Annotated in this window: 53 protein-coding genes and 1 pseudogene (2 of these 54 cut by a window edge); 29 read left to right on the plus strand and 25 right to left on the minus strand. The window is 47.2% G+C overall.

The window, feature by feature from the left end; all coding sequences use genetic code 11:
• From B067_RS0118395 to B067_RS0118410, 3 genes are all read left to right on the plus strand, one after another.
• Nucleotides 1-1265, plus strand: partial view of a TonB-dependent receptor gene (locus B067_RS0118395; RefSeq protein WP_019531568.1) — the 3' portion only. The gene continues 1321 nt to the left of window position 1, outside the view; the window shows 1265 of its 2586 coding nt (coding positions 1322-2586); the start codon falls outside the window, past its left edge; it ends in the stop codon at nucleotides 1263-1265.
• 211 nt (nucleotides 1266-1476) lie between these two features.
• Nucleotides 1477-3771, plus strand: coding sequence for a TonB-dependent receptor (locus tag B067_RS0118405; protein WP_019531570.1), 2295 nt, complete (start codon nucleotides 1477-1479; stop codon nucleotides 3769-3771).
• 112 nt (nucleotides 3772-3883) lie between these two features.
• Nucleotides 3884-5257, plus strand: a complete 1374-nt coding sequence (locus B067_RS0118410; protein ID WP_019531571.1) for an APC family permease — start codon at nucleotides 3884-3886, stop codon at nucleotides 5255-5257.
• A gap of 57 nt (nucleotides 5258-5314) precedes the next feature.
• Here the strand turns inward: B067_RS0118410 and B067_RS0118415 are convergent, their stop codons facing one another.
• Nucleotides 5315-5956 carry a TetR/AcrR family transcriptional regulator gene (locus B067_RS0118415; RefSeq protein ID WP_019531572.1) on the minus strand — a complete coding sequence of 214 codons (642 nt, stop codon included), beginning with the start codon at nucleotides 5954-5956 and terminating at the stop codon, nucleotides 5315-5317.
• A gap of 176 nt (nucleotides 5957-6132) precedes the next feature.
• Between B067_RS0118415 and B067_RS0118425 the strand changes: the two genes are divergently transcribed.
• Nucleotides 6133-8172, plus strand: a complete 2040-nt coding sequence (locus B067_RS0118425) for an NADPH-dependent 2,4-dienoyl-CoA reductase (RefSeq protein WP_019531573.1) — start codon at nucleotides 6133-6135, stop codon at nucleotides 8170-8172.
• A 58-nt stretch (nucleotides 8173-8230) separates the two neighbouring features.
• Here B067_RS0118425 and B067_RS0118430 read toward each other — a convergent pair whose 3' ends face one another.
• The gene (locus B067_RS0118430; protein ID WP_019531574.1) at nucleotides 8231-8911 is read right to left on the minus strand and encodes a porin family protein; all 681 of its coding nucleotides are present in this window, start codon (nucleotides 8909-8911) and stop codon (nucleotides 8231-8233) included.
• Nucleotides 8912-9120: 209 nt separating this feature from the next.
• Here B067_RS0118430 and B067_RS0118435 point away from each other — a divergent pair, with 209 nt between their 5' ends.
• Both B067_RS0118435 and B067_RS0118440 read left to right on the plus strand, forming a co-directional pair.
• Nucleotides 9121-9945 (plus strand): aldo/keto reductase, encoded by an 825-nt coding sequence (locus tag B067_RS0118435; RefSeq protein ID WP_019531575.1) that lies wholly within the window; start codon nucleotides 9121-9123, stop codon nucleotides 9943-9945.
• Between the two features lie 9 nt (nucleotides 9946-9954).
• Complete coding sequence (locus tag B067_RS0118440) at nucleotides 9955-10341, plus strand: MmcQ/YjbR family DNA-binding protein (RefSeq protein WP_019531576.1); 387 nt, start codon at nucleotides 9955-9957, stop codon at nucleotides 10339-10341.
• Between the two features lie 2 nt (nucleotides 10342-10343).
• Here the strand turns inward: B067_RS0118440 and B067_RS0118445 are convergent, their stop codons facing one another.
• The 5 genes from B067_RS0118445 to B067_RS0118470 form a co-directional block, all read right to left on the minus strand.
• Entirely contained in the window at nucleotides 10344-10736 is a 393-nt protein-coding gene (locus tag B067_RS0118445; protein ID WP_019531577.1) for an MAPEG family protein, read from the minus strand.
• A 12-nt stretch (nucleotides 10737-10748) separates the two neighbouring features.
• Nucleotides 10749-11489 carry a substrate-binding periplasmic protein gene (locus tag B067_RS0118450; protein ID WP_019531578.1) on the minus strand — a complete coding sequence of 247 codons (741 nt, stop codon included), beginning with the start codon at nucleotides 11487-11489 and terminating at the stop codon, nucleotides 10749-10751.
• 128 nt (nucleotides 11490-11617) lie between these two features.
• A complete protein-coding gene (locus B067_RS0118455) occupies nucleotides 11618-13459 on the minus strand; it encodes an ABC transporter ATP-binding protein (protein ID WP_019531579.1) in 1842 nt (613 codons plus the stop codon).
• Between the two features lie 154 nt (nucleotides 13460-13613).
• Entirely contained in the window at nucleotides 13614-14405 is a 792-nt protein-coding gene (locus B067_RS0118460; RefSeq protein ID WP_276201909.1) for a TSUP family transporter, read from the minus strand.
• Nucleotides 14406-14451: 46 nt separating this feature from the next.
• The gene (locus tag B067_RS0118470) at nucleotides 14452-15081 is read right to left on the minus strand and encodes a LysE/ArgO family amino acid transporter (protein ID WP_019531582.1); all 630 of its coding nucleotides are present in this window, start codon (nucleotides 15079-15081) and stop codon (nucleotides 14452-14454) included.
• Between the two features lie 136 nt (nucleotides 15082-15217).
• Here B067_RS0118470 and B067_RS0118475 point away from each other — a divergent pair, with 136 nt between their 5' ends.
• The 14 genes from B067_RS0118475 (at nucleotide 15218) to B067_RS0118540 (ending at nucleotide 34591) form a co-directional block, all read left to right on the plus strand.
• On the plus strand, nucleotides 15218-16108 hold the full coding sequence (locus B067_RS0118475; protein ID WP_019531583.1) for a LysR family transcriptional regulator ArgP: 891 nt from the start codon (nucleotides 15218-15220) through the stop codon (nucleotides 16106-16108).
• A 145-nt stretch (nucleotides 16109-16253) separates the two neighbouring features.
• A complete protein-coding gene (locus B067_RS0118480) occupies nucleotides 16254-21155 on the plus strand; it encodes an NAD-glutamate dehydrogenase (RefSeq protein WP_019531584.1) in 4902 nt (1633 codons plus the stop codon).
• A gap of 70 nt (nucleotides 21156-21225) precedes the next feature.
• Complete coding sequence (locus B067_RS0118485) at nucleotides 21226-22227, plus strand: metal-dependent hydrolase (RefSeq protein ID WP_019531585.1); 1002 nt, start codon at nucleotides 21226-21228, stop codon at nucleotides 22225-22227.
• A gap of 39 nt (nucleotides 22228-22266) precedes the next feature.
• Nucleotides 22267-22533: a DUF4124 domain-containing protein gene (locus B067_RS0118490; protein WP_019531586.1), complete on the plus strand. Its 267-nt coding sequence runs from the start codon at nucleotides 22267-22269 to the stop codon at nucleotides 22531-22533.
• A 31-nt stretch (nucleotides 22534-22564) separates the two neighbouring features.
• Entirely contained in the window at nucleotides 22565-22720 is a 156-nt protein-coding gene (locus B067_RS21915) for a hypothetical protein (RefSeq protein WP_019531587.1), read from the plus strand.
• Complete coding sequence (locus tag B067_RS21515; RefSeq protein ID WP_019531588.1) at nucleotides 22721-23191, plus strand: C13 family peptidase; 471 nt, start codon at nucleotides 22721-22723, stop codon at nucleotides 23189-23191.
• Between the two features lie 113 nt (nucleotides 23192-23304).
• A complete protein-coding gene (locus tag B067_RS0118505; protein WP_156820906.1) occupies nucleotides 23305-24162 on the plus strand; it encodes a TraB/GumN family protein in 858 nt (285 codons plus the stop codon).
• Between the two features lie 52 nt (nucleotides 24163-24214).
• On the plus strand, nucleotides 24215-24652 hold the full coding sequence (locus B067_RS0118510; RefSeq protein WP_019531590.1) for a YybH family protein: 438 nt from the start codon (nucleotides 24215-24217) through the stop codon (nucleotides 24650-24652).
• A gap of 151 nt (nucleotides 24653-24803) precedes the next feature.
• Complete coding sequence (locus B067_RS0118515) at nucleotides 24804-26210, plus strand: M20/M25/M40 family metallo-hydrolase (RefSeq protein WP_051083884.1); 1407 nt, start codon at nucleotides 24804-24806, stop codon at nucleotides 26208-26210.
• 26 nt (nucleotides 26211-26236) lie between these two features.
• Nucleotides 26237-28267 (plus strand): S9 family peptidase, encoded by a 2031-nt coding sequence (locus B067_RS0118520; protein WP_205620004.1) that lies wholly within the window; start codon nucleotides 26237-26239, stop codon nucleotides 28265-28267.
• Nucleotides 28268-28538: 271 nt separating this feature from the next.
• Complete coding sequence (locus tag B067_RS0118525; RefSeq protein WP_156820907.1) at nucleotides 28539-31061, plus strand: choice-of-anchor D domain-containing protein; 2523 nt, start codon at nucleotides 28539-28541, stop codon at nucleotides 31059-31061.
• Nucleotides 31062-31318: 257 nt separating this feature from the next.
• Nucleotides 31319-31819 carry a LabA-like NYN domain-containing protein gene (locus B067_RS0118530; protein WP_019531594.1) on the plus strand — a complete coding sequence of 167 codons (501 nt, stop codon included), beginning with the start codon at nucleotides 31319-31321 and terminating at the stop codon, nucleotides 31817-31819.
• Between the two features lie 226 nt (nucleotides 31820-32045).
• Nucleotides 32046-33026, plus strand: coding sequence for a hypothetical protein (locus tag B067_RS0118535; protein ID WP_026244782.1), 981 nt, complete (start codon nucleotides 32046-32048; stop codon nucleotides 33024-33026).
• Between the two features lie 371 nt (nucleotides 33027-33397).
• Nucleotides 33398-34591, plus strand: coding sequence for a serine hydrolase domain-containing protein (locus B067_RS0118540; protein WP_019531596.1), 1194 nt, complete (start codon nucleotides 33398-33400; stop codon nucleotides 34589-34591).
• A gap of 25 nt (nucleotides 34592-34616) precedes the next feature.
• On the opposite strand, the pseudogene B067_RS21985 reads toward B067_RS0118540, so the two are convergent.
• The 4 genes and pseudogenes from B067_RS21985 to B067_RS0118555 form a co-directional block, all read right to left on the minus strand.
• A pseudogene (locus B067_RS21985) lies at nucleotides 34617-34755 on the minus strand (IS3 family transposase); the annotation flags it as partial.
• A gap of 220 nt (nucleotides 34756-34975) precedes the next feature.
• Nucleotides 34976-35236 carry a hypothetical protein gene (locus B067_RS0118545; protein WP_019531597.1) on the minus strand — a complete coding sequence of 87 codons (261 nt, stop codon included), beginning with the start codon at nucleotides 35234-35236 and terminating at the stop codon, nucleotides 34976-34978.
• A 47-nt stretch (nucleotides 35237-35283) separates the two neighbouring features.
• Complete coding sequence (locus B067_RS0118550) at nucleotides 35284-35844, minus strand: DUF4252 domain-containing protein (RefSeq protein WP_019531598.1); 561 nt, start codon at nucleotides 35842-35844, stop codon at nucleotides 35284-35286.
• A 140-nt stretch (nucleotides 35845-35984) separates the two neighbouring features.
• Complete coding sequence (locus B067_RS0118555; protein WP_019531599.1) at nucleotides 35985-37580, minus strand: ABC-F family ATPase; 1596 nt, start codon at nucleotides 37578-37580, stop codon at nucleotides 35985-35987.
• A gap of 232 nt (nucleotides 37581-37812) precedes the next feature.
• Here B067_RS0118555 and B067_RS0118560 point away from each other — a divergent pair, with 232 nt between their 5' ends.
• Together B067_RS0118560 and B067_RS0118565 are read left to right on the plus strand one after the other, a co-directional pair.
• Nucleotides 37813-38310, plus strand: coding sequence for a hypothetical protein (locus tag B067_RS0118560; RefSeq protein ID WP_035802734.1), 498 nt, complete (start codon nucleotides 37813-37815; stop codon nucleotides 38308-38310).
• Nucleotides 38311-38423: 113 nt separating this feature from the next.
• The gene (locus B067_RS0118565) at nucleotides 38424-38939 is read left to right on the plus strand and encodes a peroxiredoxin (protein ID WP_019531601.1); all 516 of its coding nucleotides are present in this window, start codon (nucleotides 38424-38426) and stop codon (nucleotides 38937-38939) included.
• A 58-nt stretch (nucleotides 38940-38997) separates the two neighbouring features.
• On the opposite strand, the gene B067_RS0118570 is transcribed toward B067_RS0118565, so the two are convergent.
• On the minus strand, nucleotides 38998-39339 hold the full coding sequence (locus B067_RS0118570; protein ID WP_019531602.1) for a pentapeptide repeat-containing protein: 342 nt from the start codon (nucleotides 39337-39339) through the stop codon (nucleotides 38998-39000).
• Nucleotides 39340-39421: 82 nt separating this feature from the next.
• Here B067_RS0118570 and B067_RS0118575 point away from each other — a divergent pair, with 82 nt between their 5' ends.
• From B067_RS0118575 to B067_RS20995, 5 genes are all read left to right on the plus strand, one after another.
• Nucleotides 39422-41782, plus strand: a complete 2361-nt coding sequence (locus B067_RS0118575) for a DNA polymerase II (protein ID WP_019531603.1) — start codon at nucleotides 39422-39424, stop codon at nucleotides 41780-41782.
• 15 nt (nucleotides 41783-41797) lie between these two features.
• Nucleotides 41798-43312, plus strand: a complete 1515-nt coding sequence (locus B067_RS0118580; RefSeq protein ID WP_019531604.1) for an alkaline phosphatase family protein — start codon at nucleotides 41798-41800, stop codon at nucleotides 43310-43312.
• Between the two features lie 185 nt (nucleotides 43313-43497).
• Nucleotides 43498-44655, plus strand: a complete 1158-nt coding sequence (locus B067_RS0118585; RefSeq protein ID WP_019531605.1) for a DUF1570 domain-containing protein — start codon at nucleotides 43498-43500, stop codon at nucleotides 44653-44655.
• 68 nt (nucleotides 44656-44723) lie between these two features.
• The gene (locus B067_RS0118590; protein ID WP_019531606.1) at nucleotides 44724-45710 is read left to right on the plus strand and encodes an NAD(P)H-dependent glycerol-3-phosphate dehydrogenase; all 987 of its coding nucleotides are present in this window, start codon (nucleotides 44724-44726) and stop codon (nucleotides 45708-45710) included.
• A 127-nt stretch (nucleotides 45711-45837) separates the two neighbouring features.
• Entirely contained in the window at nucleotides 45838-46365 is a 528-nt protein-coding gene (locus B067_RS20995; protein WP_019531607.1) for an aminoacyl-tRNA deacylase, read from the plus strand.
• Between the two features lie 22 nt (nucleotides 46366-46387).
• Here B067_RS20995 and B067_RS0118600 read toward each other — a convergent pair whose 3' ends face one another.
• Complete coding sequence (locus B067_RS0118600; RefSeq protein WP_169335593.1) at nucleotides 46388-46795, minus strand: MAPEG family protein; 408 nt, start codon at nucleotides 46793-46795, stop codon at nucleotides 46388-46390.
• A gap of 144 nt (nucleotides 46796-46939) precedes the next feature.
• Nucleotides 46940-47911, minus strand: coding sequence for a class 1 fructose-bisphosphatase (locus tag B067_RS0118605; RefSeq protein WP_019531609.1), 972 nt, complete (start codon nucleotides 47909-47911; stop codon nucleotides 46940-46942).
• A 711-nt stretch (nucleotides 47912-48622) separates the two neighbouring features.
• On the opposite strand from B067_RS0118605, the gene B067_RS0118610 reads away from it, so the two are divergent.
• Complete coding sequence (locus tag B067_RS0118610; RefSeq protein ID WP_019531610.1) at nucleotides 48623-49108, plus strand: MORN repeat-containing protein; 486 nt, start codon at nucleotides 48623-48625, stop codon at nucleotides 49106-49108.
• A gap of 160 nt (nucleotides 49109-49268) precedes the next feature.
• On the opposite strand, the gene B067_RS0118615 is transcribed toward B067_RS0118610, so the two are convergent.
• The 11 genes from B067_RS0118615 to B067_RS0118675 form a co-directional block, all read right to left on the minus strand.
• Nucleotides 49269-49631, minus strand: coding sequence for a hypothetical protein (locus B067_RS0118615; protein ID WP_019531611.1), 363 nt, complete (start codon nucleotides 49629-49631; stop codon nucleotides 49269-49271).
• Nucleotides 49632-49682: 51 nt separating this feature from the next.
• The gene (locus B067_RS0118620) at nucleotides 49683-50462 is read right to left on the minus strand and encodes an SDR family oxidoreductase (protein WP_019531612.1); all 780 of its coding nucleotides are present in this window, start codon (nucleotides 50460-50462) and stop codon (nucleotides 49683-49685) included.
• 185 nt (nucleotides 50463-50647) lie between these two features.
• On the minus strand, nucleotides 50648-51040 hold the full coding sequence (locus B067_RS0118625; RefSeq protein ID WP_019531613.1) for an acyl-CoA thioesterase: 393 nt from the start codon (nucleotides 51038-51040) through the stop codon (nucleotides 50648-50650).
• Between the two features lie 216 nt (nucleotides 51041-51256).
• A complete protein-coding gene (locus B067_RS0118630; protein WP_019531614.1) occupies nucleotides 51257-51700 on the minus strand; it encodes an FAD synthase family protein in 444 nt (147 codons plus the stop codon).
• A gap of 63 nt (nucleotides 51701-51763) precedes the next feature.
• Nucleotides 51764-52417 (minus strand): CDP-alcohol phosphatidyltransferase family protein, encoded by a 654-nt coding sequence (locus tag B067_RS0118635; protein ID WP_019531615.1) that lies wholly within the window; start codon nucleotides 52415-52417, stop codon nucleotides 51764-51766.
• Nucleotides 52418-53008: 591 nt separating this feature from the next.
• Nucleotides 53009-53557, minus strand: a complete 549-nt coding sequence (locus tag B067_RS0118645; protein ID WP_019531617.1) for a DUF2179 domain-containing protein — start codon at nucleotides 53555-53557, stop codon at nucleotides 53009-53011.
• 282 nt (nucleotides 53558-53839) lie between these two features.
• Entirely contained in the window at nucleotides 53840-54091 is a 252-nt protein-coding gene (locus B067_RS0118650; RefSeq protein WP_019531618.1) for a GlsB/YeaQ/YmgE family stress response membrane protein, read from the minus strand.
• A 12-nt stretch (nucleotides 54092-54103) separates the two neighbouring features.
• Nucleotides 54104-54295 carry a DUF3185 family protein gene (locus B067_RS0118655; protein ID WP_019531619.1) on the minus strand — a complete coding sequence of 64 codons (192 nt, stop codon included), beginning with the start codon at nucleotides 54293-54295 and terminating at the stop codon, nucleotides 54104-54106.
• Nucleotides 54296-54873: 578 nt separating this feature from the next.
• On the minus strand, nucleotides 54874-55332 hold the full coding sequence (locus B067_RS0118665) for a hypothetical protein (RefSeq protein WP_019531621.1): 459 nt from the start codon (nucleotides 55330-55332) through the stop codon (nucleotides 54874-54876).
• Between the two features lie 342 nt (nucleotides 55333-55674).
• Nucleotides 55675-56031, minus strand: coding sequence for a hypothetical protein (locus B067_RS0118670; RefSeq protein WP_019531622.1), 357 nt, complete (start codon nucleotides 56029-56031; stop codon nucleotides 55675-55677).
• 100 nt (nucleotides 56032-56131) lie between these two features.
• Nucleotides 56132-56419 (minus strand): encapsulin-associated ferritin-like protein, encoded by a 288-nt coding sequence (locus B067_RS0118675; protein ID WP_019531623.1) that lies wholly within the window; start codon nucleotides 56417-56419, stop codon nucleotides 56132-56134.
• Nucleotides 56420-57021: 602 nt separating this feature from the next.
• Here B067_RS0118675 and B067_RS0118680 point away from each other — a divergent pair.
• Nucleotides 57022-57671, plus strand: the 5' portion of a protein-coding gene (locus B067_RS0118680) for a cytochrome c (protein ID WP_019531624.1). It continues 649 nt past the right edge of the window; only the first 650 of its 1299 coding nucleotides appear in the window; the start codon lies at nucleotides 57022-57024; its stop codon lies beyond the right edge, outside the window.

The following is a 57671-nucleotide window of genomic DNA, read 5'->3' on the forward strand; positions in this document are numbered from 1 at the left end:
TTGAAAAAGAGTTTGCATGGCTGCGCTTAACCGCTATTACCGCCGCGGAATATAGTGATAGCCAAGTAGAAGAAGATTTTGATGGTGGCCCTTTTCGCATAGGGGATTCATCCTATAGCAACACCGCTAATGTGCTCAGCCAAGAGCTGCGCATATCCTCTATCAACCCTGCATTCGGCAGCACCAATTGGTTGGCGGGTTTTATTTATTACCAAGATGATATGCAGGTGCAGGATATATATGGTTATAGAGATAGAGTGAACCACGATGTGCTGGTGGAGTTTGATCAAAAAACCACAAGCTGGGCGTTATTTTCTCACGCCGAAACCCAGATCAATTATCACTGGAGCGTGCTGGCGGGTTTGCGCTATAGCTATGATGAAAGCCGCTTTAATGGTGGCACCTCTATTATTAATAAAGATGCTGATTACAGCGGTGACGAAACGTTTTTTAGCGAGCAGCCCTTATTAAATAAAGATCAGACCCACTCCCGTGAAGTCACCGGCAAGCTGGTTTTACAATATAGCCCGCAAGATCACTTACTGTTTTATGGCAGCGTTAATCGAGGCTATAAAGCCGGCGTTTGGAGTGGTTTTTGGTCTATACAGGAAGGCGAGCATATCTCTACCGAGCCTGAACATATATTGGCCTATGAGTTGGGTGTTAAGTCGGCACTGGCGAATAATACCTTGCAACTTAATGCCGCGTTATATTATTACGACTACACCGATATGCAATTATTTTTTGAATTTTCCGATGGCCGTTACACCTCATTTAATGCTGGCGAAGGTGAAATGAAAGGGGCTGAGCTTGAGTGGTGGTGGCGCGCCAGCGAGTACTTAGATATCAAAGGTGGCGTGGCGTATAACCGTTCAAAAATTAATGGCGAGGTAGGCACAAGCAAGTTTTCTGATACCGTGCCGCCCAATTCCCCAGAATATTCAGCGCATAGTTTAGTGCGCTATAGCCATCCTATCAGTGCGCAGCTCAATGGTTTTGTGCAGGCTGATGTGGCTTATCAGGATGGGGTGTATTTTTCACTGGATAATCAACGGGCAGTGAGTGAAGACGCGTATATGCTCAGTAATGTCAGCATGGGTATAGCGGCGTTGGATGATAGCTGGGATGCTGCCATCTGGGTAAAAAATATTAGCGACAAGCAATACTATAGCGAGATATTAAGCTCTAATAGTGCAGGCACCGTATCTGCGCAGCTGGGCCAAGCTAGAACCTTTGGTGTAAGCCTAAGTTACCGCTGGCATTAGCTTTTTCCTCTCTTTATTCCCCCTCCTTTATATCTGCGCCTGTTACTTTTGTTGATGGCGGATATTTTATCGCAATAAAATTACAATAAAAATGTCGGGCTCTTGCGATTGCTGTCGTATCAGTAGTAAGGGTGGCAAGGCAGTGTCTAGGTAAGCTGCTTTATGGCCAAAGGTTAATTTACTTACTAATACAATAGGTGGGGAGCTTGGCATGACATTCGTCGCTAATGCACAACAATATAAAAAACTATCAACTGTTAAAACCTTATTAATGGGTGGTGCCGTCAGCATGCTGGCAGCCTCAGTACAGGCCGCAGGCTTGGAAGAGGTGATGGTTACCGCGCAGAAAAAATCACAAAGCGCGCAAGATGTAGGTATAGCCATTACCGCCTTTGGTGGTGAAGCTATGAAAAGCATGGGTATGACCCAACCTATAGATATGGCGCCGCAAACACCCGGCCTTACCATTAAAAATGTATTAAACAAGGCCGCGCCCATTTTTACCGTGCGCGGTGTTGGTAATACCGCATTTACCTCTAATAGCGTGGCGCCGGTAGGTGTTTATGTTGATGAATTGTTTTTGCCTTCCAGCTCTATGCTGACTTTTTCTTTGTTCGATATGGAGCGGGTAGAAGTGTTAAAAGGCCCGCAGGGCACCTTGTTTGGCCGTAACACCACGGCCGGTGCAGTGGCGTTTATTAGTGAAAAACCTCGTCAAGAATTTAGCGCCAATGTCAGCACCACACTGGGTGACTATGGTTTGCGTAATGTTGAAGGCGCGATAGGTGGTGGCCTTACCGAGACCTTGTCGGGCCGCCTAGCGGTTAAATGGGATTATCAAGACGAAGGTTTTTTTACCAATAAAATAAATGGTCGCAACGATGATATAGGCAGCACCGATACTCTGGCCTTGCGTGGCGCTTTACGTTGGGAATTTGACAATACCGATATCAACTGGAATGTGCATGGTGGCCGTGATCGTTCCGAGAATGAACCTTGGGTGGCCATAGGCCGTCGCGATCCCAACACCGTTACCGGTAATAAACCTGAGCTGCCCGGCCCCAATGGTGGCGACGTATTTACCAATAGTTGTGCCGACCCTGCTACCACTAATATCAAATACTTTATTAAAAACTGCTCTAACAACTTGGGTTATCGCGACCCCTATGAAGATTTAAGAGTGGGCGAATTTAGCCAAGTACCCAGCTTAGAAAGTGACAGCTTAGGCACCTTGTTAAATATCACCGTTGATATGGGTGCCAGCACGCTGACCTCTATCAGTGCCTATGAAACCAAAGATAGTTATATAGAAGAAGATTTTGACGGCGGCCCTTTCCGCGTAGGTGATACTTCTTATGCTAATGATATCAGCGTGTTTAGTCAGGAAGTACGATTAAGTAGCAACGAGCCGGCCTTTGATAAAATGGACTGGATAGTGGGCGGCATGGTCTATCAAGACTCTATGGATGTAGCGGATACCTACGGTTACACCGATAGAGTTAACCACGATGTGCTGGTGGAGTTTACCCAAGATACTACCAGTTGGGCCTTGTTTGCTCACACCGAAACTCAGCTTGACGAAGAGTGGAATTTTATTGCGGCCTTGCGTTATACCGAAGATAAAATCGCCTTTGACGGCGGCACCTATATGGTTAATCGCGAGCCAGATTTTACCGGCGATGCCACCTTTTTTAGCAGTGCCCCCATATTAGAAGATGATGAAATTGAAACCACTGAAGTTACCGGTAAGCTGGGCCTTGAATACGCGCCCAACGATGACTTGTTGATATATGCCAGCTATAGCCGCGGTTATAAGGCCGGTGTGTGGAATGGTTTTTGGGCCACGGTTGCCGGTGATCACGTCGCTACTGACCCTGAATATATCGATGCCTATGAGTTAGGTTTTAAATCTACTTTATTGGATAACAGTTTGCAGTTTAACGGTTCGGTTTATTTATATGACTACACCGATATGCAATTATTTGCCGACTTACCCGATGGACGCTTTGCGATTTTTAATGCTGGTTCAGCGGATATCATGGGTGCCGAGGCCGATGTCTGGTGGCGTCCTCTAGACGGTTTGGATATTAAAGCCGGCGTTGCCTATAACGATGCCAAGGTATCGGCAAAGGTGGGGCTGTTAGATTTTGACGATGCCACGCCGCCGAATACACCTGAATTAACTTACAACGCCTTGGTACGTTATGAGTGGAACGTGAGCGATAGTTTGCTGGCCAGCGTGCAAACAGACTTTGCTTATCAGGATGGGGTGTTTTTCTCATTGGATAATCTCAAGGCCACCAGCCAAGAGGATTATACCTTAGTGAACTTACGTGCAGGTGTGGCATCGGCTGATGATGTTTGGTCGGCCTATGTGTGGGTTAAAAACGCCACCGATAAAGATTATTTTACTGAAAATCTTAGCTCGGGTAGTGCCGGTGCTTTATCTGGTCAGGTTGGTCCTCCACGTACCGTAGGGATAACCTTAAGCTATAACTGGGAGTAGCGCTGACGATTGCACACCCTGTTTGGAGGTCTGTTGTTGCGGCCTCCTTTTTTTATCTTCGAATATTATCGGTTAGTATGGCCGCGTAGCATGTAATCACAAGAGAGATGATATGAGCGAAACACAACAAGGCAACCTAGAGCGAGTACTGTCGCAAAAAGAAGTACTGGCTTTAGCGTTTGGTGCCATGGTGGGCTGGAGTTGGGTGGCCCTAGCGGGTAGTTGGGTGCTGGCAGCCGGTACCGGCGGCGCCATAGCCGCGTTTGTTTTAGGTGGCGGCCTGATGGTGTTAATAGGCCTAACTTATGCCGAGTTGGCGGCAGCCATGCCTTTTGTGGGTGGCGAGCATGTGTATAGCCATAGAGCCTTGGGCGGGACTGCCGCGTTTGTCTGTACCTGGGCCATTATTTTAGCCTATGTCAGTGTCGCCGCTTTTGAAGCGGTGGCTCTACCCACCGTGATGGAGGAAGTTATCCCCGGTTTAAAAACCATAGAATTGTGGACGGTTGCGGGTTATCAGGTTTATCTCAGCTGGGCGTTGATAGGTATGGTAGCTGCGGTTTTTGTTACCTGGATTAATGTGCGCGGAGTAAAGGCCGCCGCTTTATTACAAACCGTGGTGACGGTGCTATTGCTAGTTGCTGGGGTGATGTTTGTAACGGGCGCCAGCTTTAATGGCTCGGCCGATAATATGCCGGTGTTGTTTAAAGACGGCATTAGCGGCTTTGTGCTGGTGTTAGTGGCGGTGCCGTTTATGTTTGTGGGTTTTGATGTGATACCGCAAATGGCTGAAGAAATTAATTTACCGCATAAAAAAATCGGCCAGTTAATTATCGTGTCTGTGCTGATGGCGGTGCTGTGGTATAGCTTAATTAGTTTTGGCGTGGGCATGTCCTTGTCACCGGCGGAATTAAACAGCAGCCGCTTGGCCACGGCCGATGCCGCAGGTTCGGTATGGGGCTCGGGCTTTGCTAGGGATATGGTTATCTTGGCGGGCATAGCCGGTATTATTACCAGTTGGAATGCGTTTTTTATAGGCGGTGCACGGGCGATTTATGTGATGGCCAAAGCAGGGCAGCTACCAGCCGCTTTAGGCAAACTGCATCCTAAATACAACACCCCGCACAATGCCATTATATTAATTGGCGTGCTCTGCGTTATTGCGCCATTGTTTGGTCGCAAAATGCTGGTGTGGTTAGTGGACGCCGGTAGTTTTAGCGTGGTGATAGCCTACGGTTTGGTGGCGTTATCCTTTGTGGTGCTGCGCATACGCGAGCCAGAAATGCCCAGGCCTTATAAAGTTGTAGGTGGTGTGAGCGTGGGCATATTAGCCTTTGTCGCCTCGTTGGGGCTGGGAACGTTGTATTTGCCGGGCAGTGTGGCGGCCTTAGTATGGCCGGAATGGATGATAGTGCTTGGCTGGGCCGTGTTGGGTGCGCTGTGCTTTTTATTACGCAATATCCATAGGCGTGGCGCGCACGCGTAGCGTTTTTGCTGTAGCTGTGCCCTTGCTAGGGCCTAGTGTTAGATCTAGGTTCTAGATCTAGATGAGGGGCGCAGCTTTTAAAAACTGGCTAATGGCGCAATCACACATGGCCTTAATGTGTTTTTGGTCGCTGTCATTATTTTGATAAATACCATCAATAACCAAGCGGGTAATACCGTGCAAGGTACTCCAAATGACCTGCGATAGTCGCAGCGTATCAGCTTCACTATCTAGCACGCCTTGTTGCTGCCAATTTTTGATTAGCGCCAGCTGTTGCTGAAAAACCGGGTAGGCATGGTTTTGCAATTGCGGGTTGCTGTTGCCGGTTTTCCATATAGGCCGACCAAACATCAAATCATACAGTTCCGGGTTGGCGGTGGCATGCTTGATATAGTCATACACAAAATCTTTAAACTGCTGCGCAGGGTTGCTGGCCGCCGATGGTGTCGAGTGTAGGCTGAGCTGTTCTATGGCAGCTTGTTTGCGCTGGAAGCCATCGGCGGCCAGTGCGCATAGCAATTCGTTTTTATCTTTAAAGTGGTGGTAGGGCGCGGTGCGTGACACACCCACTTGCTCGGCCAGTTTACGTAGCGATAAGGCCTCTATACCCCCCTCGGCCAGCATGCGGTGGGCGGCATTGAGTAAGCTGTTATACAGTTCGCCATGATGGTAGCTGGTTTTTTCTGGGCTGGTACTCATAAGGCTACTTTACTGGTGGTTGGGGTTTAAAGTGGGGACTCTAAAGTAGGGTCGCTATAGTAGGGCGTTAAAATAACAATCAATCTTGACGCTGTCAAAATATAGCGCTAAGGTGGCCTTCATATCTTGACGCTGCATAGATTGGCGTTATACATCTAGGCATAGAGGAATCACCGATGGCACAGTCTGCACCCGGCTTACAAAAATACCCCACGCTGCTAAAGCCCTTAGATTTAGGCTTTACCACCCTTAAAAACCGGGTGTTGATGGGCTCTATGCACACCAATTTAGAAGAAGCGGACAATGGCTTTGAGCGTCTGGCGGCTTTTTACGGCGAGCGCGCCAAGGGCGGTGTAGGCTTAATCGTCACCGGCGGCATAGGCCCCAGCGCCCGCGGCGCGGTGTTTTTTAATGCCGCCTGCATGGCTACGCAGGAGGATGTAGCCAATCATAAAATCGTTACGCAAGCCGTGCATGCCCACGACAGTAAAATTTGCATGCAAATACTGCATGCGGGTCGTTACGCCTATAATCCCAATCTTATCGCGCCCTCCGATATACAGGCGCCGATCAACCCCTTTAAGCCCCATGCGGTAAGCGAAGAAGAAATCGAGGCCGAGATACAGGGCTTTGTTAATGCCTCGGTGCTGGCCAAAGAGGCGGGCTACGACGGCGTAGAGATTATGGGTTCGGAAGGCTATTTTATTAACCAGTTTATTGTTGAGCGCACCAATAAGCGCAGCGATCAATGGGGCGGTGCTTATGAAAACCGTATACGTTTTCCCATAGAAGTCGTGAGCCGGGTGCGCGCCGCAGTGGGTGAAGACTTTATTATTATTTATCGCCTATCCATGTTGGATTTAGTGGCCGATGGCAGCAACTTTGATGAAGTGATAAGCCTAGGTAAAAAGTTAGAGCAGGCCGGCGTTACCATTATGAACACCGGTATAGGCTGGCATGAAGCCCGCGTGCCTACCATCGCCACCAAGGTGCCGCGCGCCGCGTTTAGTTGGGTAACCGCCAAGGTGCGTAAAGCCTTAAGCGTGCCGGTGATTACCTCTAACCGCATTAATACCCCAGAAATAGCGGAAGAGATTTTAGCCCGTGGCGATGCTGATATGGTGTCTATGGCGCGGCCTATGTTGGCCGACCCCGAGTTTGTGATTAAGGCCGAGCAAGATAGAGCCGATGAAATTAACACCTGCATAGGCTGCAACCAAGCCTGTTTAGATCATGTATTTGAAGGCAAGCCAACTACCTGTTTAGTTAACCCCCGCGCCTGTTTTGAAACCGAACTAAACATCATCGCGACTACCCAGCAAAAACATTTTGCAGTAGTGGGTGCTGGCCCCGCCGGTTTGGCCTTTGCCACCACGGCGGCCAAGCGCGGCCATAAAGTGACCTTGTTTGATGCTGGCGCTGAAATTGGCGGCCAATTTAATATCGCCAAGCAAATCCCCGGCAAAGAAGAATTTTATGAAACCCTGCGTTATTACAAGCGTCAGCTAGAATTGACCGGCGTGCAACTGCACTTAAATACCCAAGTGGATGCGCAGCAATTAAACCAAGGTGACTTTGATGAAGTAATTATTGCCGCCGGGATAGTGCCGCGCATGCCAGAGATAGTCGGTATAGAACACCAAAAGGTGATGAACTATTTAGATGTGATTAAAGATAAAAAACCGGTGGGCAAAAAAGTAGCGGTTATCGGTGCCGGTGGTATAGGTTTTGATGTTAGCGAATACCTTAGTCATGAGGGCGTTTCACTGAGCCAAAATATCCCTGCCTTTATGAAAGAGTGGGGCATAGACATGAGCATGCAAGCTAGAGGCGGTGTGGCCGGCGTTAAACCCGAGGTACATCCATCCCCTAGGGAGATTTATTTACTGCAGCGTAAAACCAGTAAAGTGGGTGCGGGCTTAGGTAAAACCACCGGCTGGATACATCGCGCTGGCTTGCAGAAAAAAGGCGTAGTGATGCTGCCTTCCTGTGAATATCAAAAAATCGATAATCAAGGTTTACATTTACTGGTTAATGGCGAAGCGAAAGTGCTGGATGTGGACAATATTATCATCTGCGCCGGCCAAGACTCGCGCCGTGAGTTGGTGGAAGGCTTAACAAAGTCTTATCAATTAATTGGCGGTGCCGATGTGGCGGTGGAGCTGGATGCCAAGCGAGCCATAGACCAAGGTACACGTTTGGCAATGGCACTGTAATTAAAAAAGGGGCTAAGACATGAATGTCTTAGCCCCTTTTTTAAAGTTGAGTAATGTATTAGAACTTATAGCCCAGAGATAGCGACATATTTTTAATCGTTTGATCTACTTCCAAGGAGCCAATGGATGCATCAAATTGAGTAATGGTGTATTCAAATCCAGCAAAGATATGTTCATTAAACTCATACTGTATGCCAATACCATAATAAAAGTCAGTACCGCTGTCATCTTCAGAATCACTTATGGACTCACTATAAGTGCCATTAAATGAGCTGTCAGTATAATCGGTATAGCGTTCAAAATAGGAGTATTTAGCGGTTAACTCATAATCCCATTGAGTTATACCAACTCGACCGATTAGCGAAAAACTATCGTTGAGGGGGATCATGCCTTTGAACCCTAGGTCTATCGACTTGGTTTCAATTTCTGTTTTGTAGGTTTCTGTGTAATCGACAACCCCTTCTCCCATCCAGTCAAAAGAATCACTATAGCTCTCGGATTCATCTATGGTGCCGTGCTGTTTGTAGGCAAGTTCTATGGCAAAATTCTTATTGAATTGATATGCACCTCTTAGCCCTACCGAGGTGTCATCGCCATCAATTTCCCCACCAAGATCTGTAAAATCAGATTCTTGATCAGCTGTGCCAAAAAGTAGTTCGGCAGAGAAACCGGGTTGGGATTCGGCAAAGGTTGCTGAGGTTGCTGCGCATAGGGTGGCGGCCAGTACTAACTTTTTCATATACATCTCCATTCGCTCGTTGCTAGTGCTAGGCTATATGAGCGATCTATAGCCTAAATTTCTTAGTATTATTGTATTGTGTTAGCGTATTACGCAGCGGATTATGTCAGATATAGTAAGCAATAAATATAAAACGGATTTATTATTATTGTGAAATATTACCATTTAATGAATATGTTAGGCTGATGCTTATTAACAAGAGGCCAATTATGAAAACGATAACACTCAACAGTGGCGAGCAAGTATTAGCCCTAGGCCAAGGCACTTGGCATATGGGGGAAAACCCCAGCGAGTTTAGCCGCGAAGTAGCGGCGCTGCGTACCGGCCTAGATTTAGGCATGACCTTAATAGACACCGCCGAGCTTTATGCCGATGCCGAATTAGTGGTGGCCGAAGCAATTAAGGGGCGCAGGGATGACGCTTTTGTGGTTAGCAAAGTGCTGCCTAGTAATGCCTCTTACCAAGGCACTATAAAGGCTTGTGAGCGCAGCTTAAAACGGTTGCAAATTGACTGCTTGGATATGTACTTGCTGCATTGGGCTGGCATGACGCCCATAGCTGAAACCTTAGAGGCGTTTCAAACCTTAGTGCAGCAGGGCAAGATACGTTACTACGGTGTCAGTAATTTAGACACTGATGAGATGCAAGAGGCTTGGGCTGCGCCCGGCGGTAAGGGCATAGCCACTAACCAATTATTGTATAACTTAAATAAACGCGGCATAGAGTGGGATTTACTGCCTTGGTGTCGGGCGCATACCATGCCGGTGATGGCCTACTCGCCCTTAGATGAAGGGCGTTTACAACATCCAGTATTGGATAGCATAGCCCAACGTCATCAGGCCAGCGCCGCACAGGTGGCATTGGCGTGGCTGTTACAGCAAGAGGGCGTCATAGTGATACCGAAAGCGGTAAGCCCTGAACACCTAAAACAAAATGTACAGGCTGCTCAGCTACGTTTAACGGCAGAAGACTTGCGCGAGTTACAGCAAGTGTTCCCCGCCCCTAGCCAGCCTTCGCGTTTGCAAGTTTATTGAGCTGTGGCCATGGATGCTGCCGCTGTTACAAGCTATTGTTTAGCTAAGCCCGAAGCGTTAGAGGATTATCCTTTTGGCGCCGATGTGCTGGTGTTTAAAGTGCAAGGAAAAATGTTTGCCTTGCTTAGTCAGCGTGGCGGGCAGGCGAGGGTCAATTTAAAATGCGATCCTGATCAGGCTTTTATCCTGCGGGATTTATTTACCGCGGTGCAGCCTGGCTATCATATGAATAAAAAGCACTGGAACACCGTGCTCTTAGAGGGCTCTATTCCCCGTGGTGAATTAGAGCGCATGATCGATCACTCCTATGCCTTAGTACTGCAAGGCCTAGCTAAAAAACAACGCCAGCGTTTAGAATTGTTATACGAGCCCAGCCGGCTTTACGCCGGGCTATAAGCTCAGACAATTAACAGCAGCCACAAAGCTAGCACGCAGAGTATCGCCAACCAATAAGCGCTTAGCCTATGCAGTACATGGTTATAGGTAAGATGAATGACGGCGTGTATGCAGCGAAAAACCACAAAGGCCCATGCGGTATAAATAGCATAGGGATTTTCTATGCCCATGCTGATGTAAAGCGTGCACACCACATAAAATAATACCGGCACTTCAAATTGATTGTTAAAGGCGCGGGTGCTTTGGGTAACAGTATTGGGTACTTCTTGCCCAGCCATAAGACGATAGTAACTGGCTTTAACCTCGCCGTTTTTAACACTAGCGAAACGGGTTTTAAGTGCAACAAATCCAATAATAAAGGTGAGTACAACCATAGCGAACATGGGGTATAACATAACGTGCTCCTATTATAGGTATTTTTTATACAGTTTATTTAATGTGCCATCGTTTTTCATGGCTTGTATGCTTTGCTCTATTTTGGGGAGTAGTTTAATGATTTTCGACTTCTTGCTAATCAATAAGTGGTATTTTTCGGTGCTAAGTATTTTTGGCAATTGAATAATAATATTATCTAGCTGCAACTGTTTAATGGCGAGGCGTGTCACGTATGGGTTATCGATAAATAGATCAGCTCTGCGATGAGCTAAAAACTTTAGTGCGGCGGAAATTTCTGGCACGGTAGCAATATTGCTGTGGTCAGCGGGTAGGCCCTGCAACGATCCGCCTAAATACTGGACGACGCGAAAATCTTTAATATTCACATTGTCCAGCTTGCTAAGTTCATCCATTCTAGGGTGATTGATGTAAGTAAACAAATAACTGCCAACAGGAATTAATGTCTGCTCGGTGGCTAGGCTGTATTGGCTACGTTTGGCAGTCTTTAGCGTTAACATGGCGTCAGCTAGCCCCGACTGCACCTGCCATTGCGCGCGTTTCCACGGGTAGGCTTTGTGTATGGCTTTGATGCCTAAACGCTTTTCAAAGAGTTCTGTCAGTATGTCTACTTGTAAGCCCTTAACTTCGCCTTGTTCTAACCATGAAAAAGGCGGGTAGTTATGGCCATAGGCTAGGCGTATAGTTTCCTGTGCAAAGGTATAGCTGCCTATTGTTAAAGCGATAACAGCAATGATGCTATTGGTTATACTCATAAATACTGTCTTGTTATAGATGAGAGTAGTTGTGCAGGGCGTGCTTCTAGCTTAGCTGTTTCTCTATCATTCCGACATTGCCGTGGTTAATTAGGCGCACGGCAAGCACGATACATTAATTGACTGCGCTAGTCCTCTATATCCAGCCCCAAAAAGCCTCCGGTTTGATGCTGCCATAGCTGGGCATAAATGCCGCCCTGCGATATCAGTTCACTGTGGGTGCCCTGCTCAACAATTTCACCTTCGTCTAACACGATAAGCCTATCCATAGCGGCGATGGTCGATAAGCGGTGGGCGATGGCGATAACGGTTTTGTCTTCCATTAATTTATACAAGCTGTGTTGTATCGCGGCTTCCACTTCAGAATCGAGCGCGGAAGTCGCCTCATCTAAAATTAAGATGGGCGCATTTTTTAATAGTACGCGAGCAATGGCTATGCGCTGGCGTTGGCCGCCAGAAAGTTTGACGCCGCGTTCACCCACCTGTGCATCGTAGCCTCTACCACCACTGGGGTCACTGAGGTTTTGAATAAAATCATGGGCCTCGGCTTGCTTGGCGGCAGCCAGTACCTGGTCATCGGTTGCGGAGTTACGGCCATAGGCAATGTTTTCGCGTATAGAGCGATGCAGCAGTGAGGTGTCCTGCGTCACCATACCTATATGTGCGCGTAAGCTCTCTTGCTCTACCTGCTTAATATTTTGGCCGTCGATCATGATTTCGCCGCTCTGTATATCGTGAAAGCGCAACAGTAAATTAACTAAGGTCGATTTGCCCGCGCCAGAGCGGCCCACTACGCCCACTTTTTCGCCGGGTTTAATGCTGAGGTTTAGTTGCTTAAAAACCTGCGCTTCTTGGGCACCGTAATAAAAATCAACATTGCGCAACTCTATAGCGCCTTGGCTAACCTGTAACGGTTTAGCATCGGGGATATCTTGTACTTCTCGAGGTTGCGACAAGGTGTTGCGGCCATCGGCTACGGTACCTATGTTTTCAAACAGGCTGCTCACTTCCCACACTATCCATTGTGACATGCTGTTGAGTCTTAATACCAAGCCTATGGCAATGGCGATGGCACCGACGCTAACAGCGCCTGTGCTCCACAGCCAAATACATAGCGCTGCCATAACAAATACCAGCAAGTAATTAATGCACTGTATGCTGATATTAATACCGGAGGCCAAACGCATCTGTTGGTATACCGTTTGTAAAAATTCACTCATGCTGTTCTGAGCGTAATCGGACTCTTGCTTGCTATGGGAGAATAATTTAACCGTGGCGATGTTGGTGTAGCTGTCCACTATGCGGCCAGTCATTTCGGCACGGGCATTAGCTTGCATGGTAGACACGCGTTTTAGGCGAGGCACAAAATACAGTTGTACCAAAATGTATAGCAGCAGCCAGGTCATTAGCGGAATAATTAGCAAGGCGTCTAAACTGAAAATGGTGACAAAAATAGTAACAAAGTACACTAGAATATACGTTAAGACATCTAACAGTTTCATTACTGTTTCGCGCACCGCTAAGGCGGTTTGCATTACCTTGGTGGCGAGCCTGCCGGCAAAGTCGTGTTGGTAAAAGGCAATGCTTTGACCCAATAAATAGCGGTGTGTTTGCCAGCGTATGGCCATGGGGTAGTTGCCCAGCAGTGACTGGTGCATTAGCACTGAGTGTAGTAAGGCCAGCAATGGCAGGGCGACCAAAACTACCAGCGCCATTACGGTGAGGCGGTCGCCATATTCTGCCAATAACTGGGCCGGGGTTTTGCTAGCCATTAAGTCGACTAGTTCACCCATAAAACTAAATAAAGAGACTTCCAATACCGCTAGGCAAGCGGTTAGCAATGCCATAGTGATTAGCGGCAACTCCATGCCGCGGGTGTAATGGCGGCAAAAAGCTAACAAGCTGTGGGGTGGCTGTTGCGGTGTCTCGGGTGGAAAGGGCTTGGTTAAGCGCTCAAAAAAGCTAAACATGAAATGCTGGCCTGTAAGGGATGGTTGGGTGCGAAATATTAACAGAAACCGGCAGTGCTAGCCTGATGGTTTTTACTTAAGGTAAGATTTTTTTGGCAAGATACTTTGCGGAGCAAAAGCGGCAAGCTAGGTAATTAGCTGGTATAGCGCTACGTTAGGCAAACCACAGCAATTTAATGGCTATGGCCAGCGTAGTGATTAGCAGTAGTGGTTTAATGATGCGGCTACCTTTTTTGATGACTAGGTTGGAGCCTAACCTAGCCCCCAGTATTTGTGCCACGGCCATGCTGAGGCCTAACAGCCAGATAACCTGGCCGTTAAAAATAAAAATAAGCAGGGACGTCAGGTTGCTGGCCAGCACTAAGGGTTTGGCGTGGGCAGTGGCTTTGCGTAGGTTATAGCCTAATAAACTGGTGAAAAATAGTGCGGCAATAGCGCCCATGCCCGGGCCAAAAAAACCACCATAAAGGCCTATGCCGCAGCCACTAATAAGATTAAAGCGGGGCTGCGATACTTTAGCGGGTTGGTCGCTATCCCCTAAGGTAGGTGATAGCCAGGTGTAGAGGGCGAGGGCGATTAACAAATAGGGTAGTAATTGCTTGAGCGTTTGCTCTGAAAATTGCTGTATCCCCCAAGTACCTACGGCGCTAAATAATACGGTAATAGCCAGCGCGGGGATAAGCAGCTTAAGATTGATAAAACCTTTTTGAAAAAAGTTAATCGACGACGACAGAGTGCCAAACACGCTTTGGCATTTATTGGTGGCCAAGGCCTGCAGTGGCGGTAGCCCGGCCCATAATAAAACCGGCAAGGTTAATAAGCCGCCACCGCCGGCGATGGCGTTTAAAAAACCGGATAAAAAACCTACTAGGCTGAGTAGGGTTAATAGCTGCCAAGATGCGTCGATAGTGTTTAACTCATGGGGGGTAAGAAAAACCCAGTATATAGCCTGCGCTCGCTTGCTGCTAAGCCTCTATATAAAGCAGCAAGGTTTACAGCAGCTCATGGCCCCATAAGCCTGCAGCCACCCACCACATAAATACACACACCGAAAGGTCTAGCACCCGCCACGACCAGCTACTGGCAAATAAGGGCGCTAAAAACTGTGCCCCCCAAGCCAAACTAAAAAACCAAATAATAGAGGCCATAGCGGCGCCCACAATAAAGCTAGTTTGCGCCAGCCCCTGAAATTGGCCGCCGACACTGCCTATTAACATCACGGTATCCAAATAAACATGGGGGTTGAGCAAGCTAATGGCCAGAGTGGCCAGTATGGCTGCGTTAAAGGTAATAGGCGGGCGCTCTTGCACTTTAAGCGTATGGGGGGACAGTGCCCGCCACAAGGCTAGGGCGCCATAGCCCACTAAAAAACAAATACCAAACCACAGTGCGCCCTTTAGAAAGAATGGGTGGCTCTGCATTAGCAGGCCCATGCCCAGCACACCCACGGTAATTAATAAGGTATCGATCGCGGCGCATACGCTGGCTATGCCTATGGCGTGCTGGCGGCGCAGGGCATAGCTCAACACAAAGGCATTTTGGCTGCCTATGGCAATAATTAGGCCGGCGCTGGTGAGCAGGCCGGTTTGCCAAGCGTTAAGTAATATGGGATCTAGCAGCATAACAAGTTCTAACCGTTGGGTGGTAAGTAGGGGGGTGAGTGTAAAGGTATAACAGGTAGCAGAGAATCTAATAATTTTAATGTTACATTAGCTATTCTAATATGGGCGGCAATTAGCGCTAGCATAGGAGCAGACCGTGGTAACACTAGAGATTAAACAGTTAATGGCCTTGGCGGCAGTAATAGAAGAGCAAAGCTTTGATAAGGCGGCGCTGCGTTTGCATGTAACCCAATCGGCGGTTTCACAAAGGCTTAAGCAGCTAGAAGAGCAGCTGGGCCAGCCTTTGCTTAAGCGCGGCACGCCGATGGCGGTCACCGCAGCGGGCCAGAAGGTGCTGCGCTATGCCAAACAGGTGGAGTTATTACAGGGTGAGCTATTGCACGAGTTGGGCTATGGCGAACTAAAATCGGCTAAGTTGAGTATAGCCATCAATGCCGACAGCTTAGCGTCATGGTTTTTGGAAGCGGTACAGCCCCTAATAGAGCAGCAGAATTTACTGATAGAGTTAAAAGTGGACGATCAAGAAAAAACCCATGAGTTTTTAAAAAATGGTGAAGTACTAGCCTGTATTAGCTCTAGCGACTCACCTATGCAGGGGTGCAACTGCCAGTACTTGGGGCATATGCGTTATCTCTGTGTGGCCAGCGAGGATTTTTATCAGCGTTATTTTAGTCAAGGGGTGAGTGCCGCAGCCTTTATCCAGGCACCGGCGGTGGACTTTAGTCACAGCGATGAAATGCAAAGCCGCTATCTGGCCCATTACTTTCAACTGCAAGAGCGTGACTACCCCCGGCATCACATTCCCTCCTCCGAAAAATATGTAGAGTTTATAGGCAGAGGTTTAGCTTGGGGCATGGTGCCCGAGATGCAGTTTCAACAATTCTCCCGCGATTATGCGCTGCGCGATATTAACCCTGGCAAGGTGATGACGGTGCCGCTGTATTGGCATAGCTGGAATGTGAAATCAGCGCTGATCGCACAACTGTCTGAGGCGTTGCAGCGCTATGCGGAAAAGGCGCTGCGTTAGCAAAAAATAATTAAAAAAACGCATAGGCATAGGCGTGTTCTAGAACGTAATAGTCTATGCTATAGGCAGCACGGCCCAGTCGTATCGAGTCAGGCCGTATTTTCATAGACCAATATCTCGCGAACTAATAAGAGAGTCATTTATTGTGGATACCACTACCGTCGCCCCCATGGATAAAACAGCATTCATCAGCACATTCAACCAACACATAGCCACGCATCTTAAGGCGAAAGAAGCCAAGGCGGTGCAGCATTTTGCCGAGTGTTATTACGCCTTGTTCCCACACTCAGAGTTAGAAGGTAAGGAATGGGACAGTCTGTTTGGCAGAGTGCATGGCTGGTGGGAATTTATACAAAATTACAAGCGCAAACAACCCAGTATTAGCATATTTACCCCCAGTGTTAGTGAGCATGGCTGGCAGTGTGGCCACACCGTCATTATGGTGCAAATGCGCGACATGCCCTTTTTAGTTGACTCGCTGCGCATGGAAATTAACCGTCGCAATATTGCTATACACAGTATTAGCAGTTCGGTATTAACGATAGCCAGAGACGGCAAGGGCGAACTGATAGAGGTGTTGGCTAAGAATACGCCAGCAACAAGCAGTAAAGGCAGGCGTGTAGCTAAAGAAGCCTTAATGTATTTTGAAATCAATCTGCACAGCTCTGAGAAAGAGCTAAAAGAGCTGTCTAAAGACTTGGCTGCCGTTATTAAAGAGGTGGCCTTAGCGGTAGATGATTATTCGCCGGTATTAGCGCAGGTTAAAGAAACCATAGAAAACCTAAGTTTGGTTAAAGCTGCCACCGCTAAAATTGAAGAAGATGTAGCTGAAAGCAACGAGTTTTTACAGTGGACGGCGGGTGGATTTTTTACCTTTTTAGGCTATTCCGAATACGAGTTTTACAAAGTTAAAGGCAAAAAACATTTACGAGAGCTAACCGATAAGCGTCTAGGTTTATTTAAATGTGATAAAACCACTGATAAAAGTATATCGGCAGACGATTTCAACCCCGGCATGACCCGTTATCATCTGTCTACTCAAATAATAGCCTTTTCAAAATCCTCTGTGCGATCCAGAGTACATAGGCCCTCATATTCTGATTATATCGTTGTTAAAAAATACGATGAAAAAGGCAATGTTTGCGGTGAATGCCGCTACCTAGGTTTATACACCTCACCGGTGTATATGTTAAGTCCTACTAAAATACCGTTAATTAGGAAAAAATATGACGAAGTACTGAATCGCTCAGGCATGGATCCTAATAGCTACGAGGGTAAGTTGCTAAGACAAACCTTGGACACCTTCCCCAGGGACGAGTTGTTCCAAAGTGGTGTGAGTGAGTTATACGAAACAGCGTTAGAGGCTGCATTTATTAATGAGCGCCACATGGTGCGCTTATTTATGCGCAAAGATAGCTACGGCAAGTTTGTTACCAGCACAGTGTATGTGCCTAGGGATGTATTTAGTTCCGACTTAAGAAAACAAGTGCAGCGTTTAATAGGTGAAGAAATAGGGGCTGTTGCCGATGAGTTCACCACCTATTTTTCGGAATCCATATTAGCCAGAACACATATAGTCTTTAAAGTAGATCCTGATATTCCTATTGAATATGATGTCAAAAAGTTAGAAGAAAAAATAGTCGAATTAACGCGCACCTGGAATAACCACTTATTAGAGGCTCTTTGTGAGGCTCATGGTGAGGAGCAAGGGGTTAGTCTATTTGATGATTACAGCACAGCCTTTCGAAGCTCTTACCAAGAGAATTTTGATGCTAAGTTAGCGGTAGACGATATAGAGATAATTAATACCATTAAAGGTAATACTAATATTGCGATGAGTTTTTATCAGTACCAAGGTTCTGATGAGGACGATCTGCGTTTTAAAATATTTAGTAAAGAGGGTGTTATTGAACTTTCGGAAGTCGTTCCGATGTTAGAAAATCTGGGGCTACGGGTAGTGGGCGAACATCCCTATAAAGTGACTCGCAAAGATGGCTCTACAGTTTGGATACACGACTTCTTTTTAGTGTTTGGTTTGCCGGTAGCCATTGATGTTAATGTTGCAAAAAGTAACTTCCAAGAGGCGTTTGCAGCGGTTTGGTTTGGGGAGTCCGATAGTGATGCGTTTAATCGCTTAGTGTTAGGTGCGCGCTTAAACTGGCGTGAAGTGGCTTTGCTAAGAACTTACGCCAATTACATGAAGCAAACCATGTTTAACTTCCCCAAAAGTTATTTGGCGAGCACCTTATCTAATCATTTAGATATTACCCGTAATTTAGTGGCCTTGTTTAAATCCATGTTTGATCCACGGGTGAATAAATTCACGGAAAAAAGTGCTGATCGCATAGAGCGTTTAAAAGAAAAAATACTGTTGGCCCTAGAGTCAGTAGAGAATCTTGACGAGGATAGAATATTTCGCCGTTATCTAGAGATGATTAATGGCACCTTGCGCACCAACTTTTTCCAAACCGATAGCGATGGACAGCACAAGCCTTATATGTCTATTAAATTAAGCCCTAGAAAGATTAGCAATATTCCCGAACCTAGGCCGTTGTTTGAGATTTTTGTCTATTCCCCCAGAGTAGAGGGTGTGCATTTGCGGGGCGGTAAAGTGGCTAGGGGCGGTTTACGTTGGTCGGATCGATTTCAGGATTACCGCACCGAAGTGTTGGGCTTAGTAAAAGCACAGCAGGTTAAAAATGCTGTCATCGTGCCCAGTGGTGCTAAAGGCGGCTTTGTTGCTAAGCAACTGCCCACTGAAGGTGGTCGTGAAGCGTTTATGAAAGAGGGCATAGCCTGCTACAAAATGTTTATACGTGGTTTGCTTGATGTCACCGATAACTTGGCCGAGGGGGGTGTGGTGCCGCCCGAGCAAGTGGTGCGCATGGATAAAGATGACCCTTATCTGGTAGTTGCTGCCGATAAAGGTACGGCTACTTTTTCCGATATAGCGAATAGTCTATCAGCCGAATATAATTTTTGGTTGGGCGATGCCTTTGCCTCTGGCGGTAGCCAGGGCTACGACCACAAAGGCATGGGTATTACCGCCCGTGGTGCATGGGTGTCGGTACAAAGACACTTTAAAGAAAAAGAAATCAATGTACAGAACGAAGATTTCACCGTTATCGGTATAGGTGATATGGCCGGGGATGTGTTTGGCAATGGCATGTTGATGTCTGAGCATATTAAGCTGGTCGCCGCCTTTAACCATATGCATATCTTTATAGACCCAAACCCGGACCCAGCAAAAAGTTTTATAGAACGCAAACGTCTATTTGAAACTCCCGGAACCAATTGGGAGGACTACGACAAAAAGCTCATTTCTAAGGGTGGTGGTCTGTTTAATCGCTCGGCCAAATCCATCCCCCTTACTAAGGAGATGCGAGAGATTTTTGCGGTTAAAGATAAAAGCTTAACCCCTACAGATTTTATTAACCGTTTGCTAAAAGCACCGGTAGATTTGATTTGGAATGGCGGTATAGGGACGTATGTGAAGTCCTCGAAAGAAAGCCATGCTGACGTGGGTGATAAAGCTAATGACGTGCTCAGGGTTAATGGTGGTGAGTTGCGCTGTAAGGTGTTTGGTGAAGGTGGCAATTTGGGATTGACCCAGCTAGGGCGCATAGAGTTTTGCCTTAATGGTGGTGCTTGTAATACCGACTTTATTGATAACTCTGCTGGGGTGGATTGTTCTGACCACGAAGTGAATATCAAGATACTACTTAATGAAGTAGTAGCCAACGGCGATATGAGCGAAACACAGCGCAATAAATTGTTAGTGAAAATGACTGACAATGTTGCTGAGATGGTACTGAAAAATAATTATAGGCAAACCCAGGCGATTAGTTTGGCTGAGCATCAGGGTAGGCATCGCATAGGCGAGTACAGGCGTTTTATTATCGACCTCGAAGAGTCTGGGCAGCTTAACAGAGCGTTAGAGTTTTTACCCAGCGACGAAGAAATTATCGAACGCTACAACGAAAACAAGTTGCTTACCCGGCCCGAGCTTTCGGTACTAATATCCTATGCCAAGGTTATGCTGAAAGAAACCTTAAGCCAGTCGGATGTTAGTAACGATCCCTATGTGGTTACCTCGGTAGAGAATGCTTTTCCTACGGCGTTGCGTAAAAAATATAAAGATAAAATATACGCGCACCGTTTGCGTAAAGAAATAGTAGCTACCCAGGTTGCCAATGACATGGTTAATATTATGGGGATTAGCTTTTGCCAGCGTTTAATGGCCGCTACAGGTTGCAAGCCTGGCCATGTAGCCAAAGCCTATATTACCGCTAAGGATATTTACCATTTAGAAGAGTGGTGGAGTGAAATAGAAAAACTCGATTATGAAGTTAGCGCCGATCTGCAAATGCGTTTAATGGCGCGTATTGCTACCCGCGTAAGGCGAGCCACGCGCTGGTTTTTACGCAACCGTCGCGGCAGCTTAAATCCGCAGCAGGAGCGTGATGCCTTTGAAAAATCTCTACATGAGATTATTGAAGTAATGCCAGGTTTATTACGTGGTGAGCAGAAAAAACTGTGGGAAAAAGAATATGCGGAGTTAAAAGGCTATGGCCTAAGCGATGCTATGGCGGGCAGAGCGGCTTCGCCGGTTATTCAATCAGGCTTGAATATGGTGGAGGCCGCTAGGCTGAGTGGCCAGAGTGCTACCCGTGTCGCCGAAACCTATTTTATTTTAGGTGACAAGTTAAGCTTTCATTGGTTTGCCGGTCAAATTTCTGAGGTGGCGGTAGAAAACTACTGGCAGGCTATGGCGAGAGAGGCCTTTATGGATGATTTGGAGTCGCAGGTGCGCACTATCGTGGTGTCTGTGCTCAGCTGTGCTAGGCCGGAGCAAAGCCTTGATGAGGCCATAGAGCAGTGGCAGCAACAGCACCGTCTATTGGTGGAGCGTTGGATGCATATGGTTAATGAGCTTAGGAGTGCTATCGGCACCGACTTTGCTATGTTCTCGGTCGCCTTACGCGAATTGTTAGATCTAGCGCAAGTAAGCCAACACTGCCGTTTAGACAGTGACACCATAAAATAAAAATTAACACATAAGCCTGTTAGCGACGCCAGGGAAGGTATCGTCATCGCGTTAATATCGTAAGGCCATCATGGATCCACTTTCACAAGCCGTACTGGGTGCCGCTGCCGCTCAGTCGATAGCGAATAAAAAACAATTAGCTAAGGCTGCCGTCTTTGGCGCGCTGGCTGGTATGGCCGCTGATTTGGATGTGTTGATAAAATCCTCCAGCGATAGTTTGTTAGCGCTGGAATATCATCGCCATTTTAGCCATTCACTTATTTTCATACCCTTGGGCGCCTTGTTTTGTGCGCTGTTACTGCATCTATTACTAGGGCGTTATTGGCAGCTGCGTTTTAAACAAAGCTATATGTGGTGTTTGTTGGGCTATGCTACTCACGGCTTGTTAGATGCCTGCACCTCTTATGGCACGCAATTGCTGTGGCCCTTTAGCCATTATCGCGTGTCCTGGGATATTATCTCTATTATCGATCCTCTGTTTACCTTGCCTTTGCTTGTTTTGATAGCGCTGGCGGCCGCCAGCAAAAAACGCTGTTATTGTTATGGCGCGCTGGCTTGGGCTACTCTGTATTTTAGTTTGGGCTATGTGCAGCATGAACGTGCGCTGGCAGTGGCTAAAAATTTAATTGTTGATAGAGGGCAGCAGGCGACGTTTATAGAGGTTAAGCCTAGCTTTGCCAATTTACTGCTATGGAAAATCATTTATCAAGCGGATGATCATTACTATGTGGCGGCCACTAGGCTGGGGCTAAGTGGCAATACGCTGTGGCCGGGTGTAAGCATTCCCCGTTTGGATATACAGAGAGATTTACCTTGGTTGGATACGGCCAGCCAGCAAGCTAAAGATATAGAGCGCTTTCGCTGGTTCTCGGCGGGGTTTGTCGCTTTAGATCCAACTAATTCGTATCAAATTATTGATATACGTTACTCCATGCTGCCCAATACTATTGCCCCGTTATGGGGCATACGCTTAAATCCTCAGGCGGCAGCGGACGATTATGTACAGTTTTATAACGCGCCTAGAAAAGGTAGCGCTAGGGCCGGCACCCTATGGAAAATGCTGGTCGAATAAATATAAAAACACAATAATAAAAAATAAACAGGATGTTGTATGAAAATAATAATAGGCAGTTTATTACTGTTGCTAGCACAGCTTAGCCTAGCAGGTATCTATAAGTGGGTAGATGAACAGGGACGAGTTTATTTTTCCGATAAAAAGCCAGAGTTACTGGCCTATGAAGATATAGAAAGTCGTTTGTTTGGTAAGGGCAATGTTTTTAATAATAGCGTCAAAGGGTCGCAAACTGAATTAATCGCGAGCTTTGCCGATAACATCTCGGCAGGGGTGCTAGGGCAAACCGATTTATTTTTTTGTTAGCTTTGCCGGTGATGCCAAGCAAGATGTGTTTATGAAAGAAACACTGTATGCCCAGCAATTATTTGATACTAGTTATCAAACGGCTGGCCGCTCGGTAGCGCTGATTAATAATAGTAAAACCACTAGCCGCCACCTAGTAGCCAGTGATAATAATCTAGCGCGGGTATTGAAAGCCGTGGGCGAGTAAATGAACGAGGAGGATGTGCTCTATTTGTATCTGAGCTCTCACGGCTCGCGGCAGCACCAGTTGTCGGTAGACTTTCCGCCGCATACCGTAAAAGATTTTGACGGCCAGGAGATACGGCAAATGCTCGATGAGGCAGGTATCAAATGGCGCATAGTGGTGGTGTCAGCTTGTTACGCCGGGGGATTTATCGCGCCATTAAAAACGGATTACAGCGTGATTGCCACCGCCGCAGATGCCTATAACACCTCTTTTGGATGTGCCGATAACCGTGATTTTACCTTTTACGGCGAGGCTATTTTTAAGCGGCAAATGGCCTCAGGAGTAGGGGTGTTAGAGGCTTTAGACGGTGCCCGCCCGATTATTGAGAGCATGGAGGCACAGCGCAATCTCACCCACTCCAACCCGCAATACTGGCTGGGCAACAAGGCCAAGCTAAAAATGCTAGGCGAGCCGCGTTTAACCGCTCGTTAATAGCAGCTCGCTGAATAAGCCTGTGAGCACCTATCTGTTAACTATCTGTTAAACTCGCCGCCCCAATGATGACTACTAGATATTACTAAGCTACTAAGGTGTGAAGGCTGGCCATGTTAAGAGTTGCGATTGTATTTTTGATGGCTTATGCCAGCCTGACACAGGCTGCGGCGCCGGTGTGGAAGATTAGCCATGGCGATAAGCAGCTGTATTTAGCCGGCACCGTGCATGTGCTAGCCCAGCAAGATTACCCCCTACCAGCAGCGTTTGACCGTGCTTATCAGGCGGCTAGCCATTTGGTGTTTGAAACCGATATGGGCGCTATGCAGGGGCAGGGCTTTCAGGCCGAACTATTACAAGCCATGAGTTACCGCGACGGCCGCAGCTTAAGCAGTGTGTTAGCCCCGGCCACCTATCAGGCCCTGCGGCAGTATGCTGGCAGCCGAGGTTTGGATATAGCGCATATGGATGGCTTTAAGCCCTCCATGGTGATTATGAGCCTAACGCTGGCAGAGCTTAAGCGCTTGGGCTTAGGTGAAATAGGGGTGGATGCGTTTTTTTATGGCAAGGCTCGCAGCGATAATAAAAGCACCGGACAGTTAGAGAGCGTTGCCCAGCAGCTAGACTTTATTGCCACCTTGGGTGAGGGTCGTGAAGATGAGTTTGTGCAGTACTCACTCAGCGATATGGAAAGCCTAGGGGCGATGATGCGGCAGCTTAAGCAAGCTTGGGTGCGCGGCGATGTAGCCACGCTAAACCGCATTGCGCTATTACCGCTACAGCAAGACTTCCCCAGTATTTATCACAGCCTTATCGTGCAGCGTAACCAAGCCTGGATGCAATCACTGCAGGCGCTGCTACATTCTGCCCCCACAGAGTTAGTGCTAGTCGGCGCCTTGCATCTAGTTGGTGAGGATGGCCTGCTTGAACAGCTGGCTAAAAAGGGGTATACAGTAGAAGCCCTAGAATAACCCCCTAGCGTAGTACCATAACAATAATATTAAGCAAACAGCAGAGCCCCCCATGACAGATAGAGAAGCTATTATTGACCATACCCGCAGTTGGGGTAGGGCCTATTTAAATGGCGATATAGATGACATTCTTCGCCACTACAGCGACGATGCCCTAATGATTAGCTTTGACGGTATTATTGCCAAAGGCCACGATAAGATACGCAAAATCTATGAGCTATGGCTAAACGTCGGCAACCCCTTAGAGCTAAATTACGAAACCGTCGATGTGGTGGTTTACGGTGATATGGCCTACCACGTATTAAAATGGCATGGCGTGTTTCAAGAGCCCTATGGCAATGAAATGATGTGCGGTGCCTGCCAGTCGGTACTTAAGCGGCAGGAAAACGGCCAGTGGCTATGGGTCTCCGAAATAGTCTGCGCCGATATAGACTCCAGAGAAGTGTTAGAAGATATGCCCAACAATAGCACCAACCTGCACGTTATCTAATAACTTGCCCCATACTGTTATTTCCCTTCCATAATAAGTCGCTAATGCGGCTTATTGCTTATTACTCGTCTACTATCAATAGCGATACTAATGCCTGTGCATTAGCGCTATTAATAATGGTTAATAAAAGAGTTAATAAGAGGGAAAAGCAATGGGATGCAAACGCGGAATTTATTATCTAGTGGCCATGCTGTGTTGGTGGCCGTTATTGTCATCAGCCGCCGAAAACGTGGTTAGCAGCAGCCAAAACAAAGCCTTGAGTATATTGCGCGATAGCATAGCCATTCGCACCGTAGAGGGCTATGGCAAGGTGCCAGAGCTAGCCCACTATTTACAAAAGCAATTCTTAGCAGCCGGTTTTGATCAGCAGGATATACAGATACTGCCGGTGGCTGATACCGTGGCCTTGGTGGTGAGGTATAGAGCCCGCCCCGGCGCTACTCAAAAACCCATATTGCTATCCGCCCATATGGACGTGGTGGATGCCCTGCCACAAGACTGGCTGCGCGACCCCTATACCTTAATTGAAGAAGACGGCTATTTTTTTGGCCGCGGGGTTGCCGATAATAAATTTGCGGTGTCGGTATTAAGCGCCACCTTTATGCGCTTAAAAGCCGAGGGCTACCAGCCCGCCAGAGACTTAATACTGGCTTTTTCCGGCGATGAAGAAACCCAAATGCTTACCACCCAGGCCTTGGCAATAGAGCACCGCGCTTTAATTGATGCTGAATATGCCATAGTCGCCGATGGCGGCGGTGGCTTGCTTAGCGAGTCGGGTGAGGCAGTTTCTTTTACTATCGATATGGCCGAAAAAACCTACGCCTCCTTTAGAGTCACGGCCAGCAACCCCGGCGGCCACAGCTCATTACCCAGAAAAGATAATGCCATCTATGACTTGGCCCAAGCCTTAATCAAACTAGATGCCTTTCAATTCCCAGTGATGGAAAGTGAATTAACCCGTGAGTTTTTTCGCCAAACCGCACCGCTAATCGACGGTGAGCTAGGCAAGGCCATGAGCAATTTTGTGCAAGGGCGTAATAAAGAGCAGGCTATTAAGCTGTTACGCAGTAAACCCGACTATGTAGGCACCTTAGGCACCACCTGTGTGGCCACCTTATTATCGGCAGGCCATGCCGAAAATGCGTTGCCGCAGTCGGCTAGTGCCACTATCAATTGCCGTATCTTTCCCGGTGTAGGCGTGGAAGCAACCCTGGATACACTAAAAAAAGTCATGGCTAATAAAGCGTTGCAGTGGCAGGTTTTAGATAGCCCCAAAGAGAGTGATGCCTCACCCATGCGTAAAGAGGTATTCGATGCGGTGGCTAGGTCTATACATCCTTATTTTCCCGACCTGCCTATTATTCCGCACATGGCTTCGGGGGCTTCCGATGCCTTGCACTTTCGCGCAGCGGGCATACCTTGCTATACCCTTTCCACCATTTTTCAAAAGTCTTCCGATGAATTTGCCCACGGCTTAAATGAGCGCGTGGCGGTGCATAACCTGCCTAGATCCATGGGTATATGGTATGCGCTGATCAAAGACATTAGCCAAGAATAAAATCGTTGATTGTTGAGGGTTAAACCGTGAATAAAATAATACTCTGTCTCGCAGCGTCACTGTTGTGCACTAGCGCGTCGTGGGCAAAAGCAGAACCAAGGGCAGAACCAAGTGAAGAGGCAGGCTCGCTGCGCGCTATGCAAATAGCCGACCTTAATCGCTTGGCCGATGTTAGCGCCCCTAACTTTTCACCCGATGGCAGCCAGCTAGTGTATGTGGTTAATAAGGTGAATAGTGAGTTGGATAAATACCATAGCGATTTATGGGTCGTGCCCTATCAGGGTGGCAAAGCCAAACCGCTAACCACTACTAAAGAACGCAGCGAGTGGGCGCCGCAATACAGCCCCAATGGTAAGCACATCGCTTTTTTATCCAGTGATAAAGAGGATGAAAGCACCCAGGTTTTTATGATGAAAGCCGGTGGCGGTAGTGTTAAGCAGTTAACACATATTGTGGGTGGGGTAATAGCATTTGATTGGGCTCCCGACAGCCAGCGCCTGGTAGTATCGGCTTGGGCTAATATACAGCAGCCTAATAAGGCGGGCACCGCGCCACCTATAGTGATAGATCGTTTTCAATTTATGTTAGACGAGGTTGGGTATTTAACCACGCAACGCAGCCACTTATTTATTGTTAATAGTAAAAATAAAAAAACCACCACGTTACTGGCTGGCAATCAGGATTATTGGATGCCTACGTGGTCGCCAGACGGCCAGTGGATAGCCTATGTGACTAAGGACCCCAATAAAACCAGCTTGGATGCCGACCGCCATGCCGATAGCGATGTGTTTATTGTGCAGGCTAAAGCAGGGGCTTCACCACAGCGTATCAGCCATGATAGTGCCACCGATGTCGATCCCTATTGGGCCTCGCCACCGCAATGGTCGCCCGATAGCCAACAATTAGTGTGGCTAACTAGCAACGAAAGTAAATGGTTTTTCTATGCACCCAGCCAACTTAGCGTGGCCGATATCAGCACTAAAAAAGTTCGTCAGTTGGCGCGCATAGATAGATTCTTTTACCTGCCCAAATGGTCCGCCGATGGCCAGTCTATTTATGCCTTAATTGAGCAAGATAGATACACTAGCTTGGCAAAGATAGATGCAGCTAGCGGCAGTATTAATTACCTCAATAAAGGCGAGCACTTCAGCCTAGATTACGATATTTCTGGCAATGGCCAGATTGCGTTGTTAAACAGCAATACCCAGCGGCCCTTTGAACTAATGGCTTTAGATAAAGGCATGCGGCCATTAAGTCACCACAATGATTGGCTGCAAGACCTGCAGTTAGCTAACACGCAAGCCTTTAGCTTTAACAACAATGGCCATGAGATAGGTGGTTTATTAATGTTGCCTGCCGGTTATCAAGCAGGGCAGGCAGTGCCTACTATTTTTCGTGTACATGGTGGCCCCGTTTATCAGTTTAGTTATGAGTTTATGAGTGACTGGCAAATCTACGCTGCCAAAGGCTATGCGGTAGTGGGCATTAACCCGCGTGGTTCTTCGGGCAAGGGTTTTGATTACTCCAAAGCAATTTATGCCGACTGGGGCAATGTTGATACCAGTGATATTTTAGCGGGTAGTGATTATTTAATAGAGCAAGGCATAGTTGATAAAAATCGCATGGGCATAGGCGGCTGGAGTTACGGTAGCATGCTAAGCAATTATGTTATTGCCACCGATACCCGCTTTAAAGCCGCAGTTAGTGGTGCTGGCACCGCTAATATTTTTGGCACCTACGGCCATGATCAATACAGCAGGGAGTATGAGTACGAGCTGGGCACCCCTTGGCATAATAGTGAAATTTATCAGCGCGTAAGTTTTCCTTTTTTACAGGCTCATAAAATCACTACACCCACTTTATATCAGTGTTCCGAAAAAGATTTTAACGTGCCCTGCCTAGGGGCAGAGCAAATGTACCAAGCGCTAAAATCCTTACAGGTAGATACCCAACTGGTGATATACCCCGGCCAATATCATAGTATTACAGTGCCCAGTTATCTTATCGATAGAATGCAGCGCAATGTGGCTTGGTACGATAAATATTTACGCCATTAAATAATTTCTCTTTTGTAAGCTGAATAGGCGCTAGTGATAGCGCCTATTGTCGTTTTAAACCCTTCATCCATTCTGGCCCTACCGGCAAACTTGAACTGGTCCTATTCTTAATTCTGGCCCTAGGTTTATATTGTACCTTGCTAGAATTTACTGGGCTTAGAGTGATAGCTGTAGTCAACAACTCGATGTTAAGCCTGTTTCTATTATTAGCCTGCGTAGGGATGCTGTGGTTTACATGCTCAGGAATATAAAGCGCTATGGGGAAAGAATAATGATGAAGAAACGGCTATTGAGTTCCTGTTTGCTGCTGGCGTCATGCGCTAACTTACAGGTCACTGCAGATATAAACGAAGATTTTGAAGATGGCGATATTAACGGTTGGAATACCAGCGGTATAGTCGCCATTAACAGCACTAAAACAATAGGCAGCTATGCCATGCGCCTTAAAGGTGGTGCTAGTGCCGAGCGTAGCTTTGCTGCCGATGGTGCAGTAACCGTCGCCCTGGCTGCCACCAGTTTAGAAACCGGCGACTACTGCGATGTGTTTGTTTCTGAAGATGGCCAGAACTGGGGCAGCTCGTTAATTAACCTCAATAAAAATCAAGACAACGGTGTTTTTACTAGCGCCAGTACCACCACCAATGGTGGTGTTACCCATATACGCTATGTGCAAACGGGCTCCGCTGCTGATTACTGCTATGCCGATGGTATTAGTATTGTAGGGGCGGGTGAGCCAGCCCCTAGCATTGCGGTTACTGGCAGCGCGGCTTTTGGCAATGTGCAAGTGGGCAGCAATGCTAGCGCTATTATTACCATCGCCAATAATGGCAACGCCAATTTAACCGTGGCCGCCATCACCGGTGCCGCTGCGCCCTTTAGTGTAACCAATGATGGTTGTAGCAATAGCACGGTAACGGCGGGTAATAATTGCAACTTTGAAGTGGCTTTTACCCCTAGCGCCGCAGTAACTTCAAACGCCACACTTACTATAGCCAATAACGATGTTACACAAACCCTAGCCCTTAGCGGCACAGGTAATACTGAGCCGCCACCACCTAGTGGCCAGTTACCGGCGTTTAACGGTGATGGCAATGTGCCCCGCAGTAATTTAACGATTAGCCAATTAAACGGCAGTAGTTTGGCCATGATGGATTTTGCCCATTACAGCCATGGTGTGGCAGAAATAGCGTCCGCAACATCTCAGGCCAAACAGCCCACTAACTCGTTTCAGGGTCGCTTAGTTTTAAACGCAGCCAATGCCACGGCGATGAACTTTAATGAAACCACCTCCGGTAGGGCGCAGGCAGGTAATTATAATAACCCCGCCATGTTGCCGGCATTTGATTTTGAATTTGTACAAGTGGGTTCACATATTATTCCCAAAACCCGCGGCTTGGTGGTGAGTGGCAATATAGGTGCGCCGGACTTTATCGATTGGAATTATATTATCGAGCCGGGCAGGGTGTGGAATGAAAACAACGACGGCGCTTATAGCCGTGCAGCTATACCCTTTGCCTTGCAAGAAAACCAGGCCAACTGTACTCACAATGGCCTATTAACCTTTGCCTTTAAAGACGATGGCAGCATTACCAATGTGGCCGTGCAAGTGGGCGGTGAAACCTGTTTGTATTTTCAATACGATATGTGGAAGCTAGTGCCCGCACAATATATACCGGCTGCGGTAACAGGGGCATCAACGTTAATTGCCGACTATCAAAATGAAGTACTCAATCGCCTACCCGTAAAACCCATTGCTGAGTTGGCCAGTGATTACCCCGCGGCCAATATCAATGTAGCGAATATTGCCAGCGAGCAAGCCTCGGCGGCAACAACGCATGGCGTGTTATACAACGGTGTGCATTATGCGGCGGCCTGTAGCACTAGGCATGGCGATTACCCTTACTGCGCGGTAATGAGTTTACCTTCATACTCTACCGCTAAAACCGCAGTCACTAATTTTGCCTATGCGCTATTAGTGCAGCAGAACGCTGCGGTGAGCAACCTAATGGTGTCGCCTAATGTGAGCGAATGCCAAGATGGTATTAACGGCACTGCGTCAATTTGGAGTGATGTTACGGTAGAAAACGCGCTGGATATGGCCACGGGTAATTATCGCCTATCCTCCTATGAAGGCGACGAGGGCAGTAGCGCGGTAGTGAATGAGTTTTTCTTAAGCTTTACCCACGATGAAAAAATTAAACATGCCTGCGAGCGTTATATACGCAAGGACACACCCAACACGCACTTTTCTTATCACTCATCGGATACCTATATCGCCGGCGTCGCTATGGATAATGATTACAGCGGTGATTTGTTTACTAAGTTAGTAAATGAGGTGTATAAGCCGTTAACGCTTAGCCCTGCCACCTACAGCATAGTGCGCACGGAAGATGCTTCTGCCGACCCCTATTGGAGCCACGGTATGACCTGGCACGCCGATGACATGGTTAAGCTAGGGCAGCTAATCAATGATCGTGGTGTTATCAACGGCCAACAAGTACTCAATGGCGGCATTATGGATGACATGCTGCTAAACGGCGGCGACTTAGGCTTAGAAACTTATGGTGCGGAGTCGCGTTATCTTAATGGCGTATGGACTTACGATATGGGGCAGCGCGCCAGCCCATTGTGCCCAGCGGGCTCTTGGGTGAGTTATATGTCGGGTTACGGCGGCATAGGCGTGGTGATGTTCCCCAACGATGCGGTGTATTACTTTGTGAGCGATAGCGGCAGCTATGCCTTTGGCGGCGCCGAAACCGAGCTGCATAAAATCAGCAATATCTGCGGCAGCTAACCTAGTAAGCTCTGCCGCAAACCAATAGACCGTTACACTAGCCCTGCTCTGTATCTTCAGAGCGGGGCTTTTTTATGCGTGTATGAATAGCTGGCCAAGCTAACCCTAACCCGGTCATGCCGGGCCACGACCCGGCATCCACGCAGGACTAAACTTTTATACCGCCTGTGCTTAGCTCACGTGTTATCGTGTGATGCAGGCAGCGGGTTATTTAGCCTGTATAAATACTGTACCTGTTATAAAAGTTATTAATTGCTATGAGTGATTCCCCCAAAAAAGTCAGCATCTTTGTTGATGTGCAAAATATCTACTACACCTGTCGCCAGGGCTACCAAGCTAACTTTGACTACAACCGCTTTTGGGCCGAAGTGACAGAGGGTCGCGAGCTGGTCACCGCTATCGCCTACGCCACCGATAACGACGACGAAAAACAACGTCAGTTTCAAAACATCCTACGTGCCATAGGCTTTACCGTAAAACTCAAGCCGGTATTAAAACGGTTGGATGGCAGCACCAAGGCCGATTGGGATGTAGGTATAGCCCTAGATATATTCGAAGCGGCAAGCGATTGCGATACCGTGGTGTTGGCCTCCGGTGATGGCGACTTTGATATATTGCTGCATCGCATTAAAAAACGTTTTGATACCGATAGTATTGTTTATGGTGTACCCAAGCTAACCTCAGATTTTTTGATTAAAGAGGCCAGTGAGTTTGTGGCTATAGATGAGAGGTTGTTGTTGAAGAAGGGTGGGCGGTAGTAGTGTTTGGCTATATGTAGTTATTAAACTACCGCAAAGTTTCAAGTTTGAAAGGTGAGGCCTGACTCTCAGTTCTCCTATTAAGACACCCACTCAACTCCTCTATTAAGACACCCACTCTAAGGCTTGACACAGAGTCCAGTAGCTGAACACCCACTTTAAGGCTTGACACAATATCCAGTAGCTGTATATTTAACCAGCATCAATAACCAAGGAGCGGTTAACTATGCCAAAACCCAGAAAGGAACTGGTCTCCCTAGACGCAACCCCTTACTATCACTGCACCTCCCGCTGTGTAAGGCGNNCTTTTTTGTGCGGTATAGANAGCTTTACCGGCAAAAGCTACGAACACCGAAGGCAATGGGTTGAAGACCGTATTTTATTGTTANCTAAAGTCTTNACCATTGATCTGTGTGCCTATGCAGTNATGAGTAATCACCACCATGTTGTATTGCATATCAATAAGGCAGCATCGCTAAACCTAAGCGATAAAGCAGTCTGCCAGCGATGGCACCAGATATATCAAGGCACCTTGCTCACGCAAAAATTTGCACGGGCAGAGCCGTTAATCCCAGCAGAACGTGATGCTGTTAAGCGCAAGCTTGAACAATGGCGCTTACAGCTTTGTGATATTAGCTGGTTTATGCGGGCCTTAAATGAGCCCATCGCCAGACAAGCCAATGCGGAGGATCAGTGCACCGGCCGATTTTGGGAGTCACGTTTTAAATCACAAGCCCTATTGGATGAAAAAGCCCTGCTTGCTTGCATGGCCTATGTGGACCTCAATCCCATTAGAGCCAAACTGGCTAAAACGCCTGAGCAGTCACAGCATACCTCGATTAAAAAACGTATAAGTGCAATAAAACAGCAGCAACGCCAACGCCAACCCAAAGCCCTAGCCAGATTTATCGGCAACACCCGAGATCCTATGCCAGAAGGCATCCCCTTTCACCTAAAAGATTATATAGAATTAGTCGACTGGACGGGGCGCATTATTCGCAGTGACAAACGCGGTGCAATTAATCAACAGCTACCGCCTATACTTGAGCGCCTAGCGATAGAGCCACAACAGTGGATAACGCTGAGCACTCAATTTGAAAGCCGATTTAAAAGCTTGGTCGGAGTGAAAGAGAAGCTGAAAGAAATAGCGAAGATTTTTGGCTATCAACGGACGCCTGGGTTATCTAACTGCGCAGCCTTGCTTTAACTATATCCTATTCTCAAAATAGCCTATGCCGGATTGGTAGGTTTGGTACTGCCTGATAATCGTTAAAACCATTAATTTTTCGAAATCTCAAATATCTGACGACCTCTTTTCTTGCGTCAGTTGTTTTAGAGTTGTCGCAGGTTTGTTTTTTTAATTTTTTTAGAGTGGTTTTAGAGTGGGTGTCTTATTAGATTTTTTTTAGAGTGGGTGTCTTATTAGATTCAATGAGCCCAGTTATCGGAGCAATATCAATGGTGCATATTGTGCAATCTCTGTTGTTTATTAAGCACCTATAGGTTTCGCTTAGTGAGTATATACTGCGTGCAGATCCGCCGATAATAAAAATTGGATAACGCATAGGTTCCTGCAATATGAAAAAAACTCTCAAATATAGCGCTATAACACTGTTCGTGTTGCTGGTTTTGATTTCAGGTTTGGCCGCGCTCAATTGGGATAAGGTTATGCGCCTACAGCGCAGCACTACTCTTTTTGATGAGAATACTATTATTTATAACTTCTCACATATGAATGAGATCTTCCCTGTAGTGCCGTTAAAACGAGAGGGGGCTGTATTTGAATTTGGCCAAGACCCTCATCCGCTACCCGAAAATTTCTATTATAACGAACAAAAAACTGCCACCACAGAGTTTCTTGAGCGCCGAGCAACAACAGCTTTGCTGGTTATCAAAAACGATAACATCCACTTTGAGAAATATTACCTTGGCACCCATCAAAATGACCTGCGTATTTCTTGGTCTGTCGGCAAATCGTTTGTTTCAGCATTAATGGGTATTGCTATTGGTGAAGGGCTTATTGACAGTGAGAAAGCTGTCAGTGATTATGTGCCAGAGTTAAAAAACTCTGGTTATAACGGCGTAAAAATCAGGGATGTACTGCAAATGTCTTCAGGCATTGCCTGGAATGAAGATTATAGTGATTTTTCTTCAGATATAAATCGCATGAGCCGCGCGCTTGCCCTTGATGGTTCACTTGATGAACTGGCAAGCACTCTTGTTAATGAAAGCACACCGGGCACTAAGTGGCGTTATGTCTCGATGGACACTCATGTGCTTTCCATGGTTGTAAGGGCCGCGACCGGCGAACGCTTATCCAAATATTTTCAAAAACGTATCTGGTCAAAAATTGGCGCAGAAGCGGATGGCTATTGGCTTACCGACTCACATGAAACAGAATTCGCTCTGGGAGGCATTAATATGCGTAGCCGTGACTTTGCCCGTTTTGGCCGCCTTTATTTAAACAACGGTAACTGGCAAGGCGAACAAATTGTACCCCAGCAGTGGGTAGAACTATCGACAGTCCCTAGTGCGCCCCATGTCACAGGCGATAAGGATTCCATGGGCTATGGTTATCAGTGGTGGTTGGGGCAGGATGCACGGCCAGGTGAATTTGTGGCTATCGGTGTATACGGACAATATATTTATATCAATCAACCAGAAAACCTTATCATTGTTAAAAGCTCTGCTGACCGCCTGTTTATGACAGGAATTAATTCAATGCAAGAATCAATAGCATTTTTCCGTAGCGTAGCCGACAGCCTGCACTGAATGAACCCGAAAAACTCTGTTCCTGTCAATCCAAGCCGGACACTTTTATTTGAGAGTTTTCAAAGTTCACTGGCGACTTATCGCCATTGCTCGAATGAAATATTTCCTGGTGGTAACCTCATATAAACCGCCACATCTTGCTTCATATATTCACGCGTAGGTTGTCATGCTTTAAGCGTTCGACAACGGCGTTGACGCTCCAGCGTCACCCATACTGAATAGAATAAAGGGGTCGTAACGAATATTTTTTAGACATCTGTTGTTTCGATCTAATGACCGTTGGGTGTTAACTATCTGCCAGATAGCTCAAATCTATTCTGGGCCTAAAAAATCAATGGACACTTGCTATGGGGCGTTTTGAGCTACTACACTTATTTCTGTAGGCTAAAACAGCGGATTTTCACCCTTCAACGCTTCTTTAGCCTTTTCTATATCCACAGCCTCTTTCGCTTTGCTTTTATCTACCGCGTCATAGGCTTTTTTGTAATCCACGCCATCGGTGCTCACGGCTGTTTTTAATTGCTCTGTATCGACAGACTCGTTGGCTTTTGTTTTATCCACGGATTCATTAAGTTTGCCGTAATCGATGGCAAAGCTAAGGCTGCTGCTGAATAGTAAAGCTAGGGCTAGGCTAAGAGTTTTCATGGTTCTATCCTTTGATACGTAAATAGCTTGTGGCCACAGTCTACCTTTTATTGGCCGTAGGGCAAACTAAGGTATTGATCGACATTATTGAGGTTGATGTTTAGCGACTGAATCACGCGGCTAACATTGGCGGGGTCTATTTCACCAACAATGTTTACAAAATAAGCTTCACCACCGGGTACGGTGCTGCTAATAGCCATCACTACTACACCGGCGATTTTGTCATTCTCGCTGCGGGTAAATACCCGCACCCTATCTTTATTTTCATTGATAGTGACTACGTTTTGCCATTGTTGTTTTTGCACGCTGTCGGTGACTTGGTTAAGCATGTCGTTGGCTTTGTCGTAATTATTGTTGAGGCTGTAAACGCGAGCGTTAACCTGCTCCAGTTTATTGAGCAGTATCGCCAGTTCGGCATCTTGCTGCTGGGCAAGCATACTGGCCATGCCTATTAAGGCTTTGTTTAAGTTGACTTCAACTTTGGCGTTGCCGTAGTGCTGGCTGAGCTGGGTAAAATCCATATAGCCGGCGGCGGGGGCTTGTGACAGGGCGACATTAGAAAACAGCAGCGCGCTGCATAGGGCTAAACAAGATAAGCGTAATGACATGGTACAGGCCTTGTGCGAGTGAGTAGCAAGCGCGGCGGCATTTAGTTGGGCTAAGTAAAGCTAAACTGAGCTAAATGCCGCCGCACCGGTGTAGCTATATAAGCATACTCAACGGGCCTGTGAATACTGTTATTTAAAGGCTAGCTATTACTTTCCTGCTTGGCCAAGTACTCTTCGTAATTACCTTGGAAATCTATCAGCTGCTGGCCTTTTATTTCTATTACGCGGGTAGCCAGTGACGATACAAACTCCCTATCGTGGCTCACAAATATCAAGGTGCCTTCGTAATTATCTAGGGCCAGGTTAAGGGATTCTATCGATTCCATATCCAAGTGGTTGGTAGGTTCATCCATTAACAGTACGTTGCAGTCTTGCATCATTAGCTTGCCGAATAGCAGGCGGTTTTTTTCACCACCAGAGCACACCCGTACTGCTTTTTTAGAGTCTTCAGCCGAAAATAATAAACGGCCCAAGGTGGCGCGCACAATTTGGTCGTCGTGGCTTTCGTTGCGCCACAACCCCATCCAATCAAACAAGTTGAGGTCGCTGTCAAAGTCGGCCGTGCTGTCTTGCGGGCAGTAACCTAGGGTGGCATTTTCGGCCCATTTAATGGTGCCGCCATTGGCGCTAAGTTGGCTCATTAAACAGCGCAAGAAGGTGGTTTTACCCACGCCGTTTTCGCCTATTACTGCCACCCGCGAGCCCGCCTCTATCATCATGCTAGCATTGTTAAACAGGGCGTCGCCCTCAAAGCCGTGGCTGAGGTTTTCTAAAATTAGGGCTTGGCGATGTAGCTTTTTCTCTTGGTTAAAGCGTATATACGGGCTGACGCGGCTAGAGGGTTTAATATCGTCTAGCTTGATTTTGTCGATTTGCTTAGCGCGCGAGGTGGCCTGCTTGGCTTTAGAGGCGTTGGCCGAGAAGCGGCTAACAAATTGTTGTAGCTCGGCAATTTGCGATTTCTTTTTGGCATTTTCCGATTGCAGCCTTTCCCGTGCTTGGGTGGAGGCAGTCATAAAGTCATCGTAGTTACCGGGGTATAAACGCAGCTCGCCGTAATCGATGTCGGCCATGTGGGTACATACCGAGTTTAAAAAGTGCCTATCGTGCGAGATGATAATCATGGTACTTTTGCGGTCGTTAAGCACCCCTTCCAGCCAGCGTATGGAGTTGATGTCCAAGTTGTTGGTGGGCTCGTCCAGTAGCAAAATATCCGGGTCAGAGAACAGTGCCTGCGCTAGTAATACCCGCAGCTTCCAGCCGGGGGCTACTTCGCTCATGGGGCCAAAGTGCAGGGCTTGGTCTATACCGGCGCCCATGAGTAATTCACCGGCGCGGCTTTCGGCGCTATAGCCGTCCATTTCGGCAAACTGTACTTCCAGCTCGGCCACCTGCATGCCTTCTGCCTCAGACATTTCCGGCAGGCTGTAAATGCGGTCGCGCTCGCGTTTTAGGTCCCATAGCTGGGTGTGGCCCATAATTACCGTGTCTATCACGCTGTGTTCTTCAAAGGCGAACTGATCCTGGTTTAGCCGGCCTATGCGCTCGTTAGGGGTGATAGAGACATTGCCCGAGCTGGGCACTAGGCTGCCATCCAAAATTTTCATAAAGGTGGACTTGCCGCAGCCGTTGGCGCCTATCAGGCCGTAGCGATTACCATCGCCAAACTTAACCGAGATATTTTCAAATAAAGGCTTGGGGCCAAACTGCATGGTGATATTAGCGGTGGTAATCAAGGGTAGAATCCTGGGCTGTAGACGTGAGAGATTTTCAGGGTGCGTACTATAAGGATTTGTGGGCCTCAGGTCGACCCGTGTTGGCTGTTTTTTATCCACTGTGGCGGTGTATTTATTGCGTATTTACCGCATATAGTCCGCTATGCTTGGCCTTGGTTTAGCGCTAGTATGATGGCCAGCACTGGCGGCGAGGCCGTTAGCAAGTATCAGTTTGGTGGTGGAAAGCAGTTTTATGAGAGGACTTTACAGTACGGTATTAGTGGTGTTATTGGCGCTAAGCCAGCTTTGTTGTGCCCAGACCGAGCCTGCTGAGCCGCAATCGCCGGGGGTTATCGAGCAGTTACTGGATTTTTTTGGCTTGGCCGAAGAGCCTGAGGAAGAGGTTAAGCCCGCCGATGCTAATGCCAGCGCTAAAGCCCAAGCTACATCTGAATCTAAACCTGAGTCATTGAGTCCCTCGGCGCAAGAGCAATTAAGCGATAATGCCGACGAGCTGCTGCCCATACACCCCCTAGACCTTAAGTTGCCCGAGGGCGGCAAGGCGGATGACACCGCCATAGGTGAGTTCAAGTCGCAATTACCTAATTTATTTGGCAAACCTGCCCAGCGTAAGCCCGAAGCCGGGCGTATTTCGGTGTCTGGCAAGCCGCTCTTAAAATTTGGTGAGACCTATACGGAAGCGCCGAAAGTGGAGGGGGCTGATATATCAATAGAAATGATAATAGACTAGTGATAGCCATCAACTATGAGATTGATTTATATAATTCATTTTCTCTATTGATTATAGGCGACTATGCTTAGTCCTGTTATCAAGGTTTCACTTACTGTAATAGAGGAAAGAACATGAGCCGCAGAGTCCCCGACGTCGTTTTTAAAACCCGTGTACGCGACGAAAGCATAGCCCACGAAAATCCCTTCCGCTGGGAAGATAAAACCACTGCAGATATTTTTGCCGGTAAAAACATTGTGGTAGTCGCCTTGCCTGGCGCGTTCACCCCTACCTGCTCTAGCACCCACTTGCCCGGCTACGAAGCCAAGTACGAAGAGTTAAAAGCCAAGGGTGTGGATGAGGTTTACTGCATTAGCGTAAACGATGCCTTTAGCATGTTTCAATGGTCTAAAAACCTAGGCATTACAAAGGTCAAAATGTTGCCTGATGGCAATGGTGATTTCACCCGCCTAATGGGCATGTTAGTGAAAAAACAAAACCTAGGTTTTGGTGATCGTTCATGGCGCTACTCTATGCATGTGGTAGATGGCGAAATAAAGCAGCAATTTGTAGAGCCCGGTATGATGGATAACTGCCCTGAAGATCCTTTCGGAGCAAGTGACGTCGATACTATGCTTAAGAGTCTTTAGTCGACAGTCTCTAGCATCTGATGGGTGCCGGCCTTAGTGCCGGTACCCCGTTGTATGGTTAATCGCTGTAGCGTACGCGAGTGCCGCGTTCCACACTCATGGTGATTTCAGCAACGCTGAGTTGTTTGGGAAAATAACAGCCAGAAATTTTGGCCTCACAAAAACTTGCCCCCTCCAAGTTGGTATTGCGAAAATCCACCCCTCTTAAATCGGCCCCCCGAAAATACGCATCACTAAAATCTAAGCCATCACACTCCATCTTACGTAAGTCCAAGCCGCGATAGTCGCCACTGGTTAGCTTGCTGCTATCTAAGCTGCTTTTTTTGCTATTAAAGGCGCTAATTTTTTCACTGCGTAATAATTGATACAGCGGATCTTGGTAGATAGTGGGTGTAGTCATTGCTTAATCCTAAGCTTATAAGTATTTATAGGTGCTTACAGTATAGAATAGATCTCTATGTCTGCAGTAAAGAGTTATAAGCGTGGCTGAGCAACAATTACAAGGCTTTATTCTTAGTCGCCATTGGCGCGATACTCGCCAGGGTATAGAGCTGCGTTTTTGGTTAGCCACTGCGCAGGGTGCTAAGCAGCTAATTTTTAGCGGCCAAGAGGCGGTGTTTTTTTTGCCCGTCGAGCAGTTGGATGCGGCTAGCGCCTTACTCAAGCCTTGGCGTAATTGGCATAGCAAAGCGGGGCAGTTGCGCAATTTTTCGATGCAGCCGGTGGTGGCGTTTTATTTTCAACAGCAAAGGGACATGCGCGCCGCCAGCGATTTGCTGTTGGCTAATGGCTACAGCCCTTTAGAGTGCGATATTAAACCCAGCGACCGTTTTTTAATGGAGCGTTTTATACGCGGCGGCGTAGCACTGCGCGGCCAGCCCCAGGGCGAAAGCTTAGTAAACCCCGAAATTAAAGCCTGCGATTATCGCCCCGCCTTAAAATGCCTATCCATAGACATAGAAACCGCCATGGAAGGGTTAAGCCTATACTCCATTTCAGCTTACGCCATGCAGGGCGAGCGCAGCATCAGCGTTACCTTTATGGTTAGCGATGAGCCGGTTAACGACACAGTGCAGCATTACCCCAACGAGCTATTAGTGTTACAAGCTTTTTTAGTTTGGCTGCAAGCCTACGACCCCGACATTATAATGGGTTGGAATGTGGTCAATTTTGACTGCTGGTTTTTAGCGCAGCTGTGCGAGCAATACCGTATCCCCTTTACTTTGGGGCGCGATGGAAGTGTACCTCACTGGCGTTTATTAGACGAAGAGGGCGGGCGCAGAGCCTGTGCAGTAGCCGGCAGGGTGATTATCGATGGCATAGAATTGCTTAAGGCAGCCACTTATCGATTTGAAAGTTTTGCCCTTAATGCTGTGGCCAAAGAAGTGTTGGGTGACGCCAAACTTATTCAAGGCCAGCACCGTGGCGACACCATCACCGAATTATTTCTGCACGATAAAGCCGCCTTAGCTTTATATAATGTGCACGACTGCAAGCTGGTGTGGGATATTTTTGTTCAGCTTCATCTTATGGAATTTGCCATTGCCCGCACCTGTTCTACCGGCCTGCCTTTAGATCGCATAGGCGGCTCGGTGGCGTCCTTTGATTTTCGCTACCTGCCCTTATTGCATAGGCAGGGTTTTGTTGCGCCCAATGGTCACTTAAACGATGAAGTAGAGGCCAGCCCCGGCGGCTTTGTGATGGAGTCACTGCCCGGCCTGTATGAGCATGTGTTGGTGTTGGATTTTAAAAGCCTATACCCCTCGATTATTCGCAGTTTTAAAATCGACCCCATGGGCATGGCCATAGGCCTACACAGTGAGCTAGACCAAAGCGAGTTAGTACCCGGCTTTAAAGGTGCATGGTTTGCCAAACAGCCCAGCATATTGCCCGATCTTATCGAAGAGTTGTGGGCCTGGCGCGACCAAGCCAAAGCCAGTGAGGATCAGCCGCTATCGCAGGCTATCAAAATCATTATGAATTCTTTTTACGGCGTGTTGGGTTCTGGCGGCTGTCGGTTTTTTGATCCGCGCCTAGCGACCTCCATCACCAAACGCGGCCATCAAATTATTCAACAAACCGCCGAGCACTTAGAGAAACAACTCGTGCAAGGGCAGCAGGGCAAAGTGATATACGGCGATACCGACTCGGTGTTTGTGTGGTTGCCGCAGGCGCAAAGCAATCAGCAGGCGCAGCTTATTGGTGCCGAGTTAGCCGTATTACTCAATCGTTGGTGGCAGCAGCGCTTGCAAAAAGAGTACGGTATTAGCTGCGCCTTAGAGATAGAGTTTGAAACCCACTTTCAAAAGTTTTTAATGCCCACCATGCGCGGCTCCGATCTGGGCAGTAAAAAGCGCTATGCGGGTGTGATAGAACGCGATGGTGAAAAAAAGCTTATCTTTAAAGGACTAGAAAACGTACGTACCGATTGGACGCCTCTGGCTAGGCAGTTACAAGAAACCATTTATCGCCAAGTATTTTTTGAGCAACCCTATCAACAAACCTTACATAACACCGTGGCACAATTACAAGCCGGCGAGTTGGATGCGCAACTGGTGTATCGCAAACGCCTACGCCGTAAGTTAAAAGACTATCAACGTAATATCCCGCCCCATGTGCAGGCCGCACAAAAGTTAGCGGCCCGTGGTGACGATGTTAGGCGCGGCGATTGGGTAGAATACGTGATTACCCTAAACGGGGCCGAGCCGGTAAAATACCAGCAGTCGCGTATAGACTACCAACACTATATTGATAAGCAGCTAGCGCCAGCGGTAGACAGTGTTCTCTATTTTTTAAGCGATAGCCTTGCCCAAGTAACCAGTCAGCAATTATCTATTTTTTAAGTCACAGGAGTGATGATGTATAAGCAAATGAGTGTCGGCTTAGCGGCGTTGTGGTTAAGCAGTGTGGCGGTGGCCGCAGAGTTAACCCCTTGGTATCAACAGGGCCAAGCGGCGTTACAACAGGCTATTGGCCAAACCGTCAATACCAGCCGGGCAAAAAACATTATTTTATTTGTTGGTGATGGTATGGGTGTGTCCACGGTTACCGCCGCCAGAATTTATCAAGGTCAGTTACAGGGCTTGGCTGGTGAACAGCATCGTTTGTTTTTTGAAACCCTGCCTTATACCGCCTTATCTAAAACCTATAACAGCAATCAACAAACCGCCGACTCGGCGGGCACCATGTCGGCGATGATGACTGGGGTAAAAACCAAGGCCGGTTTTATCGCCCTTAACGAGCGGCCGCAGCGGGGCGATTGCGTTGCTGCCTTAGCCAATCAACAAACAACTTTTTTAGAACAGGCCGAACAAGCTGGCATGGCTACCGGCGTGGTAACTACTGCGCGCATTACCCATGCCACGCCAGCGGCCACCTATGCCCACAGCCCCGAGCGTGGCTGGGAGAGTGATTTTGATATGCCCGCTGCGGCTAAGCAGCAAGGCTGTAAAGATATCGCCGCGCAATTGCTGGTCTTTGAGTTAGGTGACGGTATAGACGTAGTACTAGGAGGCGGCCGACGTAATTTTTTACCAGTTGCTAAGCCCGGTGTTGATAACAATACCTTTAACGGCGTGCGCCGCGATGGCCGCAATCTTATTAATGAATGGCAGGCCAAATATCCGCAAGGTAGTTACGTCACTAACCAGCAACAACTGCAGGCGCTAAACACCAGCAGTACAGCGCAGGTATTGGGCTTGTTCAGCGATTCGCATCTGCCTTACGCCCTCAGCCGTAACGCCGATAGCAGCGAACCGCGATTGGTGGATATGACTAGCAAAGCCATAGAGTTATTATCGCGCAATCAACAAGGTTATTTTTTAATGGTGGAAGGCGGCCGCATCGACCACGGCCACCACGGTAATAGCGCAAAAAAAGCCTTAACAGAAACCCTAGAGCTTGCCGAGGCCATAGAGCAGGCTTACCGCATGACCAGCGCCGAAGAAACCTTAATTATCGTCACCGCCGACCACAGCCATGTGCTAACCATGGCGGGCTACCCCACCAGAGGCAATCCCATATTAGGCAAGGTGGTGGTGAACGATGAGCAGGGCAACCCCATGCCCCAGCCCGACCTAGCGCTAGATGGCAAACCCTACACCACACTGGCCTACGCCAATGGCGAGGTGGCGATGAATAAAAAAACAATATTACCTAGAGAGAGTGTCAGTGCAGTCAATACCGAAGCTGATGATTATACGCAGCAGGCACTAGTACCTTTACTGTATGGCGAAAGCCACGGCGGCGAAGATGTGGCGATCTACGCCAGCGGCCCCTGGGCGCATTTGTTTCGCGGCGTGCAAGAGCAACACTACATCTACCACGTCATGCGCCACGCCGCGCAACTCGATAGCCGCAGTTCTAGCGAGTAAAGGCTAGGAGCTTTACAACTAGCAACTTTTAGTTAGCGACTCAAAACGCTAATGTTGTGGCGTATGCGCTGTTACTAAATATAGCTGCCCACTACCCATCCACTAAGGCGCAGGCACTTTGCTACAGGCCTGAACATGGTAAGCTAGCACGTACCTAAATTAGCCGTAGAAGAGCTGAATACCTCATGCTGAAATCCCTGCTGCGTATAGCCATAGTGCTAGCGTTAATCACCGTTGTGAGCTGGCCGTTTTTATCTGATGATCGCAAAAAATTATTGAGCGACATGGCCAGTGGCGAAATCAATTGGCAGCAATTGCAGTTGGTGAATCCCTTTACTGACAAAACCCTGGTTAGAGCAGGCCCTTTAGTGGGGCGTATTAATCAGCAAATAGGCAGCACGGATTTGGGTAAAGAGTTATTGGCAGGCTTACACGGCCCCCAGCAGTATCGCTGTGAGCCGGTAGCCACCCGCGATATACGCGACACCAGCGCCGCAAAAATATATCGCTGGCAAGATGAAAAAGGGCGCTGGCATTTTGGTGATGATAACCGCGCGGCCAGCCAGCAAGCCGAAGAAGTCGGTGATCGCTATCAATCCAAATATCAATATTTCACTCTGCGCTTATTGGGCGATGATAAACAGCTACCCGCTTTTAGCCGCGACAAAATCAGTGCCGAAACCAAGCAGATTTTCACCGTGCTCAGCGATGCGCTGGCGGTGGATTACCTCAGGCAAGTTGATTTAAATATACGCTTAGTCGCCAGCCAAAATGATTTTCAACAGCTGCGTGATCAGGTCGCCCCTAATTTACAAACCAATACCGGTTTTTATAGCACCGCCAATAACGAGGCAGTGATATGGCAGGCACCCGATAGCGAGTTTATGCACGGGGTGATACGCCATGAAGCTAGCCATGTGATTATGGCCGGCTTATACGGCTACCCGCCAGTGTGGGTGAACGAAGGTATAGCCGAATATTTTGAACTGCTTAGTGTACAAAGTAATGCTAAAACTATTAAGCCTAATAAAGCCTGGCTAGATCATCTGCGTCAGGGTGGCACTATGCCACTGCAGCAGTATTTACAGCTCTCGGCCAGTGATTGGTATGCCGGTGACCAACAGCAAATGTATGCCACGGCCTGGAGCTTAGTGTACTTTTTTATGGCACAGCCCGAGCGCAAACAGTTTTTTGCGACCATGCTGGCGACTATGGCTAAAAATAAATGTCAGTTGTTTGCCAGCGCCGATTATATGCAGGCACATTATGCGCAAGGTGTTGCGGGCTTACAGCGGGACTGGCAGCAGTGGTTACACACACGCGTCAATAAACACTACTATTAACACCGTTAATCAGCAATAAAACACAGGCCTATACGTAACGGTATGGGTTATGGCCATTAGGATAAAATATGAATGTCGTTATAGTGGGTTTGGGCAATTTAGGTTCAGCGGTAGCCACCGTATTAGCTAACAATGGTCACAGTGTTACCGCTTGGGAGTTTAATCAAGCGGTGGTGGATGAGGTTAACCTGCACCATAAAAACAGTGTCTACCAACCGGCAGTGGCTATGCCCAGTAGCATTGTTGTCACCAGTGATATGCAGCAGTTAAATATCGCGCAGGCGGATGCCATCATTATTACCCTACCTTCGCGTTTTATAGAGCAAGCTTTAACCCAGTTAGCGCCGCCAGAGTCTGTGCCTTTGGTGAATATGGCTAAGGGCATTAACCCCGATAATGGCGAAACAGTTTGCCAAAGTTTACAGCGCCTATTCCCTAAGCATGTGGTGGCGCAATTATCGGGGCCATCTATTGCCAATGAATTTGTCAGCGGCGTGGTCACCGGTTTTGTCGCCGCCAGCGATGCACGGCCACTGCAATTATGCCTAGCGTCACTGTTTAATAATCAGCATCTTAGCGTGCAATTTTGTGCTGATCGCTTAGGGGTAGAGTTGGGTGGTGTGTTTAAAAATTGCTACGCACTGGGCTTGGGCATAGTGAATCAACATGCCCGGGCAGGATTAAATTTTACCGGTGCCTATTTTACCCAGGCGCTGCAAGAGATGCGCACCTTGGCCGTCGCTATGGGCGCTAAGAGTGACACCTTTGATGGCATAGCCTGCCTAGGTGATTTAATTGCTACCGCATTAAGTGAAAGCAGCCACAACCGCAAAATGGGTGAGTTGCTGGCGCAGGGTTTAAGCTTGTCGCAGGTGGAGCAGCAGATGGGGGTGCTAGCCGAGGGCCATAAAACCTTATTGGCCATGTTGCCGCTGGCGCAGCGCCATGACGTCCCCATGCCGCTGGCGCAATTAATTGATGAGCTAATCAGCGATAAACTCAGCCTTGATGATTTTTTTAGCGGTTTCAACAACTTACTAAAGGCCCCTGAGTAAATGCATATACAACAGGTTTTCATATAAGCAATCGGTTCAAGAACCCCCTGTGCTCGCTAGGGCTTTTGGGTTAGATTCTTAAAGGTTAACTTGCATGTATCAATGAAATTTATCAGGGAGCGTATGTGTGCCAAGTAAATTATTGCTAGATTATTTGCAAAGAACAGGGGCGCAGTATCAACAGGTTCAACACCCTTTAACCTTTACCGCCGCGCAATTAGCAGAGTATGCCCACCTCAACGGCAGCAGCTTGGCTAAGGTGACTATGGTCAAATTAGACAATGAGCTAGCCATGGTGGTGTTGCCAGCCAGCCATACCGTGCATTGCGATTTGCTGGCTAACGCGCTGATGGTGGCAAAGGTTGAGGTGGCCAGTGAGAAAGACTTTGGCCACCGTTTTCCCCGTTGTGCTTTAGGCGCCATTCCCCCTTTTGGGCACTTATTTGGTGTGACAGCCTATATGATGCCTATCTTCGATGAGTATTCTTCTATCGCCTTCAACGCAGGCTCCCACACCGAAATGATTATTATGCCGTTTCGGGAGTATGAGCGTGTCGCCCATGTAGATACCGTACCCAGAGGGGTGGTGCCACCCAGCTGGTCAAATGTGTGTGAGCTGGGTAGCGTACATAGGCGCTTACTGCGCAGCCATTAACACCCTTGCTTAGGCAGGTGGCCTAGGCGGCGTTGAGGCCATAAAAAACAATAATCGCTATACCCGATAATGCCATCATCAGCCAAGTAAACAGCGTGCCCAACAAACGGGAGGTGCTGGAGTTAGCATTTTGACTTAGGCCTGTTGCGTGCAGGGCGCGGCCTACAAATAACAGCGCGCCCATGGCATGAGTCACTAGCGGCAACTGCCAGGTGTTTTCTAAGGTGATCAACAATAATAAAGCCAGCGGCACGTACTCCACCGCATTGGCGTGGCTGCGTATGGCCAGTTGCAAAAGCTGATGTTTACCATCCCCTATGCTGACCTTAAATTTCATCCGCAGCGCTGACACCCGCATGGCTAGGCTTAATACCAGCAGGGTGGTTAGGGCGATATACAGGCCGGAGATGGCGAGGCTTACCGTAGGCATAATCATTCCTTTTGTTGTTATTGTTTCTTGCGGATTGTAATTCTAGTGTTGTTTTTAGGGGGCCAGAGTTGGAGTTGGCTTGCTACCGGGCTGTTTGTAGCTGTTTAGCCCGGTAGGGTGTGCGTAGCAGGATTATAATAGCTGTTAGGGCTTTTGGTGGTAAGCCAAGCAGGCGTCCACTTCATTAGCTGCCCCTAAAATAACCGGCACACGCTGGTGTATATGTTCAGGTTGTATGTCCAGTATCGGGCCTTGGTCGGTATAGGCTTTGCCGCCGGCTTGCTCTATCAGCATGCCCATGGGGTTGGCTTCATACATTAGGCGCAGCTTACCGGCCTTTTCAGGCTCGCGCTGGTCCCAGGGGTAGGCAAACAAGCCGCCGCGGCACAGGATGCGGTGCACGTCGGCTACCATGGCGGCCACCCAGCGCATATTAAAGTTCTTACCCCGTGGGCCTTCCTGCCCGGCCAGTAAATCGCCCACATAGCTCTGCATAGGAGCGGCCCAGTGGCGCTGGTTGGACATGTTAATGGCAAACTCTTTGGTGTCGGTGTCCACCTTAACCTGCTCATCGGTAAGTAAGAATTCGCCTATGCGCTGATCCAGCGTATACATCTTCACACCGTTTCCGGTAGTGAGCACTAACATAACAGAGGGGCCATACAATACATAGCCTGCGGCAATTTGGTTGCGGCCGGGCTGCAAAAAGTCTTGGCTGCTAACGCTGCCGCCAGCGGTGGTTTCGTAGATGGAAAAAATGGTGCCCACCATGCTGTTAATGTCTATGTTGGAAGAGCCATCCAGCGGGTCGAAAGACACTAGGTAGTTACCCAGCTTGCTGCACTCAACAATATCCTCCTCTTCTTCTGAGGCCAGCGCGCGCACCACGCCACTGTCTAGCAAATAGTCTTTTAAAATATCGTTGGCAATCACATCCAGCTTTTTCTGGGTTTCACCTTGTACGTTCTCTGCGCCAGCTGACCCTAATATGCCCGCCATAGCCCCCTGCTGTAGTCGTGAGGCTATGTCTTTGCAAGCCACGGCTAGGCAGTTAATGAGTATGCTGAGGTCGGTAGAGCTGTGATCTAGGTGTAGTTGGCTGCTTAGGCTGCGCATGTTGGTATCCTTAACAATAGCTGCGAATGGGTCCGGGCGATGGGGGTGCAAGCAGGGGCTTGCCAATATTCAACCCACGAGTTGCGGCGCATTATGCCAAGTCGCTGTGTTGCTGTCAGCTTATAAAGCTGCCCTAAAAAAGATGCGTCAGTGTTTTTAGGGTGATAGAAATAGGTTTTTGTCCTTATACAGCTGATTATTTCGTATATTTTTTAGACTGTTTGGCTATGCATTTTTCTTGTTAATTGCTATTGGGGATTAAAAGAGGGCGTCATAACTTTGAGAAGCTTAAGAAAAGTGTTAGATGCACCTGCTAAGTCGTTGAATATCAATGATTTTATTTCTTTGTCATAACTTGCTAGTGGTGAGTAGTAGTTACTTTTTATAGGCTAAAAGCCTGTTTTGGCTGGTCGCTATATCACTAAGCATTGTTGGCTGATAACAGCTTGTCAATAAAATGGTTTTTTAGCGGGTATTGTTGGCTGCCGAGGTACGACTGGCGATATGTCGGCGCTAGTTATGAGCAAAAGAAGGGATGACGCAAGGGTGTCAAAATAATTATTACCTTTAAGTGGAAGGCGTAACTATTTTTGACACTTTTTCCTGCGTGAATCGCCATAGTCGTTGTGATGCCTCTCGCAGTGGGGCCTTGAACTCGTTCTCTGTATTGTCTAATTTATAAGCCGTGAGAATCATTTCGAGGATGGAAAGATGAAAAAAATAATATTTACGATGTGTTTAATGGCGTCGTTCGCTCACGGTTCGGATAACCCAGTGGATTACTGCAAAGTGGATTATGCAGAGAATGGTAGCGTTAAGGGAACGTATCGTGGGCAATGTGTCAATAATCAACCGCAGGGTGTAGGTGCGGTTGATTATTACAACGGCGACAAATTAGAAGGTAAGTTTAACAAAGGGCGTTTAGTAGGCGCGGCCACCTTAACTGCGGCGGTAGGCGATGTGTACAAAGGCCTGATTGTTAATGGTAAGCGTCAAGGCGAAGGTAGTTATCAGTGGGCCCGCGGTAGTAGCTATGTGGGTGAGTGGTCTGAGGATATGCGTCACGGCCAGGGGGTGTTTACCTGGAATAACGGTACCCGCTTTGAAGGTGAGTTTCGTGATAATAAACGGTATACCGGTAAATTGTATTCCAACAATGGCCGCATTGTTAAATGCCGCAGAGGTGTGTGTCGATAGACTTGTGTAAAAGAGTGTATTGAAAAGATTTGCTAGAGAGCAATAAGTCTCCCTGATCTCCTCCCCCGATGTTTGTGCTGGGGGAGGCTTTTTCTTTTGAAAAAAACCGCTAAGGCTTTAGCGGTTTTTTTATGTCTAATGGAAATATTTGGGTGGTTACTTATTGTTGCGATTGCCGGGTTTTGCGTTTAAAAATATGCGTCACCTCATTAAGTAAGCCCTGATCGCAAGTGCCATGATATTCCAGCCAATGCAGGCTGTTATTGGCTACTACTATGCTGCCCGAAATAATAAAACTGCCTGCGGGCACCACGATGCCAAAGGCCGCTAGGCAGGCTTTGGCGTCATCGCTGGGGCCGCCGTGGCATATATAACTGTGGCTAAGATTATTCGTGCTTAAGCTAAGCCGCCGGGTTTGCATGCTGCACTGCTCAGAGTAAGGCTGCTGGCCGGCTGTTTTGGGGGTGAAGATACAACCCGCTAATACCGGGAGTAAGCTGCTGATTAACACTGTGCGTAGCATGGTTTGTTGCCTCTACGATAACGGGCAGCTGCGTTAATAGGGTCTTTACTATTACAGCGTGCTGTTAATGGCGCCGCCATCCAGCAAAATATTTTGCCCCACAATAAAACCGGCATGTTGTGAGCATAAATACGCACAGCTGGCTCCAAACTCTTGCGCGGTGCCGTAGCGGCGAGAGGGTATGGTGGCGCAGCGTTGTTGCTTGGCGTCATCTACGGTGATGCTTTGCTTTTTGGCTGCCGCGCTATCTAATTCGACGGCTCTATCGGTGGCGTGTAAGCCCGGTAATAAATTGTTTATTGTTACACCGTGAGGGGCAACCTGGCGTGCAGTGCCGGCGACAAAGCCTGTAAGGCCGGCGCGGGCCGAGTTGGAAAGGCCTAGCACCGGAATAGGGGCCTTTACTGAGCCGCTGGTAATATTGATGATGCGGCCCCAGCCTTGGTTAATCATATGCGGTATCAGCGCCTGCATTAAGGCAATGGGGGTGAGCATGTTGGCATCAAGTGCTGCAATAAAATCATCGCGCTGCCAATCACTCCACATACCCGGCGGTGGCCCGCCGGCATTGGTCACTAAAATATCGATATCCGTGGCGGCGGCTAACACCGCGGTGCGGCCTTCGACTGTAGTAATATCAGCGGCTATGGCGATGACGTCGACACCGTAATGCTGGCGTATATGGGCAGCGGTGGCCTCCAGTGTTTCACTAGTGCGGCCGTTGATGATGAGATTAACCCCTTCGGCAGCCAGAGCCTCGGCGCAACCGCGGCCTAAACCCTTTGATGATGCGCAAACCAGCGCGCGCTTACCTTTAATACCTAAATCCATAGCACTACCTCTGCCTGTGATGTGTTTGCAACTGATCTTGCCAGTAGTAGCAAAGAATGTGAAGTGTAGAGCCCCGTACTTTGCTTAGCGTGATGATAGTGAGGCGCTGGTGACCTATGGGTGGTTGGCTGCTGCGTGTTTCGATGCGAGTCATACCGGCGAACGCCGGTGTCCAGTGATGTTGGTTAGCTGGCAGCTAGACATTCCTTAAACGGGTCACTCATTACTATGCCGTGGTTCTGTGGTTTCCCCTTTGTATCCAAGCAAACAAAAACCATTTTATCTACGCGAATGATCGTTTGTTTGTTTTCTTTGTTACGAACTTCACAACTAAGGGTAATGGAACTAGTGCCTAGCGAAACAACATCTAGGCCAAACTCAATAACATCGCCAAGATCACCGGGAGCAACGAAATTGATCTCCGAGATAAACTTGGTGACTATGCGTTTGCTGTGTAGCTGGCAAGCAGCATAAATAGCGGCTTCTTCATCTATCCAAGCGAGTAGCCTGCCACCAAAGAGTCGGTCTGCTGGGTTGAGGTCTTCATGTTTAACTAAGCGACGGCTAAAAAATTTCATCGGGATACTCCTGTAGGAACAATGGTATTTACCCCTATAGCAGATATCGCGCCATATTTTTAAGTTGTTGATTTTTGTGAAGTTAATATATTGTCGGCAGCATCTATGACATATTTTAGTGCGTCTATATACGTTGTTGGTGCATGCTGGGTTCGATGCGGTGGCTTTATCCGTATATTGCTATGCCTAGAATTAATATAAATTCTGCCGTTTATATTAGGCGACAGATTGCTGCATATAATTTTTGCTATGCGCTTGGGCGATAGTTTTTTGTTTTATGTTTGTAGAGGAGGTGCGGGGGCTGTAGAGCACTTGAATAATCTTCTTCCCTTGGCTTTTTAAATAGGTTTCTACGGCAATATTGTGGGGATTTTTACCCCAATCTTCGCCTACCACAAATATATCCACATCCAACGCCTTGCAGCCAGAAACATAATCAAGCTCATGGTAGGGGCGCACGATATCGACACAGCGTAAGGCCTGTAACATTTCAGTGCGTTGATCTAGGGGAATAACAGGTACATTGGGTTTGTAAGAGTTCACCACGCTATCGGAAGCAACGCCAACTGCAACAACATTACCTAATGTCCCGCAGTACTCTAATAAAGCAAGGTGTCCCACATGTAATAAATCAAAAGTACCTACCGTATATACAACCATTGTGCGTATTAACTCCTAGAATAAAATGTTTTTACTATTGCGCCTTTTAAATATTGTTGTTTGCTATAAAAGTTTCCAGCCATAAACCGCTGTTATTGCCAGCGTATAGATTGCCAGCAAGTAAACGTTGAGTATTTTTCCAGAAAGTTTTGGTGTCTTTATTTGAGAGATATTGAGAATGGCAAGCCATACGCCGCTGGCATAAAGCACCACGGAAAAAGTTTCTTGACTGAATAAGCTTTCAAATAAAAATATAAAAACCAGAATAATACTGTTGTTATCTAGCGCAAGGCCCGTGTATTTAGCCCCTGGAGAAAGGCCGAAGGTGCTGAAATAACTTAACCGTATCGCGCTCGCAGCTAGCATTACAAAAGCGCCTACTAGAAATAGTGGTTCAAATCTGCCATAGCTCAACAACAGAACGGCCGGTGTAACACCATAGCTAACAATGTCTATTAACACGTCAAGCTGGCCACCAAAAGCGCGATCGTTACCTGTTCGCCCTTTCATTCTTCTGGCAATAAGCCCGTCCGCCCAGTCAAAAGCAACTGCCCAGATCATGCCTATCATGGCAGCGTAATAAACCCCAAGAATGCTAAAGTAGATGGCTAAAATCGTGCAGGCTAACCCCGCAAGTGAGCATAGGTTGGGTAAATCTTTTACAAAGGAAAGAATGCTAGGTTGTGATTGTTGAGCGTCGGTGTTGCCTATAGTCATAGTGATCCATAAAGTGATACTTAATAATCTTGTGTGATATCAAGTGCATAGAAATTCTTTTCGGCAGGCGCAGAATTGCCGGCACCAATGGTGCAGCGCAAAGGCATAGCCGTTACAAGGTGTAGATGAGCAGTATTAGGTTGCGAAAACCGCGAAGCCAGAAATGAGATGGCGACGATAAAAATGGTGTACTTGATGCTACGCTGAGTCAACAAACGTAGAAAGAACGACAAGAGCGCAGAATATACCACAGATAGAATGATTAGTCGCGATTATAAAAAATATGCCGAAAAGGAAACGCTGTTTGAGTGGGCATAGTAAGTTTAAGAACTTGTTTTTTATTAAAGGTTAAAGAGGGTGAGGTTAATCCATGCCCCGGCCAGAATTGGTTTGCAGGTTGGCCAGAGAGGTAAGCGTCAGTGCTTTTTGGGCCACCGTAAAATACTGATTAAACGGCGTTTGTCGGGTGTTGGCGGTGAATATGATGTTGCCACTGCTATAGGTAACGCTGCACTGGCTATGATTATAATTATGATTATGCTTGCGTAATGTTGTCCTTGTTACGATAAGTGCTGCCCGCAATAGTAAAATTCACTTTCTTAAAAAATGCCGTCTAGGCAAAAGATCCGGGCCATCATAAACGCTCTTTACATCCGACACAGAATAAACCGCAGTCTGATCAAATTCTTTAATGGACTGAATAAGCGAAGACACATTACGTCTTTTTTCAATAATAAGTAGCAGTTCAACGGGGTTGGCTTCTCCCATATCGCCGTCAAATGATACTACTTTAAACCCTTTTCCACGTAATTTTTCGGCTAGCACATCACGGTTGAATGAGATGCAGCGAATCAGTTCATTGCCAATAGCAAAACGGTTTTCTATCGATATACCAACATAATTACCCACGGCAAAGCCGCTGGCATAGGCTAGGGCAAGATACCATTGGTCAAGGTTGGTCAAAACCTGGGCGGCGGCAACTAGCCAAATAATGATTTCAAAAAATCCAATAAATGAAGCCAGGAGTTTGTGGCCGCGAAATACCACAATGGTTCGAAAGGTTCCCAGAGAAACGTCGGCAACTCTGGCAAAAAAGATTAACGGGACTAATAAAAAGGGATATTCAACTAATAATTCCATTACTACGGCTCCTGATTGGCTGCCATTGAAACATAATGTTCCGCGCAAGGGCAGACAAATAAGCGCAGTGTTATTGCTGTACTGCGAAAATTGATAGTGGGGAGGCGAGAGTTGTCATACAAATAAGCTAAGGCGTGCGCGTTATTTTAATCACGGTTAGTTCTAATGTCTTTACAGTTTGCTGCGGTAGCTGCCATTAATATCAAAAAATATGGTTGTAATTATAAACGTGGTGTTAGCTAGCAATTATGGGCTAGCTACACCTCATTAGTTGTTATTCCGTTAGGCCTTTTTGATAATGCCAATAATAAACAATAAAAGTATAGCGCCAACCGTGGCGGTAATTATCGAGCCTATTAAGCCACCTGCGGTTATGCCTAGTAAGCTGAATACATAGCCACCTAAGACAGCGCCAACAATGCCTACAAGCATATTACCTAGTAAGCCAAAGCCTCTTCCCTTCATTATTGTTCCGGCAAGCCACCCGGCTAACGCGCCCAAAGCTAAAAATATGACTAAGTTTTCTATTTCCATGATGTCACCTGTTTAATTTTTAGTGTAAAGGTATATGCCAACAAAAAAACTGATGGCACCTGAAATGTAGAAAGTCATTACTTTGTCCGTATCGGCCCCTGTGACGGCTTGTGTAAGCTGGGAGCCTATAGAGCCAGATAGTTGATACCCCCATATGGCAAGGCCAATGCCTATAACTATTAAGGCAATACTAATGATTTTCATTGTGACTCCTGTTGCTCTTATTATGTTGATAATATGTAGTTGAATGTTCTATTGGTGTAATTAATGCTTTCTATTCGAGGCAAAGCTGTACCCTTACCACTGCAGTAGGCTATAGCCTCAGAGCTATGAGTATAATACTTAAACGTGAATTAGCTATGTAGATAGTGCCTGCTAGTTACTGTTGACTAAATGTTTAGCGCAAAACTCAGCAATACTCGTTTTCCCGAATCAATCGTAGATACACTGTGTTGGTGTTTGTCGGGTCGAAATAAATAAAGGCGGTTAAAGAGGTTTATAATGCACCTTGAACAGGTAAACACACCGCCTTTATTAGGCTTTAAAAGCACAATGTTAAGCTTGTAATAACGCCCCTGTTGCACGGGGTCAATATGGTTCATTACACTGCTGCCAGTAGGGTACGTCACTATGTTTATAGAGAACACTTGGCTACTAAAAATAGCTTTATTGCTTACTTTGGCAATCATGATTAATTTAATGAAGCAGTCAATTTGTCTGGCCTATGCCCACAGTTATTACCCTGTAATCCTTTGTAGTCAATACCCTCTTGTTTTATCTGTTTAGTGTCGTTTATCGGTTAAGTATAAGAAGATGCCTAATGAGGATAAAAGCAGTGCCGTACTAACAATAATGGCCACTGGGTAGTATAGGTTACCGGCCAAATCTAATTGGCTGTATTTAATGACCATAATCAGCCCCTCTAGCGATAAAGCAACGCAAACAGTACCGATAAACCTAGGAAGCGTTTCCCGTAAGCTTGAAACGGCATCTTTCTGGCTGTCTTCGTCAGGGCCGGAATATTCTTTATTAATAATAAACGCTAATTCAAAAACAGCCAGCGCAATAATGCCTGTGTTGATACTGCTTAAAAAAACCTCGGTGATATTTTCCTTGTTGATAATACCGTCGACAATATTAACCAGTAAGGAGATGACAATAACAACAGCCAGCCCATAAAATATCAGTGTGAGTACTTTGGCAAAAAATTTTCTTACTAATAAAATATTTGAATGTTCCATTATATCCTTTAAAAATCGTCAAATTTTCGTTTGCTCAAATTTGTATACGACTTGCTATACAAAGGTAATATTCTTAAGAGTGTGCGTATGACTATGTAGTATTTAGGGGCAAGCCGGAAAATAAGTTCCCGTTGGTGTTTGTAGATGATTTGCCGGTCGTTCGCACGCTTAGCCGAGGTTCTTGTTTGGCCTGCTTCGCGTGCACATGCTTATGGGTAAGCCGTGGGCAGCTCAGGCTAGCATGGCAGGGATTTGATGACCATATAAATACACTGCGAGCCTATGGCGTAAGCGTCTTTAGGGTCGGCGGCGTAGCGGTGCGGTGACTAAGCTTAGGTAAGTTTAATGAGCAGCTAGTTCTGTGCCTAGTTGTGGATGGAAAATACCCAGCAAAGCTATTACTGTAGCGCTAACGGCGACGAATATTAAAACCCAGTACAAAATTGGCGCAGCAGGCCCCTTTATATGGATACCCAATGCGGAAAACTCTAATGCTCCACGACTAGACTTAAGCCATGACACTACAGCTGTAGGCACAAGTGTAATGATTGCAACAGCTGCTACAATCTCACCTATTAAAATCTTTGTATTTAACTTGGCTGCCAAGGTGGGATAGCTTCCGCCTAGAACATCCACATATGCGGCGAGTACAGGTAATAGAATAGCTAGCAGCAATATCAGTAATGACGTTCCTTTCATATTACACCTCGTTCTCGACTAGAGAGCCTCTTTGTTTAGAAAAAGAGTCCGTTAAACCGGTGAGGCTCTAGGGCTACTGTGCCAGCGCTTGCTTTGCTATTTATTTGTGAGCAATAGGCTTATCTGTAAACAAATAATCTTTTAGCTCTTTATCAAAGCGAGGATCTTTTCTTCTAATCCATTCAAGCACCATTGCGGCATGCTCTTTTTCCTCATCCCGATTGTGAGCAAGAATGGCTTTTAACTCTTCGTCTTTACAGGCGTCTACGCGTTGATTGTACCAATCTACTGCTTCGAGCTCTTCCATCAGTGATGTAATCGCTCTATGCATATCTCTTGTTTCGTTGGTGAGCTCTTCTATAGGTTCGTGATAACCTTCATTTGACATGTTTTTTTCCTTAGTAAATAGTGGGTTCTATTTTGCTTAGGTATTATGACTTTCATAAGGTGCTAGCATGAGCAAACATAGCACAATTTTTATGGGTCCTGATACGTGTAAAAAATTACATACGGCGGCTTAGTCTGAAGTATGCATAACAGGAGTATTTCGTCGCCATAAAGGTGTTTAAAAATGCCCAGTACTCAATAAAGATTTAGCGGCTACGCGCTATCATGCACCCCTCTCCTGTTTCTTGCTACCCTAATAGAGTGTTACCAAGCTAAGTTAAGTAGAGCAGTAGGCTAAATATCATTCTCTTTGGCCGTGCCCGCTTCAGCCGTTGCGGCCAAGGTTTTTGCCGGATGATTAGACCAAGTATAAGCTAGAGCAGCAAAACCAGTTTAAGCTGATGCTGAGGTGGCTGGGTACTGGCGGCAGATCAAACCGTGGCAACGTCAAGCCTGTATTGGTTGACCGCAACACCATGACGCACTAATGTTTACTTGGTCGATGACACTGCATGCTTATTACAATAACAAATATATCACCGATAAAAACGGCCCCTATGTTATATGGGCGTCCGTTTAACTCACGAGATAAGGAAATGTAATATGCTTAAGCGCGTTATTTACAGCGTATGTATTGCCGTCATTGTTGGTGTTGGACTGTTTAGCTTTTACGCTTGGCAGCCAGCGTTCACACCAATCGCACCTCCCGCCAAAGATCAATTTACTCAACAAACGATTGCTCAAGGAAAAAAGCTAGCAGCGGCAGGATATTGCAGTACTTGTCATACGTTACCCGGCGGAAAACTCTATGCGGGTAATTACCAGATGCATACTGCTTTTGGGGTTATTTATTCCAGCAATATCACCCCAGATGTTAATACCGGTATTGGTAGTTGGTCAGAGGAAGCCTTTAATAGAGCCATGCGCACGGGGGTAAGCCGTGACGGCCACCATCTATTGCCAGCATTTCCCTTTGAGCATTTTAATAAGCTGACGGATAGCGACATAAAAGCCATATATGCTTACATCATGACATCGATACCTGCGGTGGAGCAGTTGAAGAAAGAAAACGGTATTCCGTTCCCGTTGAATCTGCGTTTTTTACAGGCCGGCTGGAAACTACTGTTTGCGGATACTTCACGCTTCTCCCCTCATCAGGATAAATCAGCGGAGTGGAATCGCGGTGCATATCTTGCTGAAGGGGTTGCTCACTGTGGAGCCTGCCATACACCGCGTAATGCTTTAGGCGGCGA

This window comes from Dasania marina DSM 21967, assembly GCF_000373485.1.
Lineage (GTDB): Bacteria > Pseudomonadota > Gammaproteobacteria > Pseudomonadales > Dasaniaceae > Dasania > Dasania marina.

Excerpts from the sequence above, each read along its gene's own strand:
- B067_RS0118455 (WP_019531579.1), bottom strand. The coding sequence starts at position 13,459 with ATGTTTAGCTTTTTTGAGCGCTTAACCAAGCCCTTTCCACCCGAGACA.
- B067_RS0118425 (WP_019531573.1), top strand. The coding sequence starts at position 6,133 with ATGGCACAGTCTGCACCCGGCTTACAAAAATACCCCACGCTGCTAAAG.
- B067_RS0118620 (WP_019531612.1), bottom strand. The coding sequence starts at position 50,462 with ATGGATTTAGGTATTAAAGGTAAGCGCGCGCTGGTTTGCGCATCATCA.
- B067_RS0118585 (WP_019531605.1), top strand. The coding sequence starts at position 43,498 with ATGCTGAAATCCCTGCTGCGTATAGCCATAGTGCTAGCGTTAATCACC.
- B067_RS0118435 (WP_019531575.1), top strand. The coding sequence starts at position 9,121 with ATGAAAACGATAACACTCAACAGTGGCGAGCAAGTATTAGCCCTAGGC.
- B067_RS0118485 (WP_019531585.1), top strand. The coding sequence starts at position 21,226 with ATGGATCCACTTTCACAAGCCGTACTGGGTGCCGCTGCCGCTCAGTCG.
- B067_RS0118600 (WP_169335593.1), bottom strand. The coding sequence starts at position 46,795 with ATGCCTACGGTAAGCCTCGCCATCTCCGGCCTGTATATCGCCCTAACC.
- B067_RS0118490 (WP_019531586.1), top strand. The coding sequence starts at position 22,267 with ATGAAAATAATAATAGGCAGTTTATTACTGTTGCTAGCACAGCTTAGC.
- B067_RS0118570 (WP_019531602.1), bottom strand. The coding sequence starts at position 39,339 with ATGACTACACCCACTATCTACCAAGATCCGCTGTATCAATTATTACGC.
- B067_RS0118605 (WP_019531609.1), bottom strand. The coding sequence starts at position 47,911 with ATGCGCAGCCTAAGCAGCCAACTACACCTAGATCACAGCTCTACCGAC.
- B067_RS0118445 (WP_019531577.1), bottom strand. The coding sequence starts at position 10,736 with ATGTTATACCCCATGTTCGCTATGGTTGTACTCACCTTTATTATTGGA.
- B067_RS0118430 (WP_019531574.1), bottom strand. The coding sequence starts at position 8,911 with ATGAAAAAGTTAGTACTGGCCGCCACCCTATGCGCAGCAACCTCAGCA.
- B067_RS0118625 (WP_019531613.1), bottom strand. The coding sequence starts at position 51,040 with ATGAAATTTTTTAGCCGTCGCTTAGTTAAACATGAAGACCTCAACCCA.
- B067_RS0118645 (WP_019531617.1), bottom strand. The coding sequence starts at position 53,557 with ATGGAATTATTAGTTGAATATCCCTTTTTATTAGTCCCGTTAATCTTT.
- B067_RS0118610 (WP_019531610.1), top strand. The coding sequence starts at position 48,623 with ATGAAAAAAATAATATTTACGATGTGTTTAATGGCGTCGTTCGCTCAC.
- B067_RS0118650 (WP_019531618.1), bottom strand. The coding sequence starts at position 54,091 with ATGGAAATAGAAAACTTAGTCATATTTTTAGCTTTGGGCGCGTTAGCC.
- B067_RS0118655 (WP_019531619.1), bottom strand. The coding sequence starts at position 54,295 with ATGAAAATCATTAGTATTGCCTTAATAGTTATAGGCATTGGCCTTGCC.
- B067_RS0118405 (WP_019531570.1), top strand. The coding sequence starts at position 1,477 with ATGACATTCGTCGCTAATGCACAACAATATAAAAAACTATCAACTGTT.
- B067_RS0118670 (WP_019531622.1), bottom strand. The coding sequence starts at position 56,031 with ATGAAAGGAACGTCATTACTGATATTGCTGCTAGCTATTCTATTACCT.
- B067_RS0118615 (WP_019531611.1), bottom strand. The coding sequence starts at position 49,631 with ATGCTACGCACAGTGTTAATCAGCAGCTTACTCCCGGTATTAGCGGGT.
- B067_RS0118635 (WP_019531615.1), bottom strand. The coding sequence starts at position 52,417 with ATGACTATAGGCAACACCGACGCTCAACAATCACAACCTAGCATTCTT.
- B067_RS0118630 (WP_019531614.1), bottom strand. The coding sequence starts at position 51,700 with ATGGTTGTATATACGGTAGGTACTTTTGATTTATTACATGTGGGACAC.
- B067_RS0118565 (WP_019531601.1), top strand. The coding sequence starts at position 38,424 with ATGAGCCGCAGAGTCCCCGACGTCGTTTTTAAAACCCGTGTACGCGAC.
- B067_RS0118505 (WP_156820906.1), top strand. The coding sequence starts at position 23,305 with ATGTTAAGAGTTGCGATTGTATTTTTGATGGCTTATGCCAGCCTGACA.
- B067_RS0118550 (WP_019531598.1), bottom strand. The coding sequence starts at position 35,844 with ATGTCATTACGCTTATCTTGTTTAGCCCTATGCAGCGCGCTGCTGTTT.
- B067_RS0118665 (WP_019531621.1), bottom strand. The coding sequence starts at position 55,332 with ATGGAACATTCAAATATTTTATTAGTAAGAAAATTTTTTGCCAAAGTA.
- B067_RS21915 (WP_019531587.1), top strand. The coding sequence starts at position 22,565 with ATGAAAGAAACACTGTATGCCCAGCAATTATTTGATACTAGTTATCAA.
- B067_RS0118560 (WP_035802734.1), top strand. The coding sequence starts at position 37,813 with ATGAGAGGACTTTACAGTACGGTATTAGTGGTGTTATTGGCGCTAAGC.
- B067_RS0118410 (WP_019531571.1), top strand. The coding sequence starts at position 3,884 with ATGAGCGAAACACAACAAGGCAACCTAGAGCGAGTACTGTCGCAAAAA.
- B067_RS0118675 (WP_019531623.1), bottom strand. The coding sequence starts at position 56,419 with ATGTCAAATGAAGGTTATCACGAACCTATAGAAGAGCTCACCAACGAA.
- B067_RS0118470 (WP_019531582.1), bottom strand. The coding sequence starts at position 15,081 with ATGCTGCTAGATCCCATATTACTTAACGCTTGGCAAACCGGCCTGCTC.
- B067_RS0118530 (WP_019531594.1), top strand. The coding sequence starts at position 31,319 with ATGAGTGATTCCCCCAAAAAAGTCAGCATCTTTGTTGATGTGCAAAAT.
- B067_RS0118450 (WP_019531578.1), bottom strand. The coding sequence starts at position 11,489 with ATGAGTATAACCAATAGCATCATTGCTGTTATCGCTTTAACAATAGGC.
- B067_RS0118525 (WP_156820907.1), top strand. The coding sequence starts at position 28,539 with ATGATGAAGAAACGGCTATTGAGTTCCTGTTTGCTGCTGGCGTCATGC.
- B067_RS21515 (WP_019531588.1), top strand. The coding sequence starts at position 22,721 with ATGAACGAGGAGGATGTGCTCTATTTGTATCTGAGCTCTCACGGCTCG.
- B067_RS0118545 (WP_019531597.1), bottom strand. The coding sequence starts at position 35,236 with ATGAAAACTCTTAGCCTAGCCCTAGCTTTACTATTCAGCAGCAGCCTT.
- B067_RS0118540 (WP_019531596.1), top strand. The coding sequence starts at position 33,398 with ATGAAAAAAACTCTCAAATATAGCGCTATAACACTGTTCGTGTTGCTG.
- B067_RS0118590 (WP_019531606.1), top strand. The coding sequence starts at position 44,724 with ATGAATGTCGTTATAGTGGGTTTGGGCAATTTAGGTTCAGCGGTAGCC.
- B067_RS0118510 (WP_019531590.1), top strand. The coding sequence starts at position 24,215 with ATGACAGATAGAGAAGCTATTATTGACCATACCCGCAGTTGGGGTAGG.
- B067_RS0118515 (WP_051083884.1), top strand. The coding sequence starts at position 24,804 with ATGGGATGCAAACGCGGAATTTATTATCTAGTGGCCATGCTGTGTTGG.
- B067_RS0118415 (WP_019531572.1), bottom strand. The coding sequence starts at position 5,956 with ATGAGTACCAGCCCAGAAAAAACCAGCTACCATCATGGCGAACTGTAT.
- B067_RS0118440 (WP_019531576.1), top strand. The coding sequence starts at position 9,955 with ATGGATGCTGCCGCTGTTACAAGCTATTGTTTAGCTAAGCCCGAAGCG.
- B067_RS0118580 (WP_019531604.1), top strand. The coding sequence starts at position 41,798 with ATGTATAAGCAAATGAGTGTCGGCTTAGCGGCGTTGTGGTTAAGCAGT.